Genomic DNA, 57671 nt, shown 5'->3' with positions numbered 1-57671 from the left:
ACACAGCACTACAGTTAGCAGAAATGGCTGGTAATACAGACGTAGTGAATTATTTAAAAAGTTTATAAAATTTAAAAAGCCCCTTTTATTGGGAAAAGAGGCTTTTGTTCAATTTAAGACAAATGATATTTTTGTAGCTTTTCAACAATTGATTGAAGACCTTTTACTTCAAATTCATTGGCTTCAAATTTTTCATCTTTATTGCGTTTAAAGATATCTCGTATTTCTATTACAGCATTTGGGTCAACAATACTTAAACTTGAGGTGACTTGGCGTATTTGGCTAATAGAGCGCGAGCCATTTGTGGAGCCATAGCCAATAAATGCGGCTGGTTTACCGCTCCATTCTTTACCTACATAGTCGAGTGCATTTTTTAAAACTGGGCTGTAACCGTGGTTGTATTCTGGGCTAATAAAGATAAAAGCATCTGCTTGAGCAATTTTGTTTGCCCATTCTTGTTGTTTAGGTTGATCATAAATTCCGGTAGCGGGTGGGTGAGAGCCTGAAAACAGAGGTAAATCCCATTCTTTTAAATCGACTACTTCGGTTTGGAAATCTTTTAGACCCAATGTTGGAATTGTTGATTCTATCCAATTGGCAATTTTAATTGCTGTACGTCCTTCACGAACACTTCCCACGACAATATAGACCAGCATATATTTTTCCTAAGGATTTTTATCCTTATAACTTAATTCATTACATAGGACGTGAGAATATAGAATTTGTAAGGATTATTATGTCATGTATAAAGATTAAATAATAAAAAAGCCCTCAATCGAGGGCTCTTTTTACATCAACTTGATGCCTTGCTGGCCAGCTGGAGTTACTTTGAATATCTCTACTTCAAAAGTAATATTTTTGCCAGCTAAAGGGTGATTGAAATCAATTTCAGTAATATCATCATTCACTGATTTCACGACACCAAATAAAGTTGCTTTTGCTTTATCTTCAAACTCGATCATGTGACCAGGAATAGGTCGTTGTTCGAATTTAACCGTATCAAAAGTTTGTATATTTTCCGGATTCCAAGGACCAAAAGCATCTTCTGGTGGAAGATGTACTGTACGTCGGTCACCTGCACGTAAGCCGAATAAGGCTTTCTCAAAACCTGGTAACAAGTTACCGTCACCAATAGTCAAGCTAACAGGTTCTTCACGGCTACGTGTATTGTCAATTTCTACGCCATTTTCAAGAGCAACAGAAAAGTGTAGGTCAACTTTAGAACCGTCAGTAATACGAATTTCTTCATTAGGTTGAATAATTTCGGTCATATTATGCATCCGAATTTTTAGGTCTTTGCTTCTCAAGGAAGAATGTATCGATGAGTAGCAAAATGGTACCTAGAGTAATGGCACTGTCCGCTATATTAAAAGCCGGAAAGTGATGATTTTGGTAATAAACATGAATGAAATCGACCACATACCCTAAAGTAATACGGTCAATTAAATTACCAAGTGCTCCACCTAAAATTAAAGCGATAGCTATAGGTAGCACCACCATTTTTTTAGGCATACGTAGCAACCAAAATACAAAAAGTATTGAAACTAAGCCTGCCAAAGATGTGAAGAAATAGCGTTGCCATCCTCCAGCATCAGATAAAAAGCTAAAAGCTGCACCATAGTTATGTAATAGTGTCCAGTTTAAAAATGGAAGCACAGGTACAGGATCTGCATAGTTCAGATGTGTACTTGCGATCCATTTTGTCCATTGATCCAACACAATGGCAAGGACAGAAAGTCCAAGCCAAATGAGGTTGTGCGGATAAAACTGGAATAAGCCTTTTTTAGCTTGTGAATTAGGCATATTTTCTCACTTCGCCACGACCAGTGACGTTCACAATACAACGACCACATAAACCAGGATGATCGGCGTGTGTATTTACATCAGGAAGGACGTGCCAGCAACGTGCACATTTTTCACCTTCAGCTGCAGATACTTGTACACGTAAGCCTTCCATTTCAGTTGCTTCACCTTGTTCAGCAAATGGATGTACTACTACTTGCGAAGTAATAAGAACAAAACGGAGTTCATCAGCCAATTGGTTTAAAACTGTTTGTAATGATTCATTTGCCCAAAGTTCAACTTTGGCTGAAAGATTACTACCGACAAGTTTAGCGTTACGGGCTGCTTCAATCTGTTTATTTACTGCAGATTTTACACTAATCAATGTTTGCCAATCTGCTTCAGAAAGTAAGTTTGCTTTTGATGAAACAGGTAGGTCATACCATTCAGCTGTAAATACATACTTCTCAGTTTGTTCTGGAATAAGTGGCCACGCTTCTTGAGCTGTGAAGCTTAGAATAGGACTTATCCAGCGAACAAATGCTTGTATGATATGGTAAAGCGCTGTTTGTGCAGAACGACGTGCTTGTGAGTCAGCCTTAGTGGTGTATTGACGGTCTTTGATGATGTCTAGGTAGAAACCACCTAAGTCATTAATACAGAAGCTTGTTAACGCACTACACACGACATGGAAGTTCATTTCTTCATAAGCAGTGATAATCGTTTGTTGTACTTCATTCGCACGTTGCAAGATGTATTGATCAAGAGCGATAAGGTCATCTACTGCTAAAGCATCTGTACTTGGTTTGAAACCATTTAAGTTTGCAAGCAAGAAGCGTAGCGTATTACGAATACGACGGTAGCTATCACTTACACGGCTAAAGATTTCTTTTGATGCTGCGATTTCATAGCGATAGTCGCTAGACGCTACATATAAACGTAAACCGTCAGCACCAAGTTGTTTGATGATTTCTTCAAGCGGGATATAGTTGCCTAAAGATTTCGACAATTTTCGGCCATTTTCATCCACTGTAAAACCATGTGTTAACAAGGCTTTGTATGGCGCGCGGTTATGAATTGCCATAGACGTTAATAAAGAAGATTGGAACCAGCCACGGTGTTGGTCTGAACCTTCTAAATATAAGTCAGCAGGGCTTTCTAATTCTTCACGTTGCTCAAGTACCGCATAATGTGTTGTACCAGAGTCAAACCATACATCTAGCGTATCGCGAACCGCATTGTACTGTTCAGCATCTTCACCAATGAAGTCTTTTGCATCACGGTTAAACCATGCATCGATACCTTCTTGTTCGATAAGTTTTGCAACTTCTTCGATGAGTTCCGGCGTACGAGGGTGCAATTCATTCGTATCTTTATGAACGAAGAAAGGAATTGGCACACCCCAGGTACGTTGACGTGAGATACACCAGTCTGGACGACCTTCGATCATTGATTCAATACGGTTTTTACCCCAGTTCGGTACAAACTCGATATCGTTTTCAATGGCGTTAAGCGCACCTTCACGTAAACCTTTTTGATCCATGCTGATAAACCATTGTGGTGTAGCACGGAAAATAATCGGAGTTTTATGGCGCCAGCAGTGTGGGTAGCTGTGTTTAATAGGTTGATGAGCCCATAAGCGACCTACAGCACCTAAAGCTTCAATAATCTTTGGATTGGCTTTATAGATGTGCTCACCAGCAAAGATTGGTGCAGTTGGTAAGTAAACTCCGTTACCACCCACTGGGTTTTCAACTTTAAGGTTGTATTGAAGACCTACTTTATAGTCATCTGCACCGTGGCCAGGAGCAGTGTGTACAGCACCTGTACCGCTTGTTGCGATAACGTGTTCACCTAAAATAACCGGAACTTGACGATCGGTAAGTAAAGGATGTTGTAAAGTAAGGTTTTCAAGAGCTGAACCAGTAAAGTCAGCTAAAACAACTGGGTTTTCAAGCTTATAACGCTCAATTGCAGAAGCAACTAAGTCTTTAGCAAGAATAAAGTTTTGTTTACCACGTTCAGTCGTTACTTGTACTAATTGATATTCAATTTCGGCATGCAATGCAACTGCTTGGTTCGCTGGTAATGTCCAAGGTGTAGTGGTCCAGATCACGATATCTGTTGGGTCTTGAACATCTACATTTACACGAGCGCTTAAATCTTTTAAATCTACAACGCCAAAACCAACGTCAATTGCGTCAGATTTTTTATCTTCATATTCAACTTCAGCTTCAGCAAGTGCTGAACCACAGTCCATACACCAGTTCACTGGCTTTAAACCCGGCTGGATATGACCATTTTTTTGAATTAAACCTAAAGCACGAACGATATCGGCTTCTTGTTTGTAGTTCATGGTGAGGTAAGGATTATCCCAATCACCTAAAACACCAAGGCGTTTAAAATCAGCACGCTGTAAATCAATTTGTTTTAGCGCATATTCACGGCACAGTTTACGGAAAGTCGCTGCGTCAACTTTTTCGCCCACTTTACCTACTTTTTCTTCAACTTTTAGTTCGATTGGCAAGCCATGACAGTCCCAACCCGGAACATATGGCGCATCGAAACCTGCCAAAGTACGGCTTTTTACGATGACGTCTTTGAGTACTTTGTTAACCGCATGACCCAAATGAATTGTACCGTTCGCATATGGAGGGCCATCATGCAAAATATATTTTTTCTTGCCAATACGCGATGCACGAATCTGCTGATAAATGTTGTCGGTATACCACTCTTCTAACCATTTCACTTCACGTACTGCCAAATTTGCTTTCATTGCAAATTCAGTATCCGGCAGGTTTAGCGTGGCTTTGTAGTCCACTGCATTTTCAGTAGTTTGCTTATCGCTCATGCAAGTTGTCTTCCAGTTTAATCAGCTTGGGAGCCGACATGTTTTACAATCAAAATTCGAATTAAAAAGGAAATTGTGTCGTGTCGTTACGATATTGTCGTAATTGTTGCACGTCATTATCAATTCCTGCCTTAAGTGCCTCAAGCGAAGGGTAGTTCAATTCACCATGAAGATAGTGAAGAAAAGTCACCCGCATAAATAAGCCATACAGATTAGCAGAAACATCAGGGAAATGTACTTCTAATCTCCACTCTGGATGCTCTTGCTGAATGGCTGGGCGAGTACCGACATGACCTGCACCATAAAGGCTATTTTCATGATATCCGGCAATTCCCGGTTTTTCAGGGTCATCTTGAAGCACTTTTTGAGTTAGCGAAGTTGTTTCGCAAATGACTTCAACGCCATAAATACCATTTAAACAAGGCTTATGGCGGTTGAGACGGACATTAATCGTTGGAAAATCTAAAGTTCGTCCAATTTGGTCGCCATATTGAACTCGTCCGGTAATACTGTACGGACGGCCTAATAATTTAGCTGCTAAAGTGAGATTACCCACTTGAAGCACTTGGCGAATACGAGTTGAACTGACGCGTTCACCTTCGAGTTCAATCGTATGTAAATTTGTGACTTGAAAGCCGTAATTTCTTAAAAATTCGCTGTTGCCTTGACGGTCTTTGCCGAAATGAAAGTCATCTCCTAAAACCAAAGCCTGCGCATTTAATTTGTCTTTTAATAAATCTGCGAATTCTGATGCGCTCATGCTACGGAAATGCTGGTCAAATTTGGCAACCGCAATGTAATCCACCCCAAGTTCAGCGAGGTATTCAACTTTTTCTCGTAATGAATTAATACGAGGTGGAGCATCGTAGCCTTTAAAGAACTCAAGCGGTTGTGGCTCAAAAATCATGACCAATGTTTTTAAGCCTTGTGCTGCAGCAATTTTTTTGAGTTGAGCAATCATCGCTTGGTGACCTAAATGGACACCATCAAAATTACCAATAGTTACCGCTGTTTGCGGTAACTGGAAATTGGGCGATAACGCATTAAGACGAAGCAGTTTCATGAACTTAAAATATGGCTATTTTTGCAAGGGCTATATATTGCCATAATCTCACAGATTCGTCTTGTTGTTGTGTTTTTACTCAGGTATTTTTCAATATGAATATCTTTTATATCTAAAAAACTGATGAATTAAATAAAAATAAATCAATTTTTCTTATTATTAATTTATCCTACTATAGCTTCATCCACTCTTTGACTAGAGACTCAAGATGAAAAGACCCTTTTACCAATTAAATCAAAGTAAAGATGTTATACGGCATTTTACCCCAAATTGGTTTACAGCAACTATGGGTACTGGTGTGGTGAGTATGATTTTAATTCAGCTTCCATTTGCCAAATCATTTTTATTTATGCTGGCGACGCTGTTATGGCAATTTAATATTGTTCTATTTAGTGTTTTTTCAGGTCTTTATTTATTGCGGTGGTTTCTTTTCCCTCATGAAGCGAAGCAAGTATTTAATCATCCAAATATGAGCTTGTTTTTAGGCGCTATACCGATGGGGCTTGCAACCATATTAAATGGCTTTTTAAGCTTCGGTGTCGGGCTTTATGGTGAAGTAGCAATCCATATTGCTCAAGCTTTATGGTACGTCGATGTATTTTTAGCACTCGCAATTGCTTGGATTGTGCCGTTTTGCATGTTTAGCCGTCAGAACCATCAGCTACATACCATGACTGCAATCTGGCTTTTACCTGTCGTTGCTTGTGAAGTAGCAGCAAGCTCTGCGGGCATGTTGGTTGCACACTTACCAGCAGATTTGCATAGCTTTCATTTATTAATGGCGGGCTACGTACTTTGGGGAATTTCTGTTTTACCTGCATTCGCTATTTTGACCATTTTAATGCTGCGTATGGCTTTGCATCAGTTACCGGAAAAAGAAGTCGCAATTTCTAGCTGGTTATCTTTAGGTCCAATTGGAACAGGTGCGTTAGGTCTATTGTTGCTAGGTGAACAGGCAAAAAGAGTGGCGCCAAATGTAGGATTTGACCAGTTTGCTAATGTATTTCAAGCATTAGGCGTGGTAGGCAGTTTGGTACTGTTAGGCTTTGGGTTATGGTGGCTAGGTCTTGCGATATTAACAACGCTTCGTCATGCAAAAACAGGTATTCCGTTTAACTTGGGATGGTGGGGCTTAACCTTTCCACTTGGTGTGTTTATTTTGGCTTTATTTAATTTAGGGCATCAGGTTGAAGTTGTATTTTTACAGTATGTTGCAGTGGCACTTAGTGTTTTATTATTAGTGATGTGGAGCGTTGTAATGAAGAAAACCTTAGCCGGAGCCTATAGTGGGCAACTGTTCTTCTCTCCATGTTTAATCGCCTTACAACAAAAAATGCAGTAATAGTGAAAAGGTGCAAAAAAGCTTTTGCACCTGATTTATACTTATTTTCTAATTTATTTAATTTTGATTTGAGCTTTTTGAATGAACAAAAATATTGCTTTAATTATGGCACTTCCTAATGAATCTAAAGGTTTGTTTGAGCAAGCAGGTATTGAAGTCCATTATAGCGGTATCGGTAAAATCAACGCTGCCTTTAAAGCATTTGAAGTTATTCAAAAAACAGGCTGTAAAACTCTAATTAACTTAGGTTCGGCAGGAAGTTCATCTTTTAATAGACATGATTTGGTCGAAGTAAAAACTTTTGTGCAACGTGATATGGATGTTTCACCATTAGGGTTTGAAGTCGGTGTAACGCCGTTAGATGAGCACTTACCTGCTGAAATTCATCTTCAATCACATTTTTCTGATTTACCAAAAGGCATTTGCGGGACAGGGGACTCATTTGAAACGGGTCAGCCGAAAGTCGCTTGTGATGTGGTGGATATGGAAGGGTATGCCTTAGCCAAAGTTTGCCATAAGCTAGGTGTACGCCTAATTTCAGTCAAGTATATTACTGATGGCGCAGATGATACCGCTCATTTAGATTGGGAAGAAAATTTATTATTGGGCGCGCAAAAACTCTTGGCTCTTTATCAAAATCATTTCTAAAAAAAAGATCGGCAAATTTGCCGATCTTTTTTTGTTTTAACGAGGGATTACGCCGTAGAGCATGAGATGTACTGTATGCTCAATCGAGCGTTGGAACATACTGCGGTTTCGCAACGTTTTTCCAGTCACCATTTCCATTTGCGTGGCAAAATCGGCATAGTTTTGTGTAAGACCCCAAATATTGAGTATTAACAGCTCAGGATCGATATCTGGGGAAATTTTCCCTTCTTCCTGCCAAGTCTGAATGACTTTAGCTTTGCGCTTAAATAGCTTTTTCAAAGGCCCTTTCAGTATAGGTAAAATGTGCGGCGCCCCTTGGATAATTTCCAAAGCAAATAGTCGCGAAGCTTTTGGTTGGCTACGTGAAAGTTCGATTTTTTGTATTAAGTAGTGAGACAAAGCTTCGGCTGGTTCTAACTCAGCTTCTAAGGTTTGTAAGGGAGCAAGCCATTTTTGTAAAACTGTGGTCAGCACTTCCACATATAAAGACTCTTTATTTTCATAGTAATAGAAAATATTCGACTTATGCATGTCAGCGAGTTGGGCAATTTCATCCAGACTTGCACCACTGAACCCATATAGTGAAAACACATCAAGGGCGGCAGCAAGAAGCTGATTGCGCTTTTGAGTACTCTTCTTTTGTTCCATTTGCTGCATAAATTAAAAAGATAGTGCTCCCATTGTAAGGTAAATCGTTTGATTTGTGCACAGGTGTCTCACTTTTTTAGTGAAAAAACGGATAGTTATTTGAGCAATAGATATACTATTGTGCAAAAAATAGAGAGATTCACTAGTTTATTGTTATTCTTAAAAATATTTTTTTATATTCGCCCCAAAAAAGAGCAATAAATCATCAGTTTTATTGCTCGTTAATTGGACATTTTGTGGTTGAAATGGTTCTCATTACTCATCTCAGCTTTAAGTTGCTAAAACAGCATCGAGTACTTGTTGTTCAAGCTGGGCAAAAGTTATGCTCTTTTTACGCGGACGTGGCAAATTCACTTGGAAACTTTGGGCAATTTGGCCCTTATCTAATAGGATAATACGGTCGGCCAGTTGCACGGCTTCACTTACATCGTGTGTGACCAAAATGGCAGTAAAACCTTGCTCTTTCCATAAACGTTCAATCAAGCTTTGCATCTCAAGACGGGTGAGCGCGTCTAATGCACCTAACGGCTCATCTAACAGTAAAATACGTGGAGTATGAGATAATGCGCGAGCTAGCGCTGTACGCTGGCGCTGGCCACCTGAGAGCTGTGAAGGCCACTGTCCCGATTTTTCTTTTAAACCCACCTTTTCCAGTAATTCTTCTGCCAAAGCATGTTGTGATTTTGGTAGTCCAAGTTGAACGTTTTGAAGAATATTTCTCCAAGGAAGTAAACGTGGGTCTTGGAACATAACCCGAATATCATCGTTAGTAATCCCTTCGCGTAAATGTCGCGCAGATTTAAATTTAATTTCTCCGAAACTTGCTTTTTCAAGTTGGGCAATTAAGCGTAGTAACGTACTTTTACCGCAGCCACTACGACCAACGATCGCTAAAAATTCGCCCGGTTGAATATGCAGATTAAGATCTTCAAGAACTTTCACCTCACCATAAAACTTGTAAAGCTGTTCAATCAGAATCTCTGCACCTACGACAGGTTCTTGTGACTCTGGATGATTTTCTGGAATGAGCTCTACGTCATTCTGATTAATATTTAAATTCAGATTTGTCATATTTTAAGCTCCCTTATTTTTGATAACCAGCGTGCCAACGTAGTAAATAGCGTTCCAAAATTTGTGCTAAAACATCGGCTAACTTGCCTAATAGGGCGTAAAGAAGAATACCGACCAGAACCACATCTGTTTGCAAAAACTCTCGTGCATTCATGGTCATATAACCAATACCTGCTTGCGCTGAGATCGTTTCAGCCACAATGAGTAATACCCAAACCAAACCTAATGCAAAACGTAGACCCACTAAAATAGAAGGCATTGCACCTGGTAGAATAATTTCTTTGTAGAGCTGCCAGCGGGAAAGCCCATAGCTTTTACCCATCTCAATTAATTGTGGGTCGACTGAACGAATTCCATGATAGGTGTTGATATAAATTGGGAAGAAAACACCGACAGCAACTAAAAACAATTTTGCTGTTTCATCAATACCAAACCACAAAATCACCAGCGGAATAAGCGCAAGAGCTGGGATATTACGAATCATCTGTAAGGTTGTATCGAGTAGGGTGGAGGCGAAACGCGAAGACCCATTGAGCAGACCTAATAGCAAGCCTAAACCACCGCCTACTAAAAGCCCAAGCAATGCACGACCAGCACTTACTTTAACGTGATGCCATAGTTCGCCACTCACCAAAAGATGCCAAAAAGCTGAAATGACAGCACTTGGAGCAGGTAAAATACGGCTTTCTAAAAGACCCGAACTTGAGGCAATTTGCCAAACAACCAATAGAACAATTGGGAAAATCCAGGGCAGCAAACGCTGCCCGATTTGTTTTGTTCCACGTGAAACAATATTTACATCTTGGCTCATGCAGACTCCTTGACGGAACTATTTTGCTTCTTCTCGTCTGGAACATAATTGTTGGCAATAATTTCACCGAATGGACCAGTTAAATTTGGCTGAGCAAGTTTAGCGCGAGTTTCAATTGGTAATAACGGGAATACTAACTCTGCAAAACGGATAGACTCTTCAAGGTGTGGATAGCCTGAGAAAATAAAGGTGTCAATACCAAGGTCTGCATACTCCTGAATACGAGCAGCAACTGTCTCTGGGTCACCTACAAGTGCCGTACCTGCACCACCACGGACTAAACCAATACCAGCCCAAAGGTTTGGAGAGACTTCTAGCTTGTCTCGGTTGCCGCCGTGTAGCGCTGCCATCCGTTGTTGGCCTACCGAGTCCATTTGAGCAAATTTTTTCTGTGCCGCGGCAATAGTTGCATCGTCGAGATATTGAATAAGTTCGTTCGCTGCGGCCCATGCTTGTTCGTTGGTTTCACGAACAATGACATGCAAGCGAATACCATAAGTTAATTTACGGCCTTTAGCCTCTGCTTTTGCACGAACATGCTCGATCTTTTCTTTCACGGCCGCTGGCGGTTCACCCCAAGTGAGGTAAGTGTCTACTTGCTCCGCTGCAAGGTCGACAGCGACATCTGAAGAACCGCCAAACCAAAGAGGTGGGTAAGGCTTTTGAACAGGTGGGTAAAGTAGTTTTGCATCATCGACTTGTAAGCGTTCACCGTGGAATGTAAAAGCGTCACCCGTATGTGAACGCGTCAAAATTTCACGCCAGATTTTTACATATTCGTTGGCAGTTTGGTAACGCGTTAAGTGATCTTCATATAAACCGTCACCGCGCAGTTCGGCTTCATCGCCACCAGTCACTAAGTTGAGTAGCACACGACCATTCGACAAGCGATCAAATGTAGCAGCCATACGAGCAGCCAAAGCTGGTGTTGTTACACCCGGACGTAACGCAACTAAAAATTTAAGGTGCTGAGTTGCATCAATTAGACTAGCCGCCGTAATCCACGGGTCTTCACATGAACGGCCAGTTGGAATAAGTACACCTTCATAACCTAAATTATCTACTGCCACAGCAATTTGCTTCATATAGGCATGGTCAACCTGACGAGCGCCTTTACTTGTACCTAAATAGCGACTATCACCGTGGGTAGGAATAAACCAGAAAATTTTCATGTGCATTACCTATATGTCTATTGAAATTACTTGGCACCCCAAACAGCTTGTTTAATGCTGATTGGCTTTGGAATGATGCCTTGTTGAGTAAAGATGTCTGCGAGTTGCTGTTGTTCAGCAATCACTTTGCTATTAAGAGGAGCTGCTGCTGATGGACGTGGACGACGCTTAATAAATAAGTCGCTGGTTGCAGGTTTTAGTCCTGTACTTTGGCCAATCGCGCTCGCCGTTTCTGTTTGATGGCTTTGAACCCATTTGTCAGCTTGATTAATCTGTTTGATAAGTTCAGGAACAGCTTTTGGATATTGCTTAACAAAATTTGGAGCGGCTAAATAAAAGGTATAGTTCGGGCTTAGACCTTTACCAGATGCAAGAACACGAGCTTGGTCTTCTAATTGTGCTGAAGCGTAGTAAGGGTCCCAAATTGCCCATGCATCAACGGCACCTTTTTGAAATGCTGCGCGCGCATCGGCAGGTGTGAGCCAAATTGGCGTAATGTCGCTCCATTTTAAGCCCGCTTTACGCACAGCCTGTACGAGCAAGTAATGTGAACTGGAACCTTTTTGCAATGCAATGCGTTTGCCTTTAAGGTCTTTAAGCTGGGTGAGCTGTGAGTTTTTAGGAACTAAAATTGCTGACGCCAATGGCTTAGCTGCTTCATAAGCAATGTAATATAAAGGCTTGCCCGCTGCTTGAGCATAGACTGGAGGTGTGTCTCCAGTAACGCCAACATCGAGTGAGCCAACAGCCAAGGCTTCTAAAATTTGAGGGCCAGCCGGGAACTCGTTCCAAGTGATCTTGGCATTTGGAAATTCTTGTTCAAATAGTTTTTGTTGCTTGGCAATCGCGAAGTTAATCGAGCTTTTTTGAAAACCGATACGCAGTTCTTTTACGGTTGGGTCAATTGCCCAAGCAGGTGCAGCAATCGTTAAACCTAAGACAGCGACTGCACTAAAGCGTTTAACTAACTGATTCCACTGACTTTTATTAAATAATGACTGATGTTGCATATAGGTATCCTTGTTCCCTTCAGGCAAGGCACAGCATTTATATCGTTATTTAAGCTGTACCAAAGCTGGGTTTATTTCAGTTTTAAAATGGCATCTTGAATGGTGAGCTTGTTTGGAATGAGCTTTTGCGCATAAAAGGCATCGGCTACATATTGTTGTTCTTGAGCGACCTTGTCAGATATTGGCTGAACACCAAAACCCATTCGCGAAATAGAAGTTTTGAGTACATCAAATTCAAGTGCCGTAGGTTTTTCGAGTAGCTTGGCCGCTTCATCTTGATGCGTGCTGACCCATTGGGTTGTTTGATTTAGCGTTTGCACAACAGTGTTGAGTACTTTTGGATTACTTTCTGCAAATTTACGATCAGCTAAGTAGAACTGATGATTGCTTACCAAGTTTTCACCTGTTGCTAAAACTCGAGCTTGAATTTGATGTTCAGCTGCTGCAAAGAACGGGTCCCAAATGACCCATGCATCGACAGCGCCTTTTTCAAAAGCAGCACGTGCGTCTGATGGCGGTAAATAAACTGGTTGAATATCACTTAAGCTTAAGTTGTTGGCTTCTAGAACTTTCAATAATAGGTAGTGAACATTCGAACCCTTATTCAGTGCGACACGTTTGCCTTTTAAATCTTGAATAGAGTGAATAGGAGAGTCTTTTTGTACCAATAATGCTTCTGCTCTTGGTGCAGCAGGTTGGTTTGCAACATAGACTAAGTTTGGATTGGCTGCTTGAGCAAAAATAGGTGGTGCTTCACCTGCCTCTCCCAATGAAACGCTTCCGACATTTAGGCCTTCAAGTAATTGAGGACCCGCAGGAAACTCGACCCATTTTACTTGTACGCCTTGATCTTTTAGCGCTTTTTCCAAGTCACCACGAGCTTTTAAAATAGGAAGGATGCCATATTTCTGGTATCCAATATTTAGAGTTGTGGTGGTCTGTTCCTCTTTTTTGGCACAACCACCTAGCATCATCACTCCCGAAAGGCTGGCAGCAATGACTGAATATTTTGCCCATGAAGTGGAATTAAAAAGTGCCATGTGGTTTCGTGCTCCCCGAAAGAGAAAAAGAAAAATAATTGGATGAGCAGATACCCTAAAGGGATTTTTATTTCATAAAAAATAAGTATTCAGTCTTTATTTATGCAAAAAAAAGCTAAAAACATTCGGCGATAAACTTATGCAAAAAAATGATTTATTAAACAGAATAATATTTAGGAAATAATGTTTAAGTTTTTGTAAATAAAATGAAAAATATGAAATGAAGAAAATTTAAAGATTTAAAAAAAGTATAACCATACATTAATGGTATGTATGGTTGTACTTTTGGGACTAAGCTTATCTGAAATAAGAATATCTTAAAAAATGCAAAGACTAGGGAAGTAGTTTTTTAAACACTAAAGAATTTCTTTGATAGTTATATAGTGCCTGACGGGCATTTGGTAATTCATCAACAGTGACTTGATGGAAACCATGTTCTAAAAACCAATGAGCAGTTCGTGTTGTTAAGACAAATAATTGACGAATGCCTTGTTGTTTGGCCTTTTCTTCAAGGAATTGCAGAATTTGGCTACCACGATTTGATTTGCGATAACTAGGGTGTACTGCTACACAAGCAATTTCTGCCGAACGAGTTTCATTAAATTCAGTTGGAATTGGATAAAGAGCAGCACAAGCCAAAATCATACCGTCTCGTTCAATAACCGCAAACTGGCTAATTTCCTGCTCTAAACGTTCACGCGAACGATAAACCAAAATGCCTTCTTCTTCTAACGGGCGCAATAAATTCATTAAGCCACCCACATCTTGAATATGGGCTGTGCGAACTTCTTCATAGTGCGCATCGGTAATCATGGTACCCACACCGTCACGGGTGAAGAGTTCTTCAATGAGTGCACCATCATAGGCGTAAGAAATTAAATGAACACGGTGAACACCCGATAAAGATGCCTTTTTTGCTTCCTGTAAATGTAGGGTTAGGGTGGGGCTACTGGTCTGGTATTGCTGAATATAGTAATCAAGTTGATGCGGGCTCAATTCACGCAATAATTGTCCTTCTTCATTAAGCAAACCTTGTTGTTCACCTAAAAAGATTAATTTGTCTGCTTTTAAATAGGTTGCGGTTTTCGTTGCAACTTCTTCAGCTCTTAAATTAAATACTTCACCAGTGGTTGAATAACCAGTCGGGCCCAGTAAAACAATATTATCGTTATCGAGATGACGCTCAATCGCGTCGGTATCTATAGAACGAACTTCACCCGTAAGCTGAAAATCCATTCCATCACGAATACCATAAGGTTTAGCTGTTACGAAATTACCTGATACAACATCTATTCGAGCGCCGTACATTGGAGAATTAGCCAATCCCATAGATAACAGTGCTTCAATTTCTAACCGAATAGACCCCACAGCACTCATGACACAGCCTAATGATTCGCGTGTTGTAATACGACTGTTATCATAAAAAGGAGTTTCGATACCTTTATCTTTAAGGTTTTGATTAATTTGTGGACGTGCGCCATGGACTAAAATTAAGCGAATACCAAGTGAATGCAATAAAGCAATATCATGAATAATATGTTCGAAATTAGGATCGCGGACGGCTTCACCGCCAAACATTAAAACAAAAGTTTTATCGCGATGGGCATTAATATAAGGTGCTGAATGTCGGAACCAATGTACATAATGTTGGGTGTTATTATGTGATTTCTCTAAAGACTTAGTTGGCATACCGATCTCGAATCAACAGCAAAAAGATATAAAGATGATTCTAAACAAAAAAGCTTAAAGTCGCATGTTTTAGATATAAAAACACCCAAATTAGATTTGGGTGTCTGATATTTTATTATATTAACGAATCACTTTAATGATTTTATGGCTTTGTTCATTTACCAGTACATAGTTACCATTCACTTTATACCATTTTTGAAAACGCCCTGGTTTGGTTAGTTTCTGGTGTGAGCGGTAGTCAACTGCATAACGTGGGTGCTGATATTCACGGGGTACAACTTGACCTGCTCGCCAGTCATTGCGATGGTCGTCTTTTTTAATCACTTTAACTGTTTTTACTTCATGGTTTGGGTAATTACCATGACGATCATGGTCATTTGGAGCAGCCATTGCTGTTGTTGCGATTAAACCACTCATTGAAAGAACAATTGCTGTTGTTAGTTTTTTCATCATGAACCTCGAATGATCAATTAAATTTCGATAATTGAAGATTAGTGAATAATTAAAGATAAATCGTGAAGACTAAGAACGATAAATGTGAAAAATTTCTATGAAATAAGAAGAAATTTAGAATATATGAATTTTTATTATCTAATTGATATATAAAATAAAAAAAGATAAAACCGATGGGCTTTATCCTTTTTTACTAACTGATGAGTGAGGAGCTATCAGTTTTATAAACCACGAATGCTAACAATACTGTTAGAGTCTGTGTCGACTAAAATATAGTCATTGTTAATTTTATACCATTGCTGGTTACGGTCTGGTTTAGGCAAGTTACTGTCTCTATAGTCGACCTTATAGCCATTGCCGCGATAATGCTGTGGCATGACATAACCTGGCTGCCAGCGATGTTGTTTTAGACGCTCAAAACCACGTTCTTCACGCATACGGCGCTCATCGCGAAAACGATCTTCATCATCGTCACGGTCATATTTGTGCCCACGATCATTCCATTCACCACGAGGCCCACCTTTAGGCCCTTTCTGGCCATGTCCTCGGTCAAATGGAGGATCAGCAAAGCTTGCCATACTAGTAGTCAGTACGGTTATGCAAAGAGTTAAGGTAGTGAACAACTTTTTCATGATGCATCCTCGTTTACATCTGATGTCTCTCATGGTGAATACTCTACGCGTAAAATGCAGAGAAACTGTGAAGATCATTTAATGCTTCAATTAAAATTACGGATAGATCCAGAGTTTTTATCAATAATAAAAAAGGCTTGTATATATCTTTTCAGGTATAGCCAAGCCAGATGTGATGATCGGCTGTAATGTATTTTAGCTGTTCATCCGTAATTATTTAATCCTGAGCATCAATACTTTGTCCATTGAGCGCCAAACTATCTTCACCCATTAAATAAAGATAAGCCGGCATAATCGACTCAGGTGTCAATAATGTTTTTGGATCTTCTTCAGGATAGGCTTTTGCACGCATTGCAGTGCGTGTTGCACCAGGGTTAATGCAGTTAAAGCGGATATTTGGATAGGTATGCTCAGCTGCAAAAATTTTACTTACAGCTTCAATCGCAACTTTAGACACTGAATACGCGCCCCAGAGTGCACGTGCTTCGCGGCCTACGCCAGAGCTGGTAAATACCACAGAAGCGTTATCTGATTTTTGTAAAAGCGGGAGTAGGGCTTGAGTAAGAGCAAAAGGCGCACGTAAATTGACTGACATCACATCATCCCATACTTCTGTTGGATAATGTGCCAGTTCTACTCGATCACCTAAAATGCCGGCATTGTGCAAAATACCGTCTAGACGTCCAAATTGCTTTTCGAGAGTATTTACTAAAAAGTCATAATCACGATCAGAAGCACTCGAAAGTTGTAATGGTAAAATTGCAGGCTGAGGAGCGCCTAAACCTTCAATTTCATCATAAATTACTTCAAGTTTATTTAAGGTTCTACCATGCAAAACCACAGTTGCGCCGTGTAAAGCATAACTGAGGGCCGCAGCTCGCCCAATTCCATCACCTGCACCGGTGATTAAAATAATTCGATCTTTGAGAAGATCTGGACGAGGTTGATATTCTGAATATTTCATTGGTAAACCTCCTTCTTTTTATATTGATATAAATAACTGTTAAAAAAGCCTGTAAAACTCTTGTGTTAACCTATCATACGCTGATTTTCCTGTAGAGCAGGAAGCTTTTGACGTAACATCTCGTGTAATTCTGTCACCGTATTTACAATCGAATCGGCTTGCCAAGCGGCTAAATCATCACGATGCTCGATAGGTAAATAACCGTATGCTGCCAAGATCGTATACATATCGGCATTGCGACCAGCATCAATATCACGTGGATGATCACCCACATAAATAATTTCATTTGCTGGTATATTTAACTGCTTTGCAGCCAAATACATTGGTTCAGGGTCTGGCTTGGTTTTAGAAACGTCTTCTGGACACACTAGAACTGCACAGCGTTCAGTCAGATTTAATTTTTCTAACAATGACTCACTTAAACCACGTGGTTTATTGGTCACAATACCCCACGGAATTTGCTGAGCTTCTAACTCTTCTAAAAGCGGATACATGCCTTCAAACAGGTCTGTATCGACGACAATATTATTGCCATAAATATCTAAAAAGTTTTGTCGATGCGCCAAGAAAATTGGATTGGCTACATCCAGTTCTGGATAAACCAATTTGACCATCGCTCGTGCGCCCTCAGAAACCTGAGTACGGATGAGGTCTGCATCAACTACAGGGCATCTAGCATCACGACACATTTGTTGAATAATGCGAATAAAGTCGGCAGCGGTATCGATGAGAGTGCCGTCTAAATCAAATAAAACAGCTTTCATCATGCACCTGTATTTACTGTATGAACCATATAGTTAACATCAACATTTGGCGCTAACCAGTAATGCTTGGTAAGCGGGTTGTAGTGCAAGCCTGTCATTTCTTTTAAGGTTAAGCCTGCATTACGAATGTCATGTGCCATTTCTGAAGGGCGAATAAACTTGTGATAATCATGCGTGCCCTTTGGAAGCATGCGTAATACATATTCAGCACCAATAATCGCAAATAAATATGACTTTGGGTTACGGTTAATGGTCGAGAAAAACACATGACCACCTGGCTTCACTAAAGCCTGACATGCTTTAACAATAGATGCTGGATCAGGAACGTGTTCCATCATTTCCATGCAAGTGACCACATCATATTGACCTGCTTGCTCTTGAGCCAATTCTTCAACTGGAATTTGGCGATATTCAATATTTTGAACATTGTCTTGCTGAGCATGCAAACGACCTACAGCTAAAGGTGCTTCACCCATATCAATACCGAGTACATCTGCACCACGGCGAGCCATGCTTTCAGCTAAAATACCTCCACCGCAGCCAACATCAAGTACTTTTTTGCCTGCAAGGCCACCAACACGTTCGTCAATCCAATTTAAACGTAATGGGTTAATTTGATGAAGTGGGCGAAATTCAGAATGTTGATCCCACCATTTGGCAGCAAGTGCTTCAAACTTTGCGATTTCTTGTAAATCAACATTCAATTGCGACATGGTGCTACCTCTAAACTTGAGTTATCTTTTTGGATGTAGTTCGCCGTTAGTGTAGCGATTATTGGGAAAAAAGCGATAAACCCAATAAAAAACTTCACAGAAGCAAAACGAATTTAGCATATTTGTTTTATATTTAGAGCATAAGCTAATGCATAACAACTTAGAGGAAAAGCTGTAGCAATGAAAAAATTGGTTTTGGGTGGTTTGAGTGCAGCAATTATGGCCGTATCGGGTAGTGCAATGGCAGCAGATTTCGTTGCTGGTAAAGACTACACCGTGATTGCCAATCCAGGCAAAGTGGAAGTACCGGGGAAAATCGAAGTACGTGAGTTCTTTTGGTATGGTTGTCCGCACTGTTTTAAACTTGAACCACATATGCAAACGTGGTTAAAACAAATTCCTAATGATGTACGTTTTGTACGTACACCAGCTGCTATGAACAAAGTATGGGAACAAGGGGCACGTACTTATTATACATCTGAGGCATTAGGTGTTCGTAAGCGCACACATTTACCATTATTCCATGCCATTCAGGTGAATGGTCAGCAGATTTTTGATCAGGCTTCTGCGGCTAAATTCTTCACGCGTTATGGGGTACCTGAAGAGAAATTTAACAGTACTTACAACTCATTTGCCGTAACTGCAAAAGTTGCTGAGTCAAATAAACTTGCTCAACAGTACCAATTAACTGGTGTTCCTGCTGTAGTGGTAAATGGTAAATATGTGGTACAGGGTGAAGATGGTAAAGTGACCCAAGTACTTAACTACTTAATTGAGAAAGAACGTAAAGCAAAATAATTTTGATTGCGTTAGAAAAAGGGCTCCATTAGGAGCCCGTTTTTAATATTCAATTGCTTTCATAATCACGAAATAATTCAATTAATTTTGATGATTTTCATCTTCGATTTGGAAATTTAGTGCATCAAAATTGGTAGTTTGTGTTGGCAACGACAATGCCTGATTAATATATAAATTAATGAGTTTTTGGCGAGAACCAATTGAACGCTGATAATACGTTGAGTTTAGAAGCAGTGATGCGCCATAAGTCAGTGACCAGATATATGATAAATAGTCACGAATCGACATATCATAATTTAATGATTTTAAATAACTTTCGGTAATATCTTTAATCGCTAAAATACGTTGCTGACGAATTTCATAAAGCTCTTCAAAGAGATGTTTCAACTTAGACTCTGTCATGGTCAGATTTTCTTCAAGTTGATGCAATAGAATCGTTTTGCCCGGTGTGAGCAAATGATGCAGCATGTAACGCGGAGCATACTCTTTGAAATCAGTATTATATTTTTGAGAAATTTCTAAAATTTGTTTTTCATTTTGAATAATGAGTTCAAGCAGAAGTTCATTTTTACTTCTAAAGTGCTTATAAAGCGTACCTTTTGCAATATCTAGCTCGGCCACTAATTCATCTAGAGTAATTTCCTGATTGTTTTCTAGTAACAATTTTTCTGCAACGCTCAGAATCTTTTCTTTGCGCAGCAAAAACTGTGTATGACGATCAAGATTCATAGGTATTCCCGCACCAGTTTGGCCTAACGAATAGTTTACTTCCTGTAAAAAGAAAAAGACTTTTCTCGAAATTTTCGCCTTTTTCTTTCACTCTTTACGTATTAACACATAACCTGTTTTTTGTCATTTGCCAGTTTTACCGTTCCCAGTTGGCAATGCCTCTAAACAGTAAGCGAACTTGTGTAGACGCATTTTCAATAAAGGCAATTTGTTGTTGTTTGAGCTGCTCACCTTGATATTGTTTGGCGAGGTTGAGCCACGTCATTGCCCATGTAAATGACATGTTGGTCAAAATAGTAGATAAGACATTTAAGTCTTGAGGGTTTTGAATATGTTTAAAATTTTCGAGTTTAGTTAGATCTGTTGTTAGGTCTTCAATCAGAAATTCGATTTCTCGAGCAATCGCTGCACGAACCGTTTCGGAACCTCCCCAACGTTCAGCAATCATAAATTGCCATTGCTTAGGGCTATGATTCACTGCCTGCACAAATAGCTCAATGCTGGTTTGGGTTTTAGCGGATTTATGTTGTAAATAACTTTGTCCAAGTTGATGCAAAACGCTTTTTAAATGCAGCGCGACTTGATCGACTAGCTCCTTACCGAGTTCATCCATGTCTTGAAAATGGCGATAAAACGCTGTTGGGACCAAACCAACTTCACGTGCAACTTCACGCAAACTGATACTACTGAACGAACGCCCAGACGTACTTAAATGCAAGGCTGCATCGAGAAGTGCCTGACGACTTTGCTGTTTTCGTTCATCCCGTATCGACATTAAAAGAACCTATTTAAACCGTGAGCCAAAGTCTAACAAAAAAGAGCAAACTTTCATAAAAAAAATAGTGAACAAGTGTTGACTGAGTGAACACTTATAAATATAGTGTACATATGTTCACTATACGAACATGTGTTCACTCAAATAAATAGCCAGAAACAAAAGAGGAACGTATGAACGCAACACTTAACTATCAACCACATTGGGTTCGAGAAGATTTCGTTGATTTTGTTTTGCAAAAAATTAATGTGTCTTGGGCTTGGAAAAGGGTACTTGCAGAAGTTACCGCAGTTCAGCCACTTCATACCGATATGGTGCTGATCAAGCTTAAACCGAATCGTAATTTTAATTTCGATCAGGTTTGTGCGGGCCAAAGTATTTTACTGACGTTACTTATCGATGGCGTTTATCAACAGCGTAATTATTCAATTATTGAAGTAACCACTCAAGGTGAAATTGCTTTAGGTATTAAAGTACAAGGCTTGGTGTCTCGTGCAGCTCAACTGTTACATGTGGGTGAGTGTGTTGAGATTTCACAGCCACAAGGTGATTTTACTTTGCATCAAAGTCAACAACCTGCGATTTTAATCGCGTCAGGAAGTGGCATTACTGCAATTTATTCACTTTTGCAGCAAGCTTTGAAGCAGCAGCTTGAACAAATTCATGTGATTTATTTTAATCGTGCGGAAATTTTTCATGCTGAATTAAAAGCTTTGGCAGAGCAGTACCCACAGTTTCAGTATCATTTTTTTAATACCACCGAGCAAAAGCAGCATTTAACCGAAAGCCTGCTACAAAAGCTTGTTCCTGACTTTGCGCAGACTGCGACCTATGTGTGTGGACACCACGGCATGATGCAACAGGCGAATGAAATTTATGCCCAAAAAGGTGCTCAGTCTCAGCTTCACCAAGAATATTTCCAACCACTTCAAGTGACGGGAACTCATGCCGCACAGCCTGTTATTTTCCGCCGTGCCCAACACGAGTTTTTAGCTGAAACAAATTTACTGAGCAGTGCGGAGCAAGCAGGACTACGTCCGCAACATGGTTGCCGTATGGGTGTCTGCAATAAATGCAGTTGTACCAAAGTAAGCGGAGTGACTCAAAACCTGTTAACAGGTGAAATTGAAGATCAACCGAACCGTCCAATTAAACTATGCGTGAGCCAAGCATTAAGCCCAGTCACGATTGATCTATAAAAAGAATTAAAGAGGATTAACCCTATGAATATGGCATTAGAATTTTCTACCGTTTCTAAATCTGCTCATTTAACACCTGAACAGACTGAAGAGTTTGGTCGTCGTGTTGAACAGATTCGTCAAGAAGTGATGCAAAGTCTTGGTGAACAAGACGCAAAATATATCTACAAAGTGCGTAATTTTGTTCGCTATACCGAAATCGCATCGCGTGGCATGTTGATGTTTGGTGGCTGGATTCCACCTGTCTGGTTATTGGGAACTGGCTTATTAGGCATTTCTAAAATTGTAGAAAACATGGAACTTGGTCATAACGTTATGCATGGTCAGTTTGATTGGTTAAATGAACCAAGCCTGAACGGTAATACTTACGATTGGGATACCATTGCCTCGGGTGATGACTGGCGTGAAACACATAACTATGTGCACCATACCTATACCAATATTGTAGGTAAAGACCATGATGTGGGTTATGGTCTTTTACGAGTAAGTGACCAACAAAAGTGGGAACCTCGTCACCTGTTTAATATTCCACTCGGCCTACAGTTAATGTTTTTCTTTGAATGGTATGTAGGTGTACAAAACTTACATCTTGAGGATGCATTAGTTTATAAAACCAAGAGCTGGAAACAGGTTTGGAAAGATTCGGCTAAAGTGCGTAAAAAAGCCACACGCCAAGTTTTAAAAGACTATGTGTTTTTCCCTGTGATCTCTGGTCCTATGTTTTTACCAGTTTTTGCAGGAAATGTAGTTGCCAATATTATTCGTAACTTGTGGTCATCTGCCGTGATCTTTAATGGTCATTTTACTGAAGATGCAGAAACGTTTGAGCCGGATAATACCGACACTGAAACTAAGGCAGAGTGGTATTTACGCCAGATTCGTGGTTCGAGTAATTTTAGTGGGACAGAATGGCTTCATTTTCTGAGTGGTAACTTAAGTCATCAAATTGAACACCACTTATTCCCAGATATGCCTGCCAACCGCTATAAAGAAGTGGCACCGAAAATTAAGGCGCTTTGCACAGAATATGGTATTCACTACAACGAAGCGAACTTTATGCGTCAGTTCTTGAGTGTATGGGTACGTTTAGCAAAATGTTCATTACCAAACCACACCACTGGAAAAGTGATGCAGACATTAGAAAAGTTAAAAGCAAAATTCAAATTTGCGTAATCTCAGTTAATCCAAAATAGCTCCTTTTTAGGGGCTATTTTTATTTTTGAGTTATGAAACTTGTAGACTTACATTTCAAAGTAGGGAATAAACTCAACCTGTCAAAATCCTTTGCTATACTATGCCCAAGTTTGTATCTAAGAGAAGTTAGGAAGGATTATGCGTATTGACCAACGTGCATTAGACCAATTACGTGAAGTGAAAATTACACGAAACTACACCCGTTATGCTGAAGGTTCTGTGCTGGTCGAATTTGGTCACACCAAAGTCCTTTGTACTGCAAGCATTGATAACTCAGTGCCACGCTTTTTAAAAGGCCAAGGCCAAGGCTGGGTAACAGCAGAGTATGGTATGTTACCGCGTTCAACACATTCACGTTGTGACCGTGAGGCTGCTCGTGGTAAACAAACTGGTCGTACTCAAGAAATCCAACGTCTTATTGGCCGTAGCTTACGTGCTATGGTTGATTTGAAAAAGCTTGGTGAAAATACCATTACCATCGACTGCGATGTAATTCAGGCAGATGGCGGTACACGTACAGCTTCAATCACTGGTGCTGCTGTAGCATTGGTTGATGCGATGAATGTTTTACTTGCACAGAAAAAAATTAAGCATGATCCGCTTAAAGGTTTAGTTGCTGCAATTTCTGTAGGTATGTATCAAGATGAAGTGCTTCTTGATCTTTGCTATGAGGAAGATTCGAACTGTCAAACTGACTTAAACGTAGTAATGACACAAGCGGGCGAGTTTATTGAAATCCAAGGTACAGCCGAAGATAAACCGTTTACTCGTGCACAAAGCAATGCCATGTTAGAAATGGCAGAAAAAGGAATTGCCGAGCTGATTAAAAAGCAACAAGAAGCTTTAGGCTGGTAATTTCAAGTTATCTAAAAAACGCATCTTCGGATGCGTTTTTTTATGCCTTCATCAAATCGACATAAAAACATCACTTGCTTGTCACTTTTACGCTTTATTAGTAGTTCGCATTTAAACCGTTTGGAAAAAAATGATGCGAAAAATTTCACTTTTATTTATTACATCTTTAGCGCTTATGCTCAGTGCTTGTAACGATGACAACAACTCAGATAATTCATCGCCAACAACACCGCCAACTAGCAATTGCAAAATGCACTGTGCACCATAATAAAAATTAAGGATGAAAAAATGAATCGTCGCGAATTTCTTTTAAATTCTACAAAAACTATGTTTGGGACCGCTGCTCTGGCAAGTTTCCCGTTAAGTATTCAAAAAGCGCTGGCTATTGATGCCAAAGTTGAAAGTGGAACTATTCAAGATGTTAAACATATCGTGATTTTGACTCAGGAAAACCGCTCGTTTGATAATTATTTCGGAACATTAAAAGGTGTGCGTGGTTTTGGTGACCGCTTTACCATTCCAATGACAGAAAGCCGCAAAGTTTGGGAGCAATACGACGCCAAGAAAAATAAAGTATTGCCTTACCATTTAGATAGTCGTTTAGGAAATGCTCAGCGTGTTTCAGGAACTCCCCACTCTTGGTCTGATGGCCAAGCTGCTTGGGACAATGGTCGTATGAGCGACTGGGTGGCTTATAAGAAACCGCAGTCAATGGGCTACTATAAAAAGCAAGAAGTTGAATATCAGTTTGCTTTAGCTAACGCTTTTACCATTTGTGATGCCTATCACTGCGCTATGCATGCAGGGACTAACCCGAACCGTAAGTTTATCTGGACTGGAACGAATGGTCCTACAGGTGCAGGTGTAGCCAGTGTGGTCAACGAATTTGATGGGATTGGATCATCAACAGAAGGTTATGAATGGACGACGTATCCTGAGCGTTTACAGCAGGCTGGCGTGACATGGAAAGTTTATCAAAACATGCCAGATAACTTTACCGATAACCCTTTAGCTGGTTTCAAGCAATATCGCCGTGCTAACGAGCAATCTGGTCAACCTGTCAGTAATGATACCCCAACATGCCCAGCATACGATGAAAAAATCGATGCAACACAGCCACTTTATAAAGGTATTGCCAATACCATGCCGGATGGTGGTTTCTTAGGAACTTTCAAAGCTGATATTGCTCAAGGTAAATTACCGCAAGTGAGTTGGTTAGTTGCTCCAGCGACCTACAGTGAGCATCCGGGACCATCAAGTCCTGTACAGGGTGCTTGGTATATGCAAGAAGTATTAAATGCTTTAACTGAAAATGCTGAGTTGTGGAGTCAAACGGTTTTATTGGTGAACTTCGATGAAAATGACGGTTTCTTCGACCATGTTCCTTCACCGAGTGCACCATCTAAAGATATAAATGGCGTTGTATATGGAAAAACAACTTTAACCGATCAGCAAGTATCTTATGAGTACTTTAACCATCCGGCGGTAGCGACTTCAAAATCTCAACCTAAGCCAGATGGTCGAGTGTATGGGCCGGGTGTGCGTGTTCCTATGTATGTGATTTCACCGTGGAGCCGTGGTGGCTGGGTAAACTCTCAAGTCTTTGACCATACTTCTATTTTACAGTTTTTAGAAAAACGCTTTGGTGTACAAGAGCCGAATATTAGCCCATACCGCCGCGCCGTATGTGGTGATTTAACGACAGCATTTAATTTTAAAACACCGAACCTTTTGCCTGTTGCTGAACTAGATGGTAAGAAAACCAAAGCCGAAGCCGATGCGATTCGTGTTGCTCAAGCTTTATTGCCACAAGTTCCTGTACCGAGCCAGCAGCAATTTCCTCAGCAGGAAATGGGAATTAGACCATCACGTGCTTTGCCTTATATTTTGCACACCAGTGCCAAAGTTGATGTAGCACAAAAGACTGTAAAGCTGATGTTCTCAAATACAGGCAAACAAGCAGCCGTTTTCCATGTGTATAACCGATTGGACCTAACGTCAATTCCACGCCGTTATATGGTTGAAGCGGGTAAACAGCTTGATGATGTGTGGAATACTATAAATGGACAGTACGATTTATGGGTACTTGGTCCAAATGGTTTCCATCGCGCGTTTAAAGGTAATTTGAGCCAAATCAATCAAACTCAAGCATTACCGGAAATTAGAGTCTGTGTGGAAGAGTGTGATGCGAATTTGTATTTAAAAGTTCGTCACGACGGCAATAAGTCAGTCAAACTCACAGTCAAAGCAAATGCTTATCTTCCAAGTAAGACATGGACTATCGAGACGAATAGTTCTGAAAAAGAATTAGTTTGGGATATGTCTGAATTTGGTGGTTGGTATGATTTTACGGTGACATTAGCGGATGATGCAACGTTTAGTCGTCGTTTTGCAGGACGTATAGAAACTCAAGAAGATTCGATTTCTGACCCATATATGGGTTATTTAGAATCTTAAGTTATATAGCCTGAATTGGGATTATTATCTAAAGTTGATTCAGATGACTTTAATCAAAAAGCACAGCCTCATATCACATGTAATTCAAATAGATGTTGTATAGGCTTTCCTCACTTTTGAAAGGTCAAAAGTGACAAAAACCTCTGTTTCTCTGATGTTACTTCCCTGTAACACAGAGAAACGGTGACATCCATGTCACCTGTCACGATAGTAAATAAAGGGATTAGGGTATTGATATAAAATATTATGTGGGAAGATGCTTTCGTATAGATGAATAATAAAAATAAAGACTTACCTTTTGTAACAGAATCTCCCAAGCTTGGTCATATTTATCTTTTACCTTGGAACTCTAATTTTTTAAAAGTGATGGGGAAAATTTATGCTACAAGGTTTTATTGTATTATTAGCAGTAGTTACATTTGTTTTAATGGCTGCCGACCCACGAGATAACGGGGCACAAGCGACTCAGTCAGCATGGCAAAAAACACAAGCGGCAGACATGACTAAGTCGCAGAAACAAACCAATAACGATGTGGATTTTATTTAAGCATTAAAACGCATTGATAAATCAACGGCTTTGACGTCTTTAGTCAATACGCCCATAGAAATATAGTCGACACCAGTCGTCGCTACTTCGCGTAAGTTTTCAATAGTGATATTGCCCGAAGCTTCGAGTTTACAACGTCCAGCCACATGTTTTACGGCATCAATCATTTGTTGTTGGCTAAAATTGTCGAGCATGACAATATCCGCACCTGCTTCAAGTGCTTGGTTGAGCTCATCCCAAGTTTCAACTTCGACTTCAACTGGTTTGCCTGGTGCAATTTGGTGTGCTTTTGCAATTGCTTGAGCAATACCACCAGCTGCCATAATATGGTTTTCTTTAATTAAGAATGCATCAAATAAACCAAGACGATGGTTTTGTCCGCCGCCAATAGCAACCGCATATTTTTGTGCAATACGTAAACCCGGTAAAGTTTTGCGTGTATCGAGAAGTTTTGTATTTAAACCTTCAAGATGCTGAACATATTCAGCAGTTTTTGTAGCAACAGCAGATAAAGTTTGAATAAAGTTTAAAGCAGGGCGCTCTACAGTAAGTAAGCTACGTGCAGAACCAGCAAGCTTTAAAAAGGCTTCATTTGCAGCAACACGGTCACCTTCTTGTTTTAACCAAGTCACCTGTACAGTGTTGTCGTAAGCTGAGATGAGTGCATTTACCCAAGGTTGGCCAGCTAAAACCATATCTTCACGGCTAATAATGGTCGCGGTTGCCTGCTCATCTTCAGGCGTGAGCATAGCGGTAATGTCACCGTCCCCAATATCTTCTTGTAATGCTTGTTGAATATTGATTTGAATTGACTGTTCAAGCAAAGACTGAGGTATGCTCATACGGTTTCCATTTTGTCGATGACCCTAAAACTTGCGATATATTAGCACCGTCGACCTTAAAAATAAGCTGTTTTATTCGTTTAATCGCGATAAACAATCGTGCTGACTACTTTGAAAAGCACATAACTGTTTTAAACTAAAACAATTGGCAAGCAATTTATTGGCATTTCAATGAAGCAAATCATACCGTATGAAGTTATAGATGGACAATTAAAAGGGGCGAGACAAGTTCCTTCTCCAAATTTTAACCAGCGTCCGACTGGGACCGAAATTCAAATGATTGTGGTTCATAATATTAGCTTGCCGCCATCTCAATTTGGAGGTGGGTATATTGAGCAGTTTTTCCAAAATAAGTTAGATTGGTCAGTTCATCCTTATTTTCAGACTATTGAGGGAATGCAGGTTTCTACGCATTTGCTGATTTTACGTAGCGGGGAAGTCCTACAGTTTGTTAACTTTAATGATCGGGCATGGCATGCAGGGCGTTCGAGTTATTTAGCTAAAGTTGAGTGCAATGATTATTCAATTGGTATTGAACTTGAAGGAAGTGATGACTTGCCTTTTGAAGAAGTACAGTACAGTGTACTAACTGATGTGGTTGCCGCTATTCGTCAAGCTTATCCAGAAATTAAAAACCATATTGCAGGACATTCAGATATTGCACCGGGCCGAAAAACCGATCCGGGACCTTATTTTAAATGGCAGCACTTTAGACAACTGTTAGCACAGAAAAAAACTTGAGTTCATTCATCATTTCACAACGAAAAGATTTTCTAGTTTCATTACAATAGCGACTTTCGAATATATAGCTGTAGGTGAGTACGATGGCATTGTGGCGATCGACTTTTATTGTCAGTGCGATGACGATGTTGTCACGGGTATTGGGTTTAGTACGAGATGTCGTATTGCTCAATGTGTTTGGTGCGGGTAAAGATTTCGATACCTTTGTCGTTGCTTTTCGTATTCCCAATTTCTTTCGAAGGTTATTTGCAGAAGGAGCTTTCTCGCAAGCTTTTATTCCGGTACTAACCGAATATAAAACAGGCCGATTACATGCTGAAGTTCAAATCCTGATTAGTCGGGTATTTGGTTGTTTGCTTATGGTCATGACTTTACTCACTTTCGTGGCTATGGTTTTGGCACCAGCAATCATCTATATGTATGCGCCGGGTTTCCATAATGACCCTGAAAAATTCGATTTAGCCGTCAGCATGTTCCGTCTGACTATTCCATATTTAATGTTTATGTCACTGACTGCTTTTGCCAGCAGTATCTTAAACAGTTATGGTTCTTTTGCTTCCCCAGCCTTTTCGCCTGTTTTGCTCAATGTCGCAATGATTGCAGGTGCATGGTGGCTTACCCCATATATGGCTGAGCCTATTAAAGCATTAGGATGGTCTGTTGTCGCAGCAGGTATTTTACAGTTAGCCATACAAATTCCTGAATTATGGCGTAAAAACTTACTGATTCCACCCAAAGTTGATTTTAAACACGAGGGTGTAGAGCGTATTTTAAAATTAATGCTTCCAGCATTATTTGGTGTGTCTGTGACTCAGATTAACCTATTGTTAAATACGATTTGGGCCTCTTTCATGCAAGACGGTTCGGTATCCTGGCTCTACAGTGCAGAGCGTATGACTGAGCTACCTTTAGGTTTAATCGGTGTTGCCATTGGTACAGTGATTTTACCTTCGCTTTCAGCACGTCATGCTGAGCAAGATCAGGAAAAGTTCCGCGGCATGATCGACTGGGCAGCAAGAGTTATTGTGTTGGTTGGTTTGCCAGCAAGTATCGCCTTATTTATGCTTTCTACACCGATTATTCAAGCTTTATTCCAACGTGGCGAATTTGACCTACGTGATACTCAAATGACAGCACTCGCATTACAATGTATGAGTGCTGGCGTAATTTCTTTTATGCTCATTAAGGTGTTTGCACCAGGCTTCTATGCGCAGCAAGATACTAAAACACCAGTACGTGTAGGTTTAATGTCAGTTGCCGCAAATGCCATTTTAAACGTTGTATTTATTGGATTCTTTAAACTGATCAATTGGCATGCTGAGCATATGGCGCTTGCATTGGCATCTTCTGGCTCAGCTTTGGTAAATGCTGGTTTGCTCTACTTCTATCTACATAAGCGTAATATTTTCCGATTTGGCTCACATTGGAAAAAACTAGCTCTTCAATATGGTTTAGCAAATCTTGCTATGATTGCAGTGCTTTGGTTTGGGTTAAATTGGTATAACGGTGAGCTTTCTCAATGGATCCGTATTGCTGAGGTCGCAGGTCTATGCGTAGTAGGTGTAATCGCTTACTTAATTGGCTTACTGATTACAGGTTTTAGACCGAGAGATTTAAAACATTAAAATAAAAAAGCGATCTTAAATGATCGCTTTTTTTTGATCTTAAAAAAACTTATTTTGGCAAAACTTGTAGTAATTCAATATCAAAAATTAAAGTATTATTTGGACCAATACTATCACCAGCGCCTACTTCACCATAAGCAAGTTTAGCTGGAATAAAGAAACGGGTTTTACCGCCTTCTTTCATCGTTTGTAAGCCTTCTGTCCAGCCTGTAATCACCTGATTCAACTGGAAATCGACAGGGTGATTACGTGCAATTGAACTATCAAATACAGTTCCGTCGAGTAAGCGGCCTTCATAGTTCACTTTTACACGAGAAGTCGCTTTAGGTGTTTTACCAGAACCTTCTTTTAATACTTGATATTGCAAACCTGATTTAGTTGTAATTACACCAGATTTCTTAGCATTTTCTGCAAGAAAAGCAGCCCCAGTTTGAGCATTTTGTTGTCCTTGCTTTTGGAATTCAACGAGCTGTTTAGCTTCTAAAGTTTTTTTATACTCATTAATCGCTTTCGCCATTTCTTCATCAGTGAGGCGTGCTGACTTGTTCTGAGCACCTTCTTGAAGACCTTGATAAAAGATATCAAGATTTAAATCTGTTAATGCATCAGTATTATTACGTCCCATTAAATAGCCATAACTATAGCTAAACTGATCTTTTGCTGGGCTTTTATTTGTTATCGGCGTGGCAGCAAGAACAGATAAGCTCATTGTTGAAGCTGCAATAACCAAACTAATTTTTTTCATGCCATTTTCCAAAAAAACAGGAGAGTATAATTACTCTCCTGGATTGTTATTATTTCACTGAAATGAGTTCTACATCAAAAATCAGTGTACTGTTTGCTGGGATCCCTGGAACTTCTTGTGGACCATATGCAAGGTTTGATGGAATAAAGAAAGTCGCTTTTCCGCCTTCTTTCATAAGTTGAAGACCTTCAGTCCATCCTGGAATCACCTGATTAAGAGGGAACTCAATAGGTTGACCACGTTTATAAGAACTATCAAAAACCTGACCGTTAATTAAACGACCTTCATAATGAACTTTAACAACAGACTGTGCTGTTGGCTGCTTACCAGTACCTTCTTTAGTAATGATATATTGCAAACCTGATGCAGTAGTTTTTACCCCAGCTTTTGTTTTGTTTTCAGCAAGGAATTGTGCATCGGCAGATTCAGCAGATGTGCCTGCTTGCGCTGGTTTATCTGGGTGCTGCATTTTTTGTTGTAACTCTTTTTCATAAGCTGCAACAGCTGCTTTTAAATCTTCTTGAGTATAAGCACTTGGCTGTTTACTACGTGCATCATGGATCCCTTGAACAAATGCCTTTGTATCCAGTTCTGGAGGAGTTTGTTGCGCAACTTCATACCCAAGCACATAACTGATTTTTTGAATTGGAGAAGCATTTTTGTCTGCTTTACGTCCAACTTCTGTGGTCGGATGTTGAGTTGCATAATATACAGGTACAAGTGCAGCACCGCCTAAAACTACAGCGACAGCAATGGGTAAGGCTTTACTCATAAAAGGTTCCAAAAAATAATCATTTGAGTCTAAAAGTCTGCTTCGATCTTAGCATGCTTCGACTTAAGCATAGAATGTTTAACAAAAAAAACGAGTGGTTTTTTTATATATTTTAGTTAGTTTTAATTTGGTGAAACTTAAAAAATTAAATAAAAAAAACCGGATCACACTTGATCCGGTTTTATGAAAACTTGAAACTTAGTCTTCTTTTTGTGCTTTATAGGTATAGGCGTAATTATAACCATAGCCATAACCTGCACTAGCACGTTGAATATCATTAAGAATAAAGCCGTTGACTTTGACACCAGCTTGTTCGAAACGGTTTAGTGTTAATTCAAGCTCTTTCATTTGTGACTTGGCATAGCGAGCAACAATTAAGTTCACGCCAGTATATTGTGAAATAATAATACCATCAGTTACTGCAAGTACTGGTGGAGTATCAATAATAATGTGGTCATATTGACTTTGTAGCTGTTCAAGTAATTCTTTAAATTGTTTAGAACCTAAAATCTCTGAAGGATTTGTAGGACTCTTACCACGAGTAATCACATCAAGATTCGCAACTTGGGTTTTATGTAATACTTGTGATAAATCAACTTGTCCGCTTAACAGTTCAGAAAGACCAGGTTTTACATCGACATCGAAGTATTTATGCATATAACCACGGCGCATATCGGCATCAATTAAGAGTACTCGTTTGTCGCCTTGTGCGAAAATAGTTGCAAGGTTGGTCGAAATAAATGATTTACCTACTTCTGGTGAAGGACCTGCAATCATAATAATATTGTTTTTTGCATTGGTTAATGCGAAGTGAATGGCTGTACGAATACTGCGTAAGCTTTCAATTGCAATATCATCACTATTTTTAACAGCAAGAATAGGAATATTCTTTTTCTTCTTTAAAATTTTGATACGACTTTCTTGAATTGGCGAACGTGGTACAGTTGCATATACAGGTAAATCCAGTTCATTTTCAATTTGTCCGGAATCCTTAATACCAGTACGAAGCATATTGCGAAGTAATGCAATAAGAGTACCAATAAAGCCGCCCAAAAATAATGAAAGAATCAAAATTTGAAGTTTTTGCGGTTTAATTGGTTTAATTGGTTCAACAGCAGTGTCAACAATACGGACATTTCCGATCTCACCAGCTTTTGCAATTCGTAGTTGCTGATAAGAGTTTAGGAGTGCTGTATAGAGCTGAGTTTTTACTTCTACTTCACGATATAACTGAAGGTACTGACGTTGTACATCAGGTAATTGTTTTAATGTACTATTTAACTCACCAATTTGTTTATTAACGGCTGTAAGTTGCCCGTTAATTTCACGCATTGCTGGGTGTTCGGCGGTATATTTTGCTGCCATTTCAGCTTGTTTTTGTTGAAGTTCAGCTTTTTTAGTTTCTAAAGTAATACTTTGAGTTAAATAAAGCTCAGACTCTTTAGTCACATCAACTGTATTATATTGTTGACGGAATTTGTTAAATTGACGCTCCGCATCATCAAGCTGTTTCTTTAGAGTTGGAAGTTGTTCATCTAAAAATTTTAATGTTTGAGCAGTTTCAGCTGAGCGGCGTTCAATATTTTGCGCGCTGTAAGTAGCCAAAATCGCATTTAAAACTTTAGTAATATGTTCCTGATCTTGACCTTGATAATTTAAACCCAGAATACCAGTTAATTTACCACGTTCGGCAACCGAATAATTTGAACTAATCGCATTAACTGCGGCTGGTAAAGACTGTTTACTTATATTATAAGTTGTATCAAATTGATCTTTGGTGAAAATCGAAACTTTCCATATACCATGTGGTCCAGTCACTTGATTTATACGATTTAGAGGAAGAGTTAATATAACTTCTTCAGTTGCTGGATCTGTTAAGCGTAAAGATTGTTTATCAAAATTCAGGTGTAAATTTTTATCTAAATAATAAGCAGGTACTACGAATTGACGGATTTCAAAACTTTTTTCACCATCTTTGAATACAACTGATTTTTCATTATATTCAGTTTTATATTCAGTATTACTTAATAAGCGATGAGTAAAAGTATTTTCAGTACTAGAAACTTGTACATCTAAATTTAGATTTTTTGTAACTGAGCCTAAAACTAATCGAGATTTTAAAATTTCAATTTCTGCTTGAGCTGGCGACTTTTGCTCAATCATATTAGATAAATCGCCTAGTAAAGCAGCAGAAGCTCCTTTACTATCTTCTACCTGAACCAATGCATCAACTGAATAAGTATCCGGTGTTGCACGTAAATATAATAAGGCACATACAAGGCTTAAAATAATGCAAAGGGCGATTAGTTTCCACTGTGCAATGAGTGAAAAAAACAATTCTTTTAAGTCAATTGTATCTTCGGTATTAGTATTTTGGTTCATAAGCTTAAATATCTAAATGTTAAATATAAGGTGTCCAGTCAGCCACGCATTTTTGAATGAGTTGACAAGTATCATCAAACACAGCTTGATCATGGCGGTATGGATCAGGCACATTTCTGTTTTGCCAATGACCTAAGCGGAAAGTTTTGCCTTTGGCAAAAGGCCATGTTTGCTCAATATGCTTTTGCTGGTTTTGACTCATAACTAAAATAAGATCGGCTTTCTTAATATGCTCCGCATTTAGCTTACGTGCTATATGTGGTTGCATATCAATGCCTAAACGTTGCATGCAGAGTAAGGCTTTTTCATCGGCTTGATGACCAGTAAGACCTGAGATACCTGCAGATTCAATATTTAATAGAGGATATTGCTGTTTTAATAAATATTCTGCCATAGGACTACGGCAGATATTTCCAATACAAACTACCAAAATATTTTTAAATTGCATTAGTTTATTTTCCCAAACGGTCTACGTTATATAAAGCACTTGAGAACGGAATAATCTGGTTGACGACACGTTGCCAGCGAGTTAAGCCTGTAGCATCAACATAGATAATATCATTACTACGTAACTTAAATTGATTCGCTAAACCAAAGTCACCAAGACTCATCAGATTTAAATGGTACAGTTCTGTTGAGCGATCATTTGGGTTGGTACGCAAAACATAAATACGACCAGCACTGGCTGATAATGGGTTTAGGCCCTCACTTTCTCCCAAAGCATCGCTTAGGGTCATGCCTTGGTCACGCATAGGTAATGCTTGATTTTTACCAGCTTCACCCATGATATAAATTTTTTGGTTTTCACGAGTGCTGACATAAATCGTATCGTTCGGTTGAACCAGTAGTTTGTGTAACGAATAACCTGCTTTTTCTAATTCAATTGTATTTAAATTATAAGTTATACCGTTTCGGATAAGTTGAATATACGTGTTATCGCCCAAGTTGGTGACACCACCAGCCATACCAAGAGCAGTATAGACACTTACAGGTTGATCACTTAAGAAAAATTGACCGCCTTTAGTTACACTACCTTGTACTGAAAAGCGTTGTCCTTCATATGATACTACGCGTACCACTACATCCGGATTTTTTAAGAAACGTGCAAGTTGGCTATGTAACTCACGGTTAACTTGAGCTAAGGTTTTTCCAGCTGCTTTATAACGACCGACTAGGGGGAACTGTATATATCCACTTTGATCAATAGGATAGCCATTTGCCTGAATAGACTCTTGGTTACTAATATTACTAATTGGTGGTGTGATTTCAGGATAGGCCCAAAGCTGAATAGATAGAACATCGCCTGGACTTAAACGATAAATAGGCTGTTGATTTTTAAATAATGCAGAGTAGTTACGATTATAGTCAATTTGAGCGGGTTGAATTGCTGGTAATGTTTCTTGAGTAATTTTAACCACATTTACTGTGGTTCCGAGATCTGTTTTATACACACCTTCATTTGGAATATCGTAAGTTTGTAAACCGGAAGTAACTGCACAACTGGCAGCACTTAAACTTAAGGCAAGAACAGAAAAAAACTGGCAATACTTCACACGCAACCCTTTGTGTATTTATCTTTAATTGATATTGTCCACTGCATAGTAACAAGTGTCTATTAAACGCAGGATGAGCCGATTCTAGCTCAAAAAAGAACAAAAGACACTGAAAAATCGTAGAGCTTTGTATGTTTTAGTTTATCTAGACGTACTTTTAGGCAAAACTCATTTAATCGGAATATCAAAAACGTATTAGTTAAATTCAATTAATAAATATGCCGTATCGGTATTGTAAACACATTTATACAATTGATGTTCGGGTATAACTTAAAATCTGATATAGTACTTTGCGTTGTAAGTGCCAAAAGCATGATTTATTAGATATAAACTCTAAGGAAAAAGGCTCGTTTTATATGCAAATTGCCAAGTTAAAAATAGCAATTATTGGGTTAGGCTATGTTGGCTTACCCCTGGCAGTTGAGTTTGGGAAAAAAGTTCCGGTTGTAGGCTTTGATATTTATCAAAAACGTATTGATGAGCTTGATAGTGGAATAGACCATACCTTAGAAGTTGCTAGTGAAGAATTAAAGCAAGCACTTCATTTAAGTTATACAACTAATCTAGATGATCTTAATGATTGTAATTTTTTTATAGTCACAGTTCCGACACCAATTGATGACTTTAAACAACCTGATTTAACCCCTTTAATAAAAGCTTCTACCAGTATAGGACAAGTATTAAAAAAAGGTGATATCGTTGTTTATGAGTCGACAGTATACCCTGGTGCTACAGAAGAAGTTTGTATCCCTGTTTTAGAAAAAGTGTCAGGACTAAAGTTTAATCAAGACTTTTTTGCAGGCTATAGTCCAGAGCGTATAAATCCTGGTGATAAGTTGCACCGTGTAACTAATATTTTAAAAATTACTTCAGGATCTACACCTGAAATTGCTGATTATGTCGATGAGGTATATAATCTCATCATTGAGGCAGGAACTCATAAAGCGCCAAATATTAAAGTAGCCGAAGCAGCCAAGGTAATTGAAAACACACAACGTGATGTCAATATTGCTCTTATAAATGAACTTGCTCTTATTTTTAACAAGTTGGGCATTGATACAGAAGATGTTTTAAAGGCTGCTGGAACTAAATGGAACTTTTTACCATTTCGACCAGGGTTAGTAGGTGGGCACTGTATTGGTGTAGACCCGTATTATTTAACCCATAAAGCACAATCTATCGGCTTACATCCAGAAATTATTTTAGCAGCACGTCGCCTAAATGACAGAATGGGTGAGTATGTAGCAACTCAGCTTATTAAAGAGATGGTGAAACAGCGTATTCAAGTAGTAGGAGCCCGTATTTTAGTCATGGGTCTTAGCTTTAAAGAGAACTGTCCAGATATTCGTAATACAAAAATTGTCGATTTTATTAAAGCATTAAAAGAATACGATTTAGATTTAGATATATATGATCCATGGGTAGATGATACAGAAGTCCAACACGAATACGGTTTAGCGCCAGTTAAAGAGCTAAAGCAAGGTGTGTATGATGCTGTCGTGATAGCAGTCGCTCATGATCAGTTTAAAACTATGACTGCGCAAGAGTTTCATGCATTAGGTAAGACCGATCATGTACTTTATGACTTGAAGTATGTATTAGATCAAGAAGAATCATCGATACGTTTATAAGGAATTATTACAGGTGAAGAAAGTTTTATTGGTATTTGGAACAAGACCAGAAGCAATAAAAATGGCGCCTTTAGCCTTGAAATTACAACAGAATACTCAAGAATTTGAAACAAAGGTTTGTGTAACTGGTCAGCATCGCCAAATGTTGGATCAGGTTTTGGAATTATTTGATCTGAAACCAGATTTTGATTTGAACTTGATGAAACCAGGTCAGACTTTGTCTGATGTTACTTCGGGTGTGTTAAAAGGTTTAGAGCAAGTATTTGAACAGTGGATACCAGATATTATTTTGGTTCATGGTGATACTGCGACGACTTTTGCTGCTTCATTAGCCGGTTACTATCATAAAATTAAAATTGGACATGTTGAAGCTGGTTTGAGAACGGGCGATCTTTATTCGCCTTGGCCAGAAGAGGCAAACCGAAAACTTACAGGTGTTTTGGCAAATTATCACTTTGCTCCTACAGATTCTTCTTACCAGAATTTAATCAAAGAAAATGTTAAACCTGAAACAATTATCGTAACAGGCAATACTGTTATCGATGCACTACTGCAGGTAAAAGATAAAGTTGAAAAAAATCAAAAATTAATTGATAAATTTGAACAGAAATTCAATTTTCTAGATAAGAGTAAAAAGTTAGTTTTAGTTACAGGCCACAGACGTGAAAACTTTGGACAAGGTTTTTTAAATATTTGTGCTGCTTTAGCAAACCTTGCGAAAAGATACAGTGATATTCAAATTGTATACCCTGTGCATTTAAATCCAAATGTACAAAAGCCAGTAAATGAGCTGTTGTCAGGGATTGATAATATTTTCTTAATTGATCCGCAAGACTATTTACCATTTGTATATTTGATGAATCGTAGTTATCTGATTTTAACTGATTCTGGTGGGATTCAGGAAGAAGCGCCTTCTTTGGGTAAGCCAGTATTGGTAATGCGTGATACTACTGAGCGTCCTGAAGCAGTGGAAGCGGGCACAGTCCGTTTGGTAGGAACGGACGTTAATACTATTGAAACGGCTGTATCTGAGTTGTTAGAAGACACATCATTATATAATGCTATGGCTGATGCTTATAATCCTTATGGTGATGGTACAGCATGCCAACAAATTATTGATTTCTTAAAACGAAATTAAATAGAAGTTTTATTATTTTATTTTAAAGTATTGAAAATATGAGTACATCATTTAAGCATATCTGTGTAATTGGTTTAGGTTATATTGGTTTACCTACAGCAGCAACATTTGCAGCCCATGGTATTAAGGTTACAGGTGTAGATGTAAATCAACATGCAGTAGATATGATTAATCAGGGTAAAGTACATATTATTGAACCTGATTTAGATGCCTTGGTCCGTGATGTAGTTGCTCAAGGCAAGTTATCTGCCCAAACTATTCCCACAGAAGCTAATGCTTATATTGTTGCTGTACCTACTCCTTTTAAAGATGATTATCAACCTGATTTAAAATATATAGAAGCAGCTTCTAAGGCAATCGCTCCATTCTTAAAAAAGGGTAATCTAGTCATTCTTGAATCTACTTCACCTGTTGAGGCGACTGAACAAATGGCAGCTTGGTTAAGTGAGGCTCGTCCAGATTTAAGTTTTCCTCAGCAAAAAGGAGAAGAAGCAGATATCCTCGTTGCGCACTGTCCAGAACGTGTTCTACCAGGTAAAGTTTTACAAGAACTAATTAGTAATGATCGTATCATTGGTGGAATGACTCCACGCTGCTCAAAAGCTGCGAGTGAGTTATATCAAATTTTTGTAAAAGGTGATTGCATTGAAACAAATGCAAGAACTGCTGAAATGTGTAAATTAACGGAAAACTCTTTTCGTGATGTAAATATTGCTTTCGCAAATGAGTTATCGATGATTTGTAATAAGCTCAATATCAATGTGTGGGAGCTAATATCATTAGCAAATCGCCATCCACGGGTAAATATTTTACAGCCGGGTCCTGGAGTTGGAGGCCATTGTATAGCCGTTGACCCTTGGTTTATTGTGGCGAAAACACCTGAACAAGCCCAATTAATTCGAGCTGCACGTGAAGTTAATGATAGTAAGCCAGAATGGGTAATTGATCAGGTTAAAATTAAAATCGCTGATTTTTTACAATCTAATCCAACAAAGACAATCAAAGATGTAACTATTGCTTGCTATGGATTGGCATTTAAACCAGATATTGATGATTTAAGAGAAAGCCCAGCTTTAGAAATTACAAAAAAACTAGCTGAGCAAGGATTAAATATTTTGGCAATTGAGCCAAACATTGAGAAATTGCCACAAACAATGCCAGATAATGTTCAATTAACAGACATTGAAGCAGGCTTAGAGGCGGATATTTATGTTGTTTTAGTAAAACATAAAGAATTTAAAAGTCTGCATTTAAATACTGAAAAAGTAATTAATACCTGTGGTCTATAATTAAATGTCCATAATTAAAAACTTTGGATTTGTTTATGTAAGATTGTTAATAGTGATGTTACTTTCTTTAGTAACATCAAGCTATATTTTACAAAGACTTGGCGCGGATGATTATGGACTTTATAGTGTAGTTGGTGGTGTTGTTATTATATTGGCTTTTTTAAATAATGCCATGGCAGTAACAACACAACGCTATCTAAGTTTATATATAGGTGACACAGAAAAATTAATTGATACTTTTAAGATATCAAAAGGTATACACTTAAGAATCGCTTTAATAGTATTGCTGTTGAGTGAAACTTTTGGACTTTATTTTCTAAATCATTATTTAAACTTTAATGCGAATAGATTATTTGCAGTTAATGTTGTATATCAGTTTTCGGTGTTTTCTATTGTATTAATGATTTTAAATGTTCCATATTTATCACTTCTTTTAGTAGGACAAAAAGTAAATTTTTATGCTTTGGTTGGTATTTTGGAGGCAATATTAAAATTTACATTAGCTTATTTTTTAATTTTTGTAGATTCTGACCGACTAATTGCTTATGCAGCTTTACTTTTTTTAATTTCTCTATTTACATATAGTTTATATTATTTTTATGCTACAAAAACATTTAAATATATAAAAAATGTTGGATCTTCTTTTGATATTAAAACTGCGCGCGAAATGATTTCATTTGCTGTATGGAATCTTCTAGGTGTTTTAGCTGGTTTAGGTCAAAATGTAGGGGTTAATGTTTTACTAAATATATATTTTAAACCAGAAGTGAGTGCCTCACGTGCACTCTCACTGCAAATATATAATGCTTTTAATACAATTACGAGCAATGCTCAGGTTGTATATAACCCAATTATTATTAGAAAGTATGCTGAAAGCCCAGAAGATACACATGGATATGTGTTTATATTTTCGACGCTTAGTTTCTTCATGTTAGCCTTTGTAATTGTACCAGTATATTTTTATCTTGATCCTTTATTAATATTTTGGCTTAAAAAAGTTCCAATTTTTCTTGAAATATTTATAAAAATTATGTTTTTTGAATTGCTTATAGCTTCTATTATTGGACCATTACATAGTTTGATACAAGCCACAGGTAATATCCGAAATTATCAAATAGTAGTGAGTAGCTTACTGTTGTTGAATATTCCAATTGGATGTTTGCTCTATGAAAATGGGTACTCGCCTGAAGCAATTTATTATGTTTCAGTTGTTCTAGTATTTTTAAGCTTTGTAGTGAGATTAATATTTTTAAGAATGATGAGCCTGATCAATATTTTAGAATATCTAAAAAAAGTAATTGCTCCAATCCTTATAATGTCATCTATAATTATATCTATTAATTTTTTTGTGGATGTATCTGTTATAACAAAACTTATAGTTTCTGAAATTATAATTATTGTTTTTTCAGTGCTTATGTTTTTGTTTAACAAGGATATAAGAAATATATTAGTCAGTATGAAAAGAGCTAAATAAATTTAGCTCTTTTTTGTATTTATTTTTTATTGGATATTTGCTCAATAAAATTTAAATACTTTTTAGTTCGATCTAGGCTTGTACCAAATCTTTTAAGATTAATTTCACCTTTTTCAATTAAGTCTTTACCTTTCTCTGGATTGTTGTATAAATTTATAATGGCTTCAGCATATGCAACAGGATTAGTTGCTTCACAGAAGTAAGCACTATTGTTGCAAATATCTCTAGAAAAGCCAAAATCAGAAGCAATAATTGGTTTTTTCATAAACATGGCTTCTAAATATGTGGCAGAGAAGACTTCTAGTAATGTGGGGATAAATGCAATATTACTTTGTTCGTAGATATTGGCTAGTTGATTTATATTAACTTTACCAATGTATTTGATATACTGGTCATAGTGATCAGGAAAATTAAGTTCATTCTTATTGATAGTCAATATGAATTTAAAATTATGGAAATTAAATTTATTGGTTAATATTTCTATAATACTAGGAATAATTGTAAGATTTTTATGTGGATAGTTTGCTGTTAAATATACTATATTAAATGTGTTATCAAGATGTAAAGGAATCTTCTGCCATTCATCCGGTGAATTAAAAATTTCATTTAAAGTGTTATTTGCAACAAAAACATTTTTGTTGAAAGAATATTTTTCTTTATAAATATTTGCAGCATCTTGAGTTTCAAAAACTAAAGCATCAGAGTATTTTTTAAAACAGTAACTTTTAAAATATGCAAGTAGCTTACTATATAATTTATCTTTAATAGAAAGCTTTTTAAAATAGGGTGAGTCTGGATAAATAATATGAGGAATAGCAAATCCTACAAGCTTCGGATAGTTACTTTTATGATAAGATGGACCAAATACAGTAAAAATACAGTCTGGTTTAATCTTGTCTTCTAAACTTTTAACTTGCTGAATACGCGTTTTTTTAGAAAAAGCTGCATTTTCAGATAGCTTATAAAATTTAAAATTATTTGGAAAATCAACTTCTCCAAAAGCTTTAACCATATTGGGTGATTGAATAACATGATAAGTATGATCAAAGTTTAAATTTTTAAGATCTTTTAAGAAAGAAATGGCAACCTGAATACCACCACCAGCAAAAAGATTTGAATTATCAATAATTAAATTCATATATTTTCCAAGAAACCTTTTACCCAGACATCAGTGTTACGATAATGCTTATAAAAAAGATAAGCATTATTCGAAATATTTTTGGCGTAATTTTCATCACGATAAAGTAACATTACTTTAGTTAAATCTTCAGTTGTGCCATTATAAAAATTACCATTTACATTATTAATAATAGAAAAGGCTTCTCCACCAGTAATAGCATCTTTAGTCGTAATAAAACCAGTACCATAAGAAAAACATTTCTGAACAGATAAACCTGCTTGGCCTGGAGAAATACAAACTACCGCACGTTGCATAATAGGTAATAGTTCTTTATCAGAAGTAATTTTTCCATGTAAAATAATATTCTTCTCTAAAGAATGTTCTGCAATATAGTTTTTAATATTATCGAATTCATCACCATCGCCTACAATTTCAAGCTTTAAAATATTTTCGTCAATTTTTAAAAGCTGATGATAAGCTTCAATCAGGGTGAATATTTTCTTTTGCTTGTAAAGAGAGCCAATAAATAAAAAAGATTCAAAAGTTTTATTCTGGATATGAAACTCAGAATTTTCAGCAACAGTATTATATGCTACTGACATTTTAGAACTTTCGATCCCTAAAGCCTTATATTTAATTAAAGGATAATTTTCATAAAAAATAGCAAAATCAAATTTTTTTAAATAAAAAACTCTTAGGTAATCAAGTAATGTTTTTTGATCATATGATTTTGTATAAGATGCTGCTACACCAATGCCAAATATTCCTTTTTTATAATTTGTCTTTTTAAAAGATTCAAGAAATAAATTTATTACACGAGCATTAAATGGATAAATAACGACATCATATTTATCTAAACTCCCAACTTTATAATAAATGAAAGGCCCTTTATGTTGAATTGATAGTTTTTCTTGTTTAAAAACAGTGTTAGGCTGAGTCTGGTCAGCATGGGCAATCGTAAGATCTACTTTATCTGCAATTAAATTGAAAAGAGGAATGCGATAATGTTCCAATTTATCTGATATGAAAAGAACTTTTTTAGTGTGCATATTACACCATATGATAATTGCATATAAGGTTAAATTTAAGATGCTAAATTATAACACTTTTTAATTATTAGTATTTCACAATATGTTAACTTTTGCATTGCTTAAACAATAAGGAAAGTTAAATATACAAGAATATAAACCTTTATAAATAATTGTTTTATCATGTTTTATTATTAATCTTAATTATAAGAAATTGATTGGGGCTAAAATATTTTTAAGCATTGTAAATTAGTTTAAGTCATTGTTTTTTATTGTAATGCTGTTTGGCAAAACCAGTTGATTTGGTGTATAATATATCAGCTTTTTAATTGCAATTTTGCTCATTAAATTAATAGTTTAAAGGGAATCTCTTTTGATATGAAGATTTTAGTAATTGCCTCGAGTATAGGAAATACTGCTCCGGGTAAAGTTTTTTCTGCGTATATCAAAAGATTAGCTAAAGATTATCAGGAAATTGATATTATTTCTTTAGATTCAAATGAGACAATAAGCTCTGAAGTAGTTCAGATGCCTAAAGTTCATCCAAGATTAAAAAAATTATCTATTAGCTGTTTTGGGTTGGATTTATTCGATTATTATTACGCACATAATTTGCAAAAAAAAATACAAGAAAAATCATATGATATTGTTATAACTATGATGTCAGCTCATAATTTTTTACCATTATATGTAGGTGCTTTTCTAAAAGAAAAAAATATTAAATGGATTAACTATTGTGTCGATGCGGTACCTGCACCTAAAGGCTGGGGATTATCTGATAGCTACTCTAATGGCTTAATTAAAATGATTAGAAAATATATGGCTAAAGCCGATAAAATATATTTTTCTAATGAAGTCATGTTGCAATATCAATTAAATTTACTCAATGGTTGTTTTAAAGGTGAGTCAGGTGTTTTGTATACTTTACCAGACATAGAGCCTTTAAATTTACCTGTAAAAGAAAAAGATGAATTTACGTTGTTGTATACAGGTGGGATATATCAAGCTCGGAAAGTTGACCAACTTTTACTTGCTGTAGAGAAGCTTCTCAACTCTGGTTTAAATGTAAAGTTGAATTTTGTAGGAACTAATCCAAATTCAGTCGATTTAACGGTAGTCTCGCCAGAGACTAGAACGCATATTGAGTTTTTTGGTTATACGCGAGACTTACTTCCTTTTTATGAAGAAGCTGACTTGTTAGTGGATATTGATGCTGATATTGAAAATGATGTTTTTATCTCAAGTAAATTTTTCAATTATTTAATGATTAATCGAAAAATTCTTTGCATTACTGGAAAGAATAGTCCTGTTACTCAATTTGTTTACGATAAAAATATTCCTGATGTTTCTGTTGTTTCTCATAAAAAAGATGATATTTATGCGAGTATAAATACTATCCTTTTAAGCGAAAATTCTGTGGTTGATAGAAATGTTGACTTTTTTTATTTATATAATATAAGAGTCTAGATATGAATAAATTTGATTATTCTCTAATTTTAATATTTATTCTTTTGCTGTTTGGTAACTATGGCGGTGGATTTCAACCTATACGTATTTTTGCTATAGGTTTCTTTATTGTAAATATATTTTATATAGTTCGTACATTTAGCTTTAAGAAAAATACTTATTTATTATTTTCTATCTTTTTTCTGGTATTTTATTCATTGGCAAGTGTTTTTTTTATAATGAATAATTTTTCTAATAGTTTAATCTCATTTGCTTATTTTTTAATAAATTTAATAATTCTAGCTAATTTTATAACTTGTTTTGAATATGCAAAAAAACCTTTATTATCAAGTGTTATTGGTGCAGCAATTTTCTTTGTTATTTCTATATTTTATGGTATTTATGAAATTAAATCCGGAAGGCATTTAAGTGTAAATATTGAGATGTATGATGGCTTTTATTCTCGTGATTACAGTAGTTTTACCTTTGGTAATTATAATGGTTTTGTTTTAGCCTTATTAAATATTGCGCCTCTTCTGGCTTATGCTGTTGTAAATTATAAACATTGGTTCATCAAAATTTCTGCTTTACTGCTTTTGTTTGCTATGACCTATATATGTTTAACAAATGGTTCTCGATCTGGTGTTGTGGGAATTTCTATTATATTTTTATATATAATATATAGTATGAAGGGTTGGTTTTATAAAGCTGCTTTTATCCTTGGAGGAGTTTTTTCTGCAAGTTATTTTTTATCTGATTTTGACTTTTTCTTTAAACGGGTTGATACGCTAGGAGTAAATTTCTCTGATGACTCTCGTTCAAGTATTATTTTTGACACTTTGCCATACTATTTAGATAATTCAATAAAAGGTTTCGGTATAGGTAACTTTTCTTATATTGCTGATAACTTTTTAGCTCTCGATGCTTCTGCTGCTCATAATTTATTTTTTGAACTTCTATTTGAGCTGGGTCCTCTTTGTTTAGCTGTCTTTATAGTTATTTTGATAAAAATAATTTTTTCAGTGCTTAGTAATACTAAAAATTTAAATCATTTTTTAATTTTTTTACTGATTTTACTTTTACCTATATCTATTGTTAATAGTGGTTACCTACTAGCCCCTATTATCTGGGTATATATAGCTTTAATGTATTCAATTGCAGTAAACAGAAGGGTATTGGCTTAATGATGCTTTATAAAATATATAGCAAAACCATTGGTAAAAGTGACCCTTTCTCTCGACTGATCCGCCTAAGTATTAAGTACTTCTTAAACTTTTTTATGCCTTTAAATTATAAGTTGAGTAAAAGGCCCCATGAAAAAAAATCTGACCTGATTGTCTCTATAACTACATTTCCTAAACGTATTGATAAAATATGGATTGTAATTGAGTCAATCTTGCGTCAAACATTACCACCAAAAAACGTCGTTTTGACTTTATCGAAGTTACAATTTTCTTCTAAAGATGTTTTGCCTAAACGACTAATAAAATTGGAAGAAGAAGGTGTATTGGAGATTATCTGGACTGAAGATGACCTTCGTTCACATAAAAAATATTATGATGTAATGCAAAAGTATCCAAATGATCTAATAGTTACAGCCGATGATGATTTTATTTATGCCAATACCATGTTGGAAAATTTATATAAATTTCATTTGCAGTATCCAAAAAGTATTATTACTCATTTAGCTTTGCTAAGACAGGGAGCAAATTATCAAGAATGGCCAAACTTACTTTTTGATGCTGCCGAGCCTACGTATGACATCATGCAATTTGGCGGGAGTGGCGTATTGTATCCTCCTTCATCTTTGCATATAGAGGCTTTTAATAAAGAAAGTATTAAAGAGTGTTGCCCCTTGGCGGATGACATTTGGCTAAATGCAATGGCTCTACTAAATGGTACGCCTATTGCTAAAACTGATTACAAAATTTATCTAATGCCGATCTTATTCAAAGATGATCAAGCTTTATTTAAAGAAAATGTTTTGGAGAACAAAAATAACACTCAAATAGAAAATATTAAGCATAAATATCCTTCTATTTCCGGTTATTTTTGAGGTTTTTGGATGATTTTTTTCATATCAAATATTTGTGTTTAACTTTTAATTTGTATTAGGTGTAAATCAGAATGTCTTTTAATGGAAAAACCTTATTAATCACAGGTGGTACAGGATCTTTTGGTAATGCTGTTTTAAAGCGTTTTTTAGAAACAGATATTAAAGAAATCCGTATTTTTAGTCGCGATGAGAAAAAACAAGATGATATGCGTAAGAAATATCATTCATCAAAATTAAAATTTTATATTGGTGATGTACGTGACTATAACAGTATTTTAAATGCGACCCGTGGTGTTGATTATATTTATCATGCAGCTGCTTTAAAGCAAGTACCCTCTTGTGAATTCCACCCAATGGAAGCTGTCAAGACGAACGTAATGGGTACTGAAAATGTACTTGAAGCTGCAATTCAGAACCATGTTAAGCGTGTCGTGTGTTTAAGCACAGATAAAGCTGTTTATCCAATCAATGCCATGGGTATTTCTAAGGCTATGATGGAAAAAGTTATGGTTGCAAAATCACGTAACTTAGAAGGTCTAGATACAGTTATCTGTGGTACTCGTTATGGTAACGTAATGGCATCACGTGGTTCGGTAATTCCTTTATTTGTTGATCAAATTCGTCAGGGCAAACCTCTTACGATTACTGATCCTAATATGACTCGTTTCATGATGACTTTGGAAGATGCAGTAGATTTGGTTCTATACGCTTTTGAACATGGTGAAAATGGAGATATTTTTGTACAGAAAGCCCCAGCTGCAACAATCGCAGTCTTAGCTGAAGCTTTAAAAGAATTATTAAATGTTAAAGATCATCCGATTGCTATTATGGGAACTCGTCATGGCGAGAAGGCTTTCGAAGCATTATTAAGCCGAGAAGAAATGGTGCATGCTTTTGATCAAGGCGACTATTTCCGTGTTCCAGCCGATCAACGCGATTTGAACTATGAAAAATATGTTGAAGATGGTGATTTAAAAATTACTGAGTTTGAAGATTACAACTCACATAATACTACTCGTTTGGATGTAGAGGGCATGAAACAATTATTGCTTAAACTTGATTTTGTGCGCGCGCTAACTAGAGGCGAATATATTTCACCAGAGGCTTAAGCATGAAAGTTTTAGTTACCGGTTCTAATGGTTTTATCGCAAAAAACCTTATTCAGTTTTTATTAGAAAAACCTGAAGTCGAGATTTTAAAAACTCATCGTGAAACAACAGATCAGGAGCTTGAGCAAGCAGTTCTCGCTTCGGATTGGATAGTGCATTTAGCGGGCGTGAATCGTCCTTTAAATGAAGAAGAATTTGCTGAAGGTAATACCAGCTTAACTGAAAAAATCTGCCAGATTTTGCAGCAAGCAAATAAGAAAACTCCTGTTATTTTATCGTCTTCTATTCAGGTTGAACGTGATAATCCTTATGGTAAAAGTAAACTAGGTGGAGAGCAGGCTCTGGTAGCTCTCAATCAATCACAAGGTAATCCTGTTCATATTTGCCGTTTAGCTAATGTTTTTGGTAAGTGGTCACGTCCTAACTACAATTCAGCTGTTGCAACTTTTTGCTATAACGTGGCAAATGACTTACCGCTACAAATTCATGACGAAAATGCTGTGATTCGTCTGGTGTATGTCGACGATGTAGTTGAAACATTCTGGAATATTATAAATGGTCAGCAGGTTGAGCAAGTTTTCCAAGTTGAACCTGAATATCAAATTACAGTAGGTGATTTGGCTAAAGTTTTAAATGGTTTTAAGGCATCTCGCGATACGCTTATCACAGATCGTGTAGGGACAGGTTTAACTCGCGCACTCTATTCAACATATTTAAGCTTTTTAAAGCCAGAGCAATTTGACTATAGTGTTCCAAAATATGGCGATGCTCGTGGCGTATTTGTTGAAATGCTAAAAACACCAGATGCAGGCCAATTTTCTTACTTTACTGCTCATCCGGGTATTACTCGTGGTGGACACTATCACCATACGAAAACTGAAAAGTTTCTTGTTATTAAAGGTAAGGCACTATTTAAGTTTAAGCATGTTGTGACAGGTGAGTTTTATGAGCTTGAAACACATGGTGATGAACCACGAATTGTAGAAACAGTGCCAGGCTGGACACATGATATTACTAACATTGGTGATGAAGAGATGGTAGTAATGCTATGGGCAAATGAAATCTTTGATCGTAATAAGCCAGATACTTATGCGATGCCAATAACAAATTAAGAGTAAAGAGTAGTGAAAAAGTTAAAATTAATGACAGTGGTGGGCACACGTCCAGAAATTATCCGCTTATCTCGTGTAATGGCTGCGTGTGATGAATATTTTGATCACGTTATTGTTCATACTGGTCAAAACTATGACTATGAATTGAATGAAATTTTCTTTACTGATTTGGGCATCCGTAAACCTGACCATTTCTTAAATGCGGCTGGTGCGACAGGTGCAGAAACGATTGGTAATGTCATTATTGCAGTTGATAAGATTCTAGATGAAGTACAACCTGAAGCTTTACTTGTTTTAGGGGATACGAATAGCTGTATGGCAGTATTACCTGCAAAACGCCGCAAGATTCCAACTTTTCACATGGAAGCTGGAAATCGTTGTTTTGATATGCGCGTTCCTGAAGAAATTAATCGTCGAATCGTTGACCATACTGCTGATATTAACTTAACGTACAGTACGATTGCACGTGACTATTTGTTGGCTGAGGGATTACCTGCTGATTTAGTAATTAAAACAGGTAGCCCAATGTTTGAAGTACTTCATCACTACAAAGCAAAAATTGAAGCTTCTGATGTACTTGAACGCTTGAACTTAAAAGAGCATGAATATTTTATTGTGAGTGCTCATCGTGAAGAAAACATCAATTCAGATCAGAACTTCCTAGATTTGGTAGAAATGTTAAATGCAGTTGCGGAGAAGTATAAATATCCGGTAATTGTTTCTACACACCCTCGCACCCGTAAGCGTATCGAACAATTAAATGTTGAATTTCATCCTTTAATTCAACTATTAAAGCCACTTGGCTTTAGTGATTACAATAAGTTACAGCTTTCTGCAAAGGCTGCATTGTCTGATAGCGGAACGATTAATGAAGAATCATCAATTCTAAACTTCCCTGCACTTAACTTACGTCAAGCACATGAGCGTCCAGAAGGAATGGAAGAAGCTGCTGTAATGATGGTGGGCTTAAAAGCGGAACGTATTTTACAAGGTTTGGCAATTCTAGAAGGTCAGACTAGAGGTGAAGATCGTCTTTTACGTCTAGTTGAAGACTATAGTATGCCAAACGTAAGTGAAAAAGTTGTGCGTATCATTATGAGCTACACAGATTATGTAAATCGAGTAATCTGGAAACAATTTTAAGGTTATAAACTGTGAAAAAAGTGTTGGTTGTTTCAGAGTTTATTGATCCTGCTCAAAATTCTACAGGATATTTTTGGTATAAGATTATACAGAAACTTGCTCAATCCGATGGGGTTGAGCAGTTATCTGTTATAGCGCCTTATTCAGAAGATCGTGAAGAACTGCAGAAAAAATTCTGTAGTAATATCGACTTTTTATTATTTTTGCATGCTTCTTATGATAAAAATAATTTATTAAAGCGATTACTAGGACAATTACAGCAAACTTTTGGTTTTTTCAAAATTTTATTGAAAAGCCTAGCTAAAGATAAAGTTGTTGTGTCTGGAACTAACCCACTTTTTTTATTGGTTTTATTAGCTTTTCTCAGAGTATTTATTCCATTTAAATGGTATTTACTGGTTCATGATGTTTTTCCAGAAAATTTGGTACCTGCAGGAATTTTAAAGAAAAATTCTTTCTTATTTAAAATAATGAATTTCGTTTTTAATCGTGTCTATTCTAGGGCTGATCATCTTATTGTGATTGGACGTGATATGAAAAATTTAATGAAACAAAAAACAAATAGCGACAATATTACAGTGATTCCGAACTGGGTAGATTTTACTGAAATAGAGGTTAGATCAAAGCAGCAATCCTCAATTATCGGTTCACTTGGCTGGAACGAAAATATAGTTTTTCAATTCTTTGGAAATATGGGGCGTGTTCAAGGTATCTCTAATTTATTAGCTGCAATTAATTTAAGTAATGACCCATCCGCCAGATTTTTATTTATCGGTGGTGGAAATGATGCTGGGTTAGTAAAAGAGTTTGCTGAAGAAGAGAACAATAAAAATAAAGTTGCTTATATTGGAGAGTTAGCTGCTCAACAGCGAAGTTTAGGTTTGAGCTCATGTGATATAGCGATTGTTACTTTAGCAGAAGGCATGCTTGGCCTCGGTGTTCCTAGTAAGGCCTATTTTACGATGGCTGCTGATAGGCCAATTTTAGCTATTATGGAAGAAGATGCAGAAGTAGCTAATATGGTTAAAGAGCATAATATTGGCTGGGTCTGTGAGCCAAATGATCCAGTTAAATTAGCATCATTAATTGATGAAATTTGCAAAACTAAGCTAAACGCGTTGTCTAATTCACCACGTCAAATTTTACAAGATCATTATCATCAGGATAAGTTACTGCAAAATTTTGCTGACATTGTGGAATCGTAATATGAAAAATATTTTAGTTACAGGTTCATCTGGTTTTGTCGGTAAGTCTTTGATCCGCTCACTCATTCTGAGTAATAAATACCAAAAGATATATGCTTTAAATAGACAATATTCGCATACTCTGCCTGAGACAGTAGAGCAGTTGGTCGCAACTTCTGAATCTGTTTTTTCGACTACTATCCCTTCTGATATTGATGTAATCATACATTTAGCAGGAAGAGCACATATATTAAATGATAATGTGCAAAATCCTTTAGAACAGTTTAGAGCGGTAAATGTTGAGGGTACACTACAACTCGCTCGACAAGCCTTAGAAAATAATGTTCAGCGGTTTATTTTTATTAGTTCAATTGGTGTAAATGGTGCCGTAACAAATAAAAAAGCTTTTGATGAGCTAGATCCACCGCAACCTCATGCCGATTATGCAATTTCTAAGCTGGAAGCGGAGCAAGCATTAAAAGAATTATTTGAGAATACAAATACTGAGCTTGTCATAATTAGACCGCCACTAGTATATGCTGCCGATGCTCCTGGCAACTTTGCTCGATTACTTAAACTTGCTTCAACGAATCTACCTTTACCTTTTGCGTCTCTTAATAATAAACGCTCTTTTGTTGCATTAGAAAATCTTGTTTCATTTATTGAAACTTGTATTGAGCACCCTCAAGCAAAAAATGAATTATTTTTAATTTCAGATAATGAGGTTCTTTCAACTCAGCAACTTGTGACTTTGTTAAGAAAAGGGATGGGGCGAAATAAAAACCTAATCTATATTCCTCAAATTTTTATGAAGATAGGGGCTATTTGTATAGGTAAAAGTAAATTGTACGAGCAATTATTTTTATCTTTAGAGGTCGATGCTTCGAAAGCGCGTAATTTATTAAATTGGGTTCCTCCAGTTAATGGAAATGATGCTCTAGAAAAAACAGGAAAAATATATCTTGAGAAAAGTGAGTGACTTATGCTGATGATTTGGGTCGTATTAGCGAGTTTTTTATTTTCATTCTTGCTGACAGGCTACATGCGCCATTATGCATTAAAGAAAAATATTATTGATAATCCAAATGAAAGAAGTTCACATACAATTCCGACTCCTCGTGGTGGGGGAGTGTCGATTGTTATTACTTTCTTAATGGTTTTAGTGGCATTAATAGTTAGTCATCAAATAGAACCAAATACGGGCTTAATTCTAGTTGGTGCTGGTCTAGGGGTTGCGGTTTTAGGTTTTCTCGATGATCATGGCCATATCAATTCAATGCTTCGACTGGCTATTCATTTTGTTATTGCAATAAGTGCTGTTTTTTTTCTAGGTGGTTTCTCTGACGTTAAATTATTTAATGGCAGCTTAGAGTTAGGTTGGTCTGCGAATATTATTGCAGTGCTTTTCCTTGTATGGTTACTCAATTTATATAATTTCATGGATGGAATTAACGGAATTGCCAGTGTTGAAGCAATTACTACGGTGCTCAGTCTGGCTTTGATTTATTTGTTACTAGATACACATTTATCTAGCGAATTATTATTTATTTTAGCAGCAAGTGTATTTGGCTTTGTGCTATGGAATTTCCCTAAGGCTCGTATATTTATGGGAGATGCAGGGAGTGGTTTTCTAGGATTAATTTTAGGTATTTTGGCTTTAATTTCTTTAAAAGCAGACCCTGCTTTGTTTTGTGCATGGATTATATGTTTAGGTATATTTGTCGTAGATGCCACTTTTACCTTAATTCGTCGTGTTATTAATGGTCATAAGATGTATGATGCGCATCGAACTCATGCCTATCAATATGCCTCACGTAAATATAATAGCCATACGACAGTAACTTTGGGTGTTCTGTTGATTAATATATTTTGGCTTTTACCGATTGCTTATCTTGCATCGCAAAAAGTACTTATGCCTGAGCTATTATTATTGGTTGCTTATATTCCACTGATTTTACTTGCATTATTTTTTGGCGCCGGAAAAACTGAAAATGCTTAAGAAGAAGGTCTTACTCGTTTTAGGTGCCGGTGGGCATGGTAAATCTGTTGCCGAAGCCGCACTTTTATCGGGCAAATGGGAAAAAGTAGTATTTGCAGATGATAGCTGGCCCCAAAAAACAGATATTGCTGGTTTTTCAATTATTACTAACATAGATAAAATTCATCATGTGTTATCTGATATTTCTGCGGCAATTCCTGCTGTAGGAAATAATCAGCTCAGACAAAAGTGGTTTCATCTATTAGAAAATTTATCGATTCCGATAGCTACAGTTGTACATCCATCTGCAATTGTCAGCTCAAGTGCGGAAATAGGTGATGGAGTAACGATTATGGCTGGTTGTGTAGTGGGATTTGATGTGAAAATAAAAGATGGCGCAATCATAAATATGGCTTCATCAATTGATCATGATACATATATTGGTGAATTTGCTCATCTTAGTGTGGGAGTTAAAGTTGTAGGTGATAAGAAGATAGATTCTTTATCATTTCTACCTGCCGGAAGCGTTATTACTCATTTAATGTGATGATAAAGTTTTGTTTAGACTAAAAAAGATGTAGAAGAGTATAACTTTATAATTCCCCTGATTGATAAGGTTTTCTAAGGGGAGTATTGTGCTACAGATTAGTAATCATGGTTTAATATACATTATGTAACCAATGCGTAAAACTTGTTTCTAGTTATATAAGAAATGAGTATATATATCGCACGGTTACTAGAACGATTAGAAGAGTATTGTGAAAAAGATTATCTATCAATTCGCGTCAGCCCCAAGACTTGCGAAACAATGTTTTTTGGTTCTTATAGACCTTTTTGCTGTCCCTGTTATTTTATGGTTATGTTATGCCATCCGTTTATTTGACTTAGGCGCAGAAGTAATTCCTGGTATCAATTATGGTGTAGCAATCGTTACAGTGATTGCTATTTTTAGCTTAATGATAACAGGGGTTTACCGATTTATTGTCCGTACTTTTAATGAAGCATTTATTGCAAAGCTAGCTATTGCTGTTGCAATCATGGTCGTATTTTTATACGGTATGAATGTTTTTTCACCAGCATTTATTCCGACCTCAATACCACTAATGTTTGGCTTTTTAATGTTTGGATGGGTTTGGTGTGGTCGTGCATTTATCCGTTTTATTGTTAAGGCTGCCTTACAAACAAGTGAAGAGCGTAAGCGAGTTGCAATTTATGGCGCAGGTGACGCTGGCCAACAGATTGCGGCAGTTCTGTATCGTTCTGGTGATCATTTACCTATTTTTTTTATTGATGATAATTCTTCTTTACAAGATCACATGGTAGGTGGTTTAAAAGTATTATCTTTAGAAAAAGCTTTACAACGTTTTAAAAAGTACAGAATAGATGAAATTTTATTGGCATTACCTTCAGTAGGTCGTGTACGTAAAAGTGAAATCATTCAGCAATTAGAACCTGCTCATCTTAAAATTACTGAGCTTCCAGGCCTAACTCAATTGGTTGATGGTGAGCTTAAAGTTGCAGACATTCGTGAAGTTGACATTATTGATTTATTAGGGCGTGATCCTGTACCCCCTGTAGATCATTTACTTGCAAAAAATATTCAAAATAAAGTTGTCATGGTAACGGGAGCTGGTGGTTCTATTGGTTCAGAGCTATGTCGCCAGATTATTAAAAATCAACCTAAAATGTTGATTATTTATGAAATTACTGAATTTGCTCTTTATAGTATAGAAAAAGAATTATGTCTAACAGCGCAATGTGAAATAGTTCCAATCTTAGGTACAGTTCAAGATCAACAGAAATTAGAACGTATTATTGAGCAATATAAAGTTCAGACTGTATATCATGCAGCGGCATATAAACATGTGCCTTTAGTTGAGTGTAATCCAATTGCAGGGTTAAAAAATAATGCGATTGGTACAGCAAATAGTCTAAATGCTGCTGTTAAGAAAGGAGTTGAAACATTCGTTTTAATTTCAACAGATAAAGCAGTACGTCCTACCAATGTCATGGGTGCTTCAAAACGTATGGCCGAGTTGTATTGTCAAGCAATGGCTGAGGCTCAACAACAAACTCAGATTAGTATTGTGCGTTTTGGTAATGTATTAGGTTCATCAGGTTCGGTTGTACCGTTATTTAAGCAACAAATTGCAAAAGGTGGCCCAATTACTGTGACTCATCCAGATGTAACTCGTTACTTCATGACTATCCCTGAGGCATCTCAACTAGTTATTCAAGCTGGTGCGTTAGGTAAAGGGGGAGATGTGTTTTTACTTGATATGGGTGAACCTGTTCGTATCCAAGATTTAGCTCGACAAATGATTTCGTTAAGTGGGTTAACTGTGCGTGAACCTGGTGCAATGCAAGGTGATATCGAAATTCAGTATAGTGGATTACGCCCGGGCGAGAAGCTTTATGAAGAATTATTAATTGATCAAGAAAATACTGAATATACTGAGCATAGTAGAATTCTTCGATCATTTGAAAAATTCTATCCTCTTACGGAAATTCAAGAAGTCTTTAATCGAGTGAATAGTATGACAGCTGTCCCACAAGATATTGATTGGGCGTTATGCCAACTTGAACACTATGTTGATGGTTATAAACGTAGTAAAGATATTATGGTTAATTAGAGAGTAATTGTGTGATTAAAAAGGCAGTTTTACCTGTAGCTGGACTAGGTACACGTTTTTTACCGGCAAGTAAGTCAATTCCTAAAGAAATGGTAACAGTCGTTGATCGTCCTGCGATTGAATATGTAGTGCGTGAAGCTGTAGAGGCTGGAATTGAGCAAATTATTTTAGTAACCCATTCATCTAAAGCATCAATTGAAAATTATTTTGATAGAAACTTTGAACTTGAAACGACGTTAGAGCAAAAGAAAAAGTTTGATTTGCTTGATGAAATTACTCAGATCATCCCATCTCATGTGAGTGTAGTAAGTGTAAGACAGCCCCAACCTTTGGGCTTAGGGCATGCTGTTTTATGCGCAAAAAGTATTATAGGCCAAGATGACTTTGCCGTGTTATTACCAGATGTATTGGTTAAAGATGGTTCAGGAAAAAATGATCTATCGCGTATGATTTCTCGTTATGAGGTGAGTGCTGCTGCTCAAATCATGGTTGAAGCAGTGCCAGATCATTTAGTAGATCAATATGGAATTGTTGACGTTCAGCAGAGTCCAAATGAAGGTGAAAGTATTGTCATGCAAGGTATTGTCGAAAAGCCTGCTGTCGGCTTTGCACCTTCTAATTTATCTGTAGTCGGACGTTATATTTTACCAGCTAAAATTATGCAGCTTTTAGAAAATACACCGAAAGGTGCTGGTAATGAAATTCAATTAACTGATGCTATTGCGATGCTTCAAGATACGGATACAGTTGAAGCCTATCGTATGCAAGGTCAAACATTTGACTGTGGCAGTAAACTTGGCTATTTGAAAGCTGTATTACACTATGGTGTTAAACACCCTAAATTAGGGGATGACTTTAAACAGTTAATTCAGGAACTTAAACTATAAAGTTTTGTAGCTCTGCTTAAGTATTTGTAAAAATTACTTAATACGATAGCAGAGCAGTATATTCTCTTCTGGTAAAAGGAAGAGAAATCTATAAAATCAGGTGTGCAATGAAAATCGCAGTATTTGGAACAACGTTACATGCCGGTGTTATGGCAGCATTATTAGCTGAATATGGTAACCAAATTTATTGGTGTACCTGTGTAAGTTGTGAAGAAGATATTTCTGTACTTTCGTATCAAGATCAAGAAGTAAATAATTATTTAAATAAACAGAGAAAAGCAGGATTTTTAAAAGAGAGCCGTTTTTCTGAGATTCCTTTAGATATTGAAGTTTATTTATTTTGTTTTAGTCCAACACAAATTGAACTTGCTTTAAAGACAGTAGAAAAATTAAGTGAGCGATCAATTGTTCATCCAAAATTAATGATCAATGGTTCTACTTTTGGTTTACATGGAACTGATCAATTAAAACAATATTTACCAAAAGATGAATGGGTTTATTTTCCTGATGTAATTCAAGAAGGAAATGCGATTAATAGTGTGCTGAACGTAAAGCATGTGATTGTGGGCGTTGAGT

Annotated in this window: 55 protein-coding genes (2 of these 55 cut by a window edge); 28 read left to right on the top strand and 27 right to left on the bottom strand. The window is 37.1% G+C overall.

The window, feature by feature from the left end:
- Positions 1–68, top strand: the 3' end of a protein-coding gene (locus ABFY81_RS17310) for an ankyrin repeat domain-containing protein (protein WP_032041232.1). 244 nt of this gene lie to the left of the window's left edge; 68 of the gene's 312 nt are visible here — the last part of the coding sequence; its start codon lies off the left edge, out of view; the stop codon is at positions 66–68.
- A gap of 45 nt (positions 69–113) precedes the next feature.
- Here ABFY81_RS17310 and ABFY81_RS17305 read toward each other — a convergent pair whose 3' ends face one another.
- The 5 genes from ABFY81_RS17305 to ribF form a co-directional block, all read right to left on the bottom strand.
- Positions 114–656 (bottom strand): NAD(P)H-dependent oxidoreductase, encoded by a 543-nt coding sequence (locus ABFY81_RS17305; protein WP_347914255.1) that lies wholly within the window; start codon positions 654–656, stop codon positions 114–116.
- A gap of 132 nt (positions 657–788) precedes the next feature.
- Positions 789–1271 carry a peptidylprolyl isomerase gene (locus ABFY81_RS17300; protein ID WP_004884037.1) on the bottom strand — a complete coding sequence of 161 codons (483 nt, stop codon included), beginning with the start codon at positions 1269–1271 and terminating at the stop codon, positions 789–791.
- A gap of 1 nt (position 1272) precedes the next feature.
- Positions 1273–1803 (bottom strand): signal peptidase II, encoded by a 531-nt coding sequence (lspA, locus tag ABFY81_RS17295; protein WP_004706135.1) that lies wholly within the window; start codon positions 1801–1803, stop codon positions 1273–1275.
- The gene (gene ileS / locus ABFY81_RS17290) at positions 1796–4633 is read right to left on the bottom strand and encodes an isoleucine--tRNA ligase (protein WP_347914254.1); all 2838 of its coding nucleotides are present in this window, start codon (positions 4631–4633) and stop codon (positions 1796–1798) included. The genes lspA and ileS overlap by 8 nt, the downstream gene beginning before the upstream one ends.
- Positions 4634–4694: 61 nt before the next feature.
- Positions 4695–5696: a bifunctional riboflavin kinase/FAD synthetase gene (gene ribF / locus ABFY81_RS17285; protein WP_191108897.1), complete on the bottom strand. Its 1002-nt coding sequence runs from the start codon at positions 5694–5696 to the stop codon at positions 4695–4697.
- A 208-nt stretch (positions 5697–5904) separates the two neighbouring features.
- On the opposite strand from ribF, the gene ABFY81_RS17280 reads away from it, so the two are divergent.
- Together ABFY81_RS17280 and ABFY81_RS17275 are read left to right on the top strand one after the other, a co-directional pair.
- A complete protein-coding gene (locus tag ABFY81_RS17280; protein WP_019457891.1) occupies positions 5905–7038 on the top strand; it encodes a TDT family transporter in 1134 nt (377 codons plus the stop codon).
- Positions 7039–7119: 81 nt separating this feature from the next.
- A complete protein-coding gene (locus ABFY81_RS17275; protein ID WP_347914253.1) occupies positions 7120–7686 on the top strand; it encodes a 5'-methylthioadenosine/S-adenosylhomocysteine nucleosidase in 567 nt (188 codons plus the stop codon).
- Between the two features lie 36 nt (positions 7687–7722).
- Here the strand turns inward: ABFY81_RS17275 and ABFY81_RS17270 are convergent, their stop codons facing one another.
- The 12 genes from ABFY81_RS17270 to ubiG all read right to left on the bottom strand — a co-directional run bounded on the left by ABFY81_RS17270 (position 7723) and on the right by ubiG (position 18653).
- Positions 7723–8343, bottom strand: coding sequence for a TetR/AcrR family transcriptional regulator (locus ABFY81_RS17270; RefSeq protein WP_004706123.1), 621 nt, complete (start codon positions 8341–8343; stop codon positions 7723–7725).
- A 261-nt stretch (positions 8344–8604) separates the two neighbouring features.
- Complete coding sequence (locus ABFY81_RS17265) at positions 8605–9405, bottom strand: ATP-binding cassette domain-containing protein (protein WP_004706121.1); 801 nt, start codon at positions 9403–9405, stop codon at positions 8605–8607.
- Positions 9406–9418: 13 nt separating this feature from the next.
- Positions 9419–10216, bottom strand: a complete 798-nt coding sequence (gene ssuC, locus ABFY81_RS17260; protein ID WP_004706119.1) for an aliphatic sulfonate ABC transporter permease SsuC — start codon at positions 10214–10216, stop codon at positions 9419–9421.
- Entirely contained in the window at positions 10213–11388 is a 1176-nt protein-coding gene (gene ssuD / locus ABFY81_RS17255; protein ID WP_347914251.1) for an FMNH2-dependent alkanesulfonate monooxygenase, read from the bottom strand. Before ssuD ends, ssuC begins: the two co-directional genes overlap by 4 nt.
- 26 nt (positions 11389–11414) lie before the next feature.
- Positions 11415–12398 (bottom strand): sulfonate ABC transporter substrate-binding protein, encoded by a 984-nt coding sequence (locus ABFY81_RS17250; protein ID WP_347914250.1) that lies wholly within the window; start codon positions 12396–12398, stop codon positions 11415–11417.
- A gap of 71 nt (positions 12399–12469) precedes the next feature.
- Complete coding sequence (locus ABFY81_RS17245; RefSeq protein ID WP_347914249.1) at positions 12470–13438, bottom strand: sulfonate ABC transporter substrate-binding protein; 969 nt, start codon at positions 13436–13438, stop codon at positions 12470–12472.
- A gap of 333 nt (positions 13439–13771) precedes the next feature.
- Positions 13772–15127: an amino-acid N-acetyltransferase gene (gene argA, locus ABFY81_RS17240; RefSeq protein ID WP_019457895.1), complete on the bottom strand. Its 1356-nt coding sequence runs from the start codon at positions 15125–15127 to the stop codon at positions 13772–13774.
- A gap of 120 nt (positions 15128–15247) precedes the next feature.
- Positions 15248–15577, bottom strand: a complete 330-nt coding sequence (locus ABFY81_RS17235) for an RcnB family protein (protein WP_019457896.1) — start codon at positions 15575–15577, stop codon at positions 15248–15250.
- A 224-nt stretch (positions 15578–15801) separates the two neighbouring features.
- A complete protein-coding gene (locus ABFY81_RS17230; protein ID WP_039249236.1) occupies positions 15802–16212 on the bottom strand; it encodes an RcnB family protein in 411 nt (136 codons plus the stop codon).
- A 217-nt stretch (positions 16213–16429) separates the two neighbouring features.
- Positions 16430–17176 carry a YciK family oxidoreductase gene (locus ABFY81_RS17225; RefSeq protein ID WP_019457898.1) on the bottom strand — a complete coding sequence of 249 codons (747 nt, stop codon included), beginning with the start codon at positions 17174–17176 and terminating at the stop codon, positions 16430–16432.
- A gap of 65 nt (positions 17177–17241) precedes the next feature.
- Positions 17242–17943 carry an HAD-IA family hydrolase gene (locus ABFY81_RS17220; RefSeq protein ID WP_347914248.1) on the bottom strand — a complete coding sequence of 234 codons (702 nt, stop codon included), beginning with the start codon at positions 17941–17943 and terminating at the stop codon, positions 17242–17244.
- The gene (ubiG, locus tag ABFY81_RS17215; protein WP_019457900.1) at positions 17940–18653 is read right to left on the bottom strand and encodes a bifunctional 2-polyprenyl-6-hydroxyphenol methylase/3-demethylubiquinol 3-O-methyltransferase UbiG; all 714 of its coding nucleotides are present in this window, start codon (positions 18651–18653) and stop codon (positions 17940–17942) included. Before ubiG ends, ABFY81_RS17220 begins: the two co-directional genes overlap by 4 nt.
- Positions 18654–18833: 180 nt before the next feature.
- Here ubiG and ABFY81_RS17210 point away from each other — a divergent pair, with 180 nt between their 5' ends.
- A complete protein-coding gene (locus tag ABFY81_RS17210; RefSeq protein ID WP_019457901.1) occupies positions 18834–19451 on the top strand; it encodes a thiol:disulfide interchange protein DsbA/DsbL in 618 nt (205 codons plus the stop codon).
- 81 nt (positions 19452–19532) lie between these two features.
- On the opposite strand, the gene ABFY81_RS17205 is transcribed toward ABFY81_RS17210, so the two are convergent.
- Both ABFY81_RS17205 and ABFY81_RS17200 read right to left on the bottom strand, forming a co-directional pair.
- Positions 19533–20180, bottom strand: coding sequence for a TetR/AcrR family transcriptional regulator (locus ABFY81_RS17205; protein WP_212279825.1), 648 nt, complete (start codon positions 20178–20180; stop codon positions 19533–19535).
- A gap of 136 nt (positions 20181–20316) precedes the next feature.
- Positions 20317–20955 carry a TetR family transcriptional regulator gene (locus ABFY81_RS17200; protein ID WP_022574311.1) on the bottom strand — a complete coding sequence of 213 codons (639 nt, stop codon included), beginning with the start codon at positions 20953–20955 and terminating at the stop codon, positions 20317–20319.
- Between the two features lie 173 nt (positions 20956–21128).
- Between ABFY81_RS17200 and ABFY81_RS17195 the strand changes: the two genes are divergently transcribed.
- The 5 genes from ABFY81_RS17195 (at position 21129) to ABFY81_RS17175 (ending at position 27207) form a co-directional block, all read left to right on the top strand.
- Entirely contained in the window at positions 21129–22154 is a 1026-nt protein-coding gene (locus tag ABFY81_RS17195) for a ferredoxin reductase (protein WP_347914247.1), read from the top strand.
- A 30-nt stretch (positions 22155–22184) separates the two neighbouring features.
- Positions 22185–23327: an acyl-CoA desaturase gene (locus ABFY81_RS17190; RefSeq protein ID WP_347914258.1), complete on the top strand. Its 1143-nt coding sequence runs from the start codon at positions 22185–22187 to the stop codon at positions 23325–23327.
- 159 nt (positions 23328–23486) lie between these two features.
- Positions 23487–24203: a ribonuclease PH gene (gene rph / locus ABFY81_RS17185; protein ID WP_004706096.1), complete on the top strand. Its 717-nt coding sequence runs from the start codon at positions 23487–23489 to the stop codon at positions 24201–24203.
- A 288-nt stretch (positions 24204–24491) separates the two neighbouring features.
- Positions 24492–26660, top strand: coding sequence for a phospholipase C, phosphocholine-specific (locus tag ABFY81_RS17180; protein ID WP_347914246.1), 2169 nt, complete (start codon positions 24492–24494; stop codon positions 26658–26660).
- 379 nt (positions 26661–27039) lie between these two features.
- Entirely contained in the window at positions 27040–27207 is a 168-nt protein-coding gene (locus ABFY81_RS17175; RefSeq protein ID WP_077164397.1) for a hypothetical protein, read from the top strand.
- Here the strand turns inward: ABFY81_RS17175 and nadC are convergent.
- Complete coding sequence (gene nadC / locus ABFY81_RS17170; protein WP_347914245.1) at positions 27204–28049, bottom strand: carboxylating nicotinate-nucleotide diphosphorylase; 846 nt, start codon at positions 28047–28049, stop codon at positions 27204–27206. The genes ABFY81_RS17175 and nadC overlap by 4 nt on opposite strands.
- Positions 28050–28220: 171 nt before the next feature.
- On the opposite strand from nadC, the gene ampD reads away from it, so the two are divergent.
- The gene (gene ampD / locus ABFY81_RS17165; protein ID WP_347914244.1) at positions 28221–28790 is read left to right on the top strand and encodes a 1,6-anhydro-N-acetylmuramyl-L-alanine amidase AmpD; all 570 of its coding nucleotides are present in this window, start codon (positions 28221–28223) and stop codon (positions 28788–28790) included.
- 74 nt (positions 28791–28864) lie between these two features.
- Positions 28865–30415 (top strand): murein biosynthesis integral membrane protein MurJ, encoded by a 1551-nt coding sequence (gene murJ, locus ABFY81_RS17160; protein ID WP_171063688.1) that lies wholly within the window; start codon positions 28865–28867, stop codon positions 30413–30415.
- 49 nt (positions 30416–30464) lie between these two features.
- On the opposite strand, the gene ABFY81_RS17155 is transcribed toward murJ, so the two are convergent.
- The 5 genes from ABFY81_RS17155 to ABFY81_RS17135 all read right to left on the bottom strand — a co-directional run bounded on the left by ABFY81_RS17155 (position 30465) and on the right by ABFY81_RS17135 (position 35867).
- A complete protein-coding gene (locus tag ABFY81_RS17155) occupies positions 30465–31160 on the bottom strand; it encodes an FKBP-type peptidyl-prolyl cis-trans isomerase (protein ID WP_347914243.1) in 696 nt (231 codons plus the stop codon).
- 49 nt (positions 31161–31209) lie between these two features.
- A complete protein-coding gene (locus tag ABFY81_RS17150) occupies positions 31210–31932 on the bottom strand; it encodes an FKBP-type peptidyl-prolyl cis-trans isomerase (RefSeq protein ID WP_068934965.1) in 723 nt (240 codons plus the stop codon).
- Between the two features lie 198 nt (positions 31933–32130).
- Positions 32131–34314: a polysaccharide biosynthesis tyrosine autokinase gene (locus ABFY81_RS17145; RefSeq protein ID WP_347914242.1), complete on the bottom strand. Its 2184-nt coding sequence runs from the start codon at positions 34312–34314 to the stop codon at positions 32131–32133.
- Between the two features lie 19 nt (positions 34315–34333).
- Complete coding sequence (locus tag ABFY81_RS17140) at positions 34334–34762, bottom strand: low molecular weight protein-tyrosine-phosphatase (protein ID WP_068934970.1); 429 nt, start codon at positions 34760–34762, stop codon at positions 34334–34336.
- Between the two features lie 4 nt (positions 34763–34766).
- Positions 34767–35867, bottom strand: coding sequence for a polysaccharide biosynthesis/export family protein (locus ABFY81_RS17135; protein ID WP_347914241.1), 1101 nt, complete (start codon positions 35865–35867; stop codon positions 34767–34769).
- Positions 35868–36223: 356 nt separating this feature from the next.
- Between ABFY81_RS17135 and tviB the strand changes: the two genes are divergently transcribed.
- Genes tviB through ABFY81_RS17115 form a run of 4 tightly spaced genes read left to right on the top strand, consistent with a single transcriptional unit; the run spans position 36224 to position 41399 of the window.
- On the top strand, positions 36224–37498 hold the full coding sequence (gene tviB, locus ABFY81_RS17130) for a Vi polysaccharide biosynthesis UDP-N-acetylglucosamine C-6 dehydrogenase TviB (protein ID WP_068934974.1): 1275 nt from the start codon (positions 36224–36226) through the stop codon (positions 37496–37498).
- 13 nt (positions 37499–37511) lie between these two features.
- Positions 37512–38636, top strand: a complete 1125-nt coding sequence (wecB, locus tag ABFY81_RS17125) for a UDP-N-acetylglucosamine 2-epimerase (non-hydrolyzing) (RefSeq protein ID WP_134263435.1) — start codon at positions 37512–37514, stop codon at positions 38634–38636.
- Positions 38637–38674: 38 nt separating this feature from the next.
- Positions 38675–39925, top strand: a complete 1251-nt coding sequence (wecC, locus tag ABFY81_RS17120) for a UDP-N-acetyl-D-mannosamine dehydrogenase (RefSeq protein WP_346791380.1) — start codon at positions 38675–38677, stop codon at positions 39923–39925.
- Between the two features lie 55 nt (positions 39926–39980).
- Positions 39981–41399, top strand: coding sequence for a hypothetical protein (locus ABFY81_RS17115; RefSeq protein ID WP_347914240.1), 1419 nt, complete (start codon positions 39981–39983; stop codon positions 41397–41399).
- 19 nt (positions 41400–41418) lie between these two features.
- Here the strand turns inward: ABFY81_RS17115 and ABFY81_RS17110 are convergent, their stop codons facing one another.
- Positions 41419–42537 (bottom strand): glycosyltransferase, encoded by a 1119-nt coding sequence (locus ABFY81_RS17110; protein WP_347914239.1) that lies wholly within the window; start codon positions 42535–42537, stop codon positions 41419–41421.
- Positions 42534–43568 (bottom strand): glycosyltransferase, encoded by a 1035-nt coding sequence (locus ABFY81_RS17105; RefSeq protein WP_347914238.1) that lies wholly within the window; start codon positions 43566–43568, stop codon positions 42534–42536. Before ABFY81_RS17105 ends, ABFY81_RS17110 begins: the two co-directional genes overlap by 4 nt.
- Positions 43569–43925: 357 nt before the next feature.
- On the opposite strand from ABFY81_RS17105, the gene ABFY81_RS17100 reads away from it, so the two are divergent.
- The 13 genes from ABFY81_RS17100 to ABFY81_RS17040 all read left to right on the top strand — a co-directional run.
- On the top strand, positions 43926–45014 hold the full coding sequence (locus tag ABFY81_RS17100) for a hypothetical protein (RefSeq protein WP_347914237.1): 1089 nt from the start codon (positions 43926–43928) through the stop codon (positions 45012–45014).
- 2 nt (positions 45015–45016) lie between these two features.
- The gene (locus ABFY81_RS17095) at positions 45017–46177 is read left to right on the top strand and encodes an O-antigen ligase family protein (RefSeq protein ID WP_347914236.1); all 1161 of its coding nucleotides are present in this window, start codon (positions 45017–45019) and stop codon (positions 46175–46177) included.
- Positions 46177–47049, top strand: a complete 873-nt coding sequence (locus ABFY81_RS17090) for a glycosyltransferase (RefSeq protein WP_347914235.1) — start codon at positions 46177–46179, stop codon at positions 47047–47049. Before ABFY81_RS17095 ends, ABFY81_RS17090 begins: the two co-directional genes overlap by 1 nt.
- Positions 47050–47120: 71 nt before the next feature.
- Positions 47121–48158 (top strand): polysaccharide biosynthesis protein, encoded by a 1038-nt coding sequence (locus ABFY81_RS17085; RefSeq protein WP_068935333.1) that lies wholly within the window; start codon positions 47121–47123, stop codon positions 48156–48158.
- A gap of 2 nt (positions 48159–48160) precedes the next feature.
- On the top strand, positions 48161–49270 hold the full coding sequence (locus tag ABFY81_RS17080) for an NAD-dependent epimerase/dehydratase family protein (protein ID WP_068935335.1): 1110 nt from the start codon (positions 48161–48163) through the stop codon (positions 49268–49270).
- A gap of 12 nt (positions 49271–49282) precedes the next feature.
- Complete coding sequence (gene wecB / locus ABFY81_RS17075; protein WP_068935337.1) at positions 49283–50413, top strand: UDP-N-acetylglucosamine 2-epimerase (non-hydrolyzing); 1131 nt, start codon at positions 49283–49285, stop codon at positions 50411–50413.
- Positions 50414–50424: 11 nt separating this feature from the next.
- Positions 50425–51618 carry a glycosyltransferase family 4 protein gene (locus tag ABFY81_RS17070; RefSeq protein WP_317320121.1) on the top strand — a complete coding sequence of 398 codons (1194 nt, stop codon included), beginning with the start codon at positions 50425–50427 and terminating at the stop codon, positions 51616–51618.
- A 1-nt stretch (position 51619) separates the two neighbouring features.
- Positions 51620–52576, top strand: coding sequence for an NAD-dependent epimerase/dehydratase family protein (locus ABFY81_RS17065; RefSeq protein ID WP_068935341.1), 957 nt, complete (start codon positions 51620–51622; stop codon positions 52574–52576).
- Positions 52577–52579: 3 nt separating this feature from the next.
- The gene (locus ABFY81_RS17060) at positions 52580–53596 is read left to right on the top strand and encodes a glycosyltransferase family 4 protein (RefSeq protein WP_068935343.1); all 1017 of its coding nucleotides are present in this window, start codon (positions 52580–52582) and stop codon (positions 53594–53596) included.
- On the top strand, positions 53589–54122 hold the full coding sequence (locus ABFY81_RS17055) for an acetyltransferase (RefSeq protein ID WP_068935345.1): 534 nt from the start codon (positions 53589–53591) through the stop codon (positions 54120–54122). The genes ABFY81_RS17060 and ABFY81_RS17055 overlap by 8 nt, the downstream gene beginning before the upstream one ends.
- A gap of 211 nt (positions 54123–54333) precedes the next feature.
- The gene (locus ABFY81_RS17050; protein ID WP_068935347.1) at positions 54334–56208 is read left to right on the top strand and encodes a nucleoside-diphosphate sugar epimerase/dehydratase; all 1875 of its coding nucleotides are present in this window, start codon (positions 54334–54336) and stop codon (positions 56206–56208) included.
- Positions 56209–56219: 11 nt separating this feature from the next.
- The gene (gene galU / locus ABFY81_RS17045; protein WP_134263420.1) at positions 56220–57095 is read left to right on the top strand and encodes a UTP--glucose-1-phosphate uridylyltransferase GalU; all 876 of its coding nucleotides are present in this window, start codon (positions 56220–56222) and stop codon (positions 57093–57095) included.
- 107 nt (positions 57096–57202) lie between these two features.
- On the top strand, positions 57203–57671 hold the start of the coding sequence (locus ABFY81_RS17040; RefSeq protein WP_134263419.1) for a nucleotide sugar dehydrogenase. Its footprint extends 794 nt past the window's final position; the window shows 469 of its 1263 coding nt (coding positions 1–469); it begins with the start codon at positions 57203–57205; its stop codon lies off the right edge, out of view.

The sequence above is a fragment of the Acinetobacter sp. WA-87 genome, from assembly GCF_039938935.1.
Lineage (GTDB): Bacteria > Pseudomonadota > Gammaproteobacteria > Pseudomonadales > Moraxellaceae > Acinetobacter > Acinetobacter seifertii.
The sequence above is the reverse complement of the archived record's forward strand: the minus strand, read 5'-3'. Positions and strand labels throughout refer to the sequence as shown.

Excerpts from the sequence above, each read along its gene's own strand:
- ABFY81_RS17305 (WP_347914255.1), bottom strand. The coding sequence starts at position 656 with ATGCTGGTCTATATTGTCGTGGGAAGTGTTCGTGAAGGACGTACAGCA.
- ABFY81_RS17300 (WP_004884037.1), bottom strand. The coding sequence starts at position 1,271 with ATGACCGAAATTATTCAACCTAATGAAGAAATTCGTATTACTGACGGT.
- lspA (WP_004706135.1), bottom strand. The coding sequence starts at position 1,803 with ATGCCTAATTCACAAGCTAAAAAAGGCTTATTCCAGTTTTATCCGCAC.
- ileS (WP_347914254.1), bottom strand. The coding sequence starts at position 4,633 with ATGAGCGATAAGCAAACTACTGAAAATGCAGTGGACTACAAAGCCACG.
- ribF (WP_191108897.1), bottom strand. The coding sequence starts at position 5,696 with ATGAAACTGCTTCGTCTTAATGCGTTATCGCCCAATTTCCAGTTACCG.
- ABFY81_RS17280 (WP_019457891.1), top strand. The coding sequence starts at position 5,905 with ATGAAAAGACCCTTTTACCAATTAAATCAAAGTAAAGATGTTATACGG.
- ABFY81_RS17275 (WP_347914253.1), top strand. The coding sequence starts at position 7,120 with ATGAACAAAAATATTGCTTTAATTATGGCACTTCCTAATGAATCTAAA.
- ABFY81_RS17270 (WP_004706123.1), bottom strand. The coding sequence starts at position 8,343 with ATGCAGCAAATGGAACAAAAGAAGAGTACTCAAAAGCGCAATCAGCTT.
- ABFY81_RS17265 (WP_004706121.1), bottom strand. The coding sequence starts at position 9,405 with ATGACAAATCTGAATTTAAATATTAATCAGAATGACGTAGAGCTCATT.
- ssuC (WP_004706119.1), bottom strand. The coding sequence starts at position 10,216 with ATGAGCCAAGATGTAAATATTGTTTCACGTGGAACAAAACAAATCGGG.
- ssuD (WP_347914251.1), bottom strand. The coding sequence starts at position 11,388 with ATGAAAATTTTCTGGTTTATTCCTACCCACGGTGATAGTCGCTATTTA.
- ABFY81_RS17250 (WP_347914250.1), bottom strand. The coding sequence starts at position 12,398 with ATGCAACATCAGTCATTATTTAATAAAAGTCAGTGGAATCAGTTAGTT.
- ABFY81_RS17245 (WP_347914249.1), bottom strand. The coding sequence starts at position 13,438 with ATGGCACTTTTTAATTCCACTTCATGGGCAAAATATTCAGTCATTGCT.
- argA (WP_019457895.1), bottom strand. The coding sequence starts at position 15,127 with ATGCCAACTAAGTCTTTAGAGAAATCACATAATAACACCCAACATTAT.
- ABFY81_RS17235 (WP_019457896.1), bottom strand. The coding sequence starts at position 15,577 with ATGAAAAAACTAACAACAGCAATTGTTCTTTCAATGAGTGGTTTAATC.
- ABFY81_RS17230 (WP_039249236.1), bottom strand. The coding sequence starts at position 16,212 with ATGAAAAAGTTGTTCACTACCTTAACTCTTTGCATAACCGTACTGACT.
- ABFY81_RS17225 (WP_019457898.1), bottom strand. The coding sequence starts at position 17,176 with ATGAAATATTCAGAATATCAACCTCGTCCAGATCTTCTCAAAGATCGA.
- ABFY81_RS17220 (WP_347914248.1), bottom strand. The coding sequence starts at position 17,943 with ATGATGAAAGCTGTTTTATTTGATTTAGACGGCACTCTCATCGATACC.
- ubiG (WP_019457900.1), bottom strand. The coding sequence starts at position 18,653 with ATGTCGCAATTGAATGTTGATTTACAAGAAATCGCAAAGTTTGAAGCA.
- ABFY81_RS17210 (WP_019457901.1), top strand. The coding sequence starts at position 18,834 with ATGAAAAAATTGGTTTTGGGTGGTTTGAGTGCAGCAATTATGGCCGTA.
- ABFY81_RS17205 (WP_212279825.1), bottom strand. The coding sequence starts at position 20,180 with ATGAATCTTGATCGTCATACACAGTTTTTGCTGCGCAAAGAAAAGATT.
- ABFY81_RS17200 (WP_022574311.1), bottom strand. The coding sequence starts at position 20,955 with ATGTCGATACGGGATGAACGAAAACAGCAAAGTCGTCAGGCACTTCTC.
- ABFY81_RS17195 (WP_347914247.1), top strand. The coding sequence starts at position 21,129 with ATGAACGCAACACTTAACTATCAACCACATTGGGTTCGAGAAGATTTC.
- ABFY81_RS17190 (WP_347914258.1), top strand. The coding sequence starts at position 22,185 with ATGGCATTAGAATTTTCTACCGTTTCTAAATCTGCTCATTTAACACCT.
- rph (WP_004706096.1), top strand. The coding sequence starts at position 23,487 with ATGCGTATTGACCAACGTGCATTAGACCAATTACGTGAAGTGAAAATT.
- ABFY81_RS17180 (WP_347914246.1), top strand. The coding sequence starts at position 24,492 with ATGAATCGTCGCGAATTTCTTTTAAATTCTACAAAAACTATGTTTGGG.
- ABFY81_RS17175 (WP_077164397.1), top strand. The coding sequence starts at position 27,040 with ATGCTACAAGGTTTTATTGTATTATTAGCAGTAGTTACATTTGTTTTA.
- nadC (WP_347914245.1), bottom strand. The coding sequence starts at position 28,049 with ATGAGCATACCTCAGTCTTTGCTTGAACAGTCAATTCAAATCAATATT.
- ampD (WP_347914244.1), top strand. The coding sequence starts at position 28,221 with ATGAAGCAAATCATACCGTATGAAGTTATAGATGGACAATTAAAAGGG.
- ABFY81_RS17155 (WP_347914243.1), bottom strand. The coding sequence starts at position 31,160 with ATGAAAAAAATTAGTTTGGTTATTGCAGCTTCAACAATGAGCTTATCT.
- ABFY81_RS17150 (WP_068934965.1), bottom strand. The coding sequence starts at position 31,932 with ATGAGTAAAGCCTTACCCATTGCTGTCGCTGTAGTTTTAGGCGGTGCT.
- ABFY81_RS17145 (WP_347914242.1), bottom strand. The coding sequence starts at position 34,314 with ATGAACCAAAATACTAATACCGAAGATACAATTGACTTAAAAGAATTG.
- ABFY81_RS17140 (WP_068934970.1), bottom strand. The coding sequence starts at position 34,762 with ATGCAATTTAAAAATATTTTGGTAGTTTGTATTGGAAATATCTGCCGT.
- tviB (WP_068934974.1), top strand. The coding sequence starts at position 36,224 with ATGCAAATTGCCAAGTTAAAAATAGCAATTATTGGGTTAGGCTATGTT.
- wecC (WP_346791380.1), top strand. The coding sequence starts at position 38,675 with ATGAGTACATCATTTAAGCATATCTGTGTAATTGGTTTAGGTTATATT.
- ABFY81_RS17115 (WP_347914240.1), top strand. The coding sequence starts at position 39,981 with ATGTTACTTTCTTTAGTAACATCAAGCTATATTTTACAAAGACTTGGC.
- ABFY81_RS17110 (WP_347914239.1), bottom strand. The coding sequence starts at position 42,537 with ATGAATTTAATTATTGATAATTCAAATCTTTTTGCTGGTGGTGGTATT.
- ABFY81_RS17105 (WP_347914238.1), bottom strand. The coding sequence starts at position 43,568 with ATGCACACTAAAAAAGTTCTTTTCATATCAGATAAATTGGAACATTAT.
- ABFY81_RS17100 (WP_347914237.1), top strand. The coding sequence starts at position 43,926 with ATGAAGATTTTAGTAATTGCCTCGAGTATAGGAAATACTGCTCCGGGT.
- ABFY81_RS17095 (WP_347914236.1), top strand. The coding sequence starts at position 45,017 with ATGAATAAATTTGATTATTCTCTAATTTTAATATTTATTCTTTTGCTG.
- ABFY81_RS17090 (WP_347914235.1), top strand. The coding sequence starts at position 46,177 with ATGATGCTTTATAAAATATATAGCAAAACCATTGGTAAAAGTGACCCT.
- ABFY81_RS17085 (WP_068935333.1), top strand. The coding sequence starts at position 47,121 with ATGTCTTTTAATGGAAAAACCTTATTAATCACAGGTGGTACAGGATCT.
- ABFY81_RS17080 (WP_068935335.1), top strand. The coding sequence starts at position 48,161 with ATGAAAGTTTTAGTTACCGGTTCTAATGGTTTTATCGCAAAAAACCTT.
- ABFY81_RS17065 (WP_068935341.1), top strand. The coding sequence starts at position 51,620 with ATGAAAAATATTTTAGTTACAGGTTCATCTGGTTTTGTCGGTAAGTCT.
- ABFY81_RS17060 (WP_068935343.1), top strand. The coding sequence starts at position 52,580 with ATGCTGATGATTTGGGTCGTATTAGCGAGTTTTTTATTTTCATTCTTG.
- ABFY81_RS17055 (WP_068935345.1), top strand. The coding sequence starts at position 53,589 with ATGCTTAAGAAGAAGGTCTTACTCGTTTTAGGTGCCGGTGGGCATGGT.